Genomic DNA, 57,222 nt, shown 5'->3' on the forward strand with positions numbered 1-57,222 from the left:
ACAAAAAATTCACCGCCCCAAATATTACCGTCGGAGCCATAACCGGTGCCGTCGAACGCCACGCCGACGACATCACCTTTAATATCGTTATCGGCGATCGCGGAAGCGATATGGGCCTCGTGATGCTGTACGGGATATAGAGCCCCGGATTCAGAATAGTTCTCCGCAAACCGGTTCGAAAAATAACCGGGATGCAGGTCATGCGCGATAATCTGAGGCTTTATCCCAAGCTCTTTTTGGCATTTTTTAACAGCGTCTTCGTATCTTGTAAAATTATCCGGATTCGCCATGTCGCCAAAACCTTCGGCGAGAAAAGCCTCGCGGCCTCTTGCAAACGCAAACGCGCCCTTCATATCCGCCCCGCATGACAGGATCGGCCTTTTAATTTTGAATGGAAGAGATATCCGTCGGATCATATTGAGAATATTATAGTTTCGAAACGCCCGCCTTAAATCAAAAATCAGAATAGGAATACGGCCGCCGCGACCACGGTGGAATAGTTGCCTTCCGGGCCTACGACAGCGGATTGGGTGGTATTAGACGTGCGGATTATTTTGTCGCTTAATTGATATATCGCCTTATTCTCGTCCCACGATTTATCCTCATCGAATTCGAGCCCAAGCGTGGACGCCAACATTTCTACGGCGAGATCTTCGGCAAGATCGCCTGCGACTTTTTCATTTTGGCCGAAGGAGTGATGCTCGCTCAAGTAGCCGTACGCCTGTCGGTCCGCGGGAACCGCGCAACCGATCGATGCCGCGATAAGCCTGTGAGGCTCGTTGCCGCAACATCGCGACATGACAGCGTAAGTTATCATACCCGGGTAGAGTTCTTTTAACCCTTCGTTTTTCGATATAACCTTGCATTCGGGCGGCAATATGCTTGAAACATGGACAAGATTGCACTTTTCAATACCCGCATCGCGCAAAGCAAGCTCAAAGCTCCGCAATTCCGCCTTATGGACACCGACGCCTTTGGTGAAGAACATTTTTTTCGGCACTAACAGGTTTTTTCTCGGAACGAGCAGCATCTTTAGTCCTCTCTATTTCTTTCCCGCGAATACATAGCCCAGCAGTTTATAGATAAGTTTCGCCGCCAGGAAGTCGGACGCTATCTGGTCTTTTATCGGACAGAGCTCGACGACATCAAACCCCACTATCCGCCTGTCTCTGGATACATCCCTCAAAAGATCGAGTGTCTCATACCAGCCGATCCCGCCCGGTTCCGGCGTGCCGACGGCCGGGACTATCGCCGGATCGAATACATCGAGATCTATCGACACATATACATCCTCGCTTAAAGAATTCGTCGTCTTATCTTTCCACATTGGCGTATCGAGTATATCGTATACGCTTATAGACTTTATCCGGCCGCCAGCCTGAGACGAAGAGAGGAAATCCTTCTCTTCCTTCGACATACTGCGGATGCCGACCTGGACGATCGGGCACATTTCGCTTATACGGCGCGCAACGCATCCGTGGTTTAATTTTGAATTGAAGTATTCGTCCCTCATATCATAATGCGCGTCAAGGTGAAGGACGGATATATTCGGATATACCTCCTTGAAAGCCTTAACCGCGCCTATAGACACCGAGTGCTCTCCGCCCAACATTACAGGGAACTTGCCCGCTCTCAGAAGCTCCTGCATAGCGGCGCAAACTTTATCGACCATCTCCTGCGAAGCCAAATTTCCTACATTAAGCTCATCCATCGTATGGATGCCTATCTTAAACACCTCCTGATTCAGCTCGTCGTCATACAGCTCGAGATACTTGGAAGCGTCGATTATGGCGGAAGGCCCTTTCGCGGTGCCGTGTATATAGGTAGTCGTCTTGTCGTAAGGCGCCTGCACTATGACGGCTTTGGCTCTCTTATAACTTGCGTACTCATCGGGAAGGGCTGTAAAATTTTTAGTCTTTTCGCTCATCGTTTAAGTTTTTTCGAAACCTCTTTTGTCATTTTAAAAATATCCACCGCGGTCCTCTCATTAAGAGTGCCAACCCCGCAGGACGGAGTAATCATAGATGAAACGGACAGTATGGCTCCGGCGCTCTCCAGCCTTCCTGCAAGCTTTTCCGGCGACTCTTTCGCAACCGCATCCGAGGTCGGCACAACCCCCCAGGCGATCGTCCCGCCGCGGGACTGAAACTCTTCCAGCTCACGGCGATACAGCAGGAACTCTCTGGTAAAATTATAGGCGTCGAAGCTTATTATGTCAACGCCGCTTTTCAAAAGAAGCGGCCAATCCGTATTGCCACAGCAATGCAGGCCGCACAGGGCCCCTTCGTCTTTTATAGCCGTTATAAGTTCGGTAAGCCTCTCGATGGCATCGCCGGCATTTATATTAACGTAACTTGAGCCGAGCGATACCAGCGACGGCTCGTCTATAAAAATAATAACCCCGGACGAGAACGCTTTCAGCTTCCTTATCTGCCATCTGGCCTTCATCGCGAGGACTTTGGTCAATACCTCAAATAGGTCTTTATCATAAAGCACCGCGCGTTTATCTAAATCTGTGAGAGAAAGCGCGTAACTGACCGGCCCTACCGTCTGGCCTTTTAAAAATTTCACGCCTTCGGGCAAGCTCTGCGCCATACGGAGAAAAGCGTAAAAACCTTTCGCATAATCTTCCGATATCTTAAAATATTCTACGTCGCAGGCTAAGTATTTTTCGTATACGCTTTCGATCTCGGCAGAGGCTTTCGCGGCGTTCACATTTATCGTTCGCTTCTTCTCATCGAGAACTATCCCCGGCAGGCCCTCGGAGAACTGGACATACATGTTCTCTAAGAATGATGTCCGCACCATCTGCGGCCAGAATGGTATCGCAGGGAAGTTATCAAAGATTATCCCGCATGCCGCCTGAGGGTCGCTAAATGGTACGGAACCTACACCTGTCGCGTCAAAATTGAATTTCGTCAAAACTTTCCCTCGAAATTTTTACTTTAGATACGCCTTGATAATTTTCTGCTCGGCTACAGGCTTGTCGCCCGCGCCCGTCGGCATATTCTCGATCTTCTCTACGACATCGTAGCCTGATGTGACTTCGCCAAATATCGTATGGCGTTTTTCAAGCCATGGCGTCGGGGCAACTGTGATAAAGAACTGACTGCCGTTTGTATCGGGTCCTCTATTCGCCATTGCGAGGATACCCTTCTTATTAAATGTAACGCCATCTTTGAACTCGTCGGCAAACGTCCCGCCCGATGCGGAATCCCCGCCGCGGCCGGTACCCGTGGGATCACCACCCTGGATCATGAACCCTTTTATAACCCTGTGAAATATCGTTCCATTGTAATAACCCTTTTCTACAAGCGCTTTGAAATTTTCACATGCCTTAGGCGCTGTTTCAGGCATAAGTTTTATTTCTATATTACCCTGCGTCGTTTCCAACACTACCGTATTTTTCTCCATACAGAAAACCCCTTTCGCAAAAACGCTTACCAGTAATAACGCCAAAATAACCGTAAACAGATTTCTCATGACGCTCCTCCATCTTTCTTTAAAATTGTCTCGTAACGCGCCCGACTCCGATATCATCGATCCCCGCGGTCGTGTCCTTACTTATCTCAAGGCCGCCTTCTTTCAGCGGTAAATTGGCGCACCCGGCAAGAATAACACACACCGATATCGCAAAGATCGCCACAAATATCGCGGAACTCGGACGCGCCATCTAAACGGTTCTCACTTTCACCTTTGCTTCACGCAACATCTCTTTCGCCATCCTGTCCGGATAGTCGCCTTTTATCACCACTTCGGTAATGCCGGCGTTTATTATCATCTTGGCGCAGATAACGCACGGCTGTGTAGTTGAATAAAGCGATGCGCCTTTAAGACTCGTTCCGTGCAATGCCGCCTGCAGGAACGCATTCTGCTCGCCGTGAAGCCCGCGGCAGAGTTCATGGCGCTCGCCGGACGGGATATTGAGTTTCTGGCGGATGCATCCGACTTCCTCGCAATGGCGTATCCTCGACGGCGCGCCGTTATATCCGGTCGCCAGTATCCGCTTATCTTTCACGAGAACCGCGCCTACGTTACGCCGAAGGCATGTCGAACGCCGTGAAATAAGTTCCGCGATCCCGATAAAATACTCATCCCAACTCGGTCTTTTTTTGTCGGCCTGTGTTTTTTTCACTATTTTACGAGCCTCCGTATCAGATTTTTATATAACGGAAATTTTTTGGTCAACCTTCCGACTTCCGTCTTGACGCCTTTTAATTTCTTAGTATTCGAAGGATCGCTTAACACCTCATCGATAAGCACAGCGATGCGGCGCATCTCGCTCTCTTTCATGCCGCGTGTCGTAACCGCCGGGGTTCCTATGCGTATACCGCTTGCCACAAACGGCGGTTTCGGATCGAACGGTATCAGGTTTTTATTTACCGTTATCCCGACCGTATCCAGTACGGAAGCGGCTTCCTTGCCTGTTATATTCCTGGCTGTAAGATCGACTAAAAACAGATGCGTGTCGGTCCCGCCGGCCACTATCCTGTAACCGAGCCTGGAAAGCTCGTCGGAAAACGCTTTCGCGTTCTTAAGTATCTGCTTCTGATATACCTTGAATTGAGGGGCAAGCGCTTCTTTGAAACATACCGCCTTGGCGGCGACGATGTGCATGAGCGGCCCGCCCTGCAAACCGGGGAATATCCCCATATCTATGTTCTTGGCAAATTCTTTCCTGCACATTATGAACCCGCCGCGGGGCCCTCTCATCGTCTTGTGCGTCGTCGACGTAACGAATTGCGCATATGGTACCGGGCTCTGGTGAAGGCCGGAGGCGACGAGTCCCGCTATATGCGCAATATCGACGAAAAGATACGCGCCTACAGAATCGGCTATCTCCTTAAATCGTTTAAAATCGATCGATCTCGGATAAGCGGACGCTCCGGCGAGTATCATTTTAGGCTTCGATGCTTCTGCGATACGGGCGATCTCGTCATAATCCAGCATTTCGGTTTCATGGCTTAAGCCGTACGGCACCATATTGTAAAATTTACCCGAGAAATTATGCGGATTTCCATGCGAAAGATGCCCTCCGCAGGCAAGGTCCATCGCCATGACGGTATCGCCGAGTTTCACCGCCGCGAAATATACGGCCATATTCGCCTGAGTACCGGAATGCGGCTGAACGTTCACGTGTTCCGCTCCGAAAAGTTTTTTGGCGCGATCTATCGCTATCTCTTCGGCAATATCGACATTGTGACAACCGTTATACCAGCGCGCATTAGGATATCCTTCGGCGTATTTATTCGTAAGGCACGAGCCCTGCGCTTCGAGCACCTCTTCGGAGACGAAGTTTTCGCTCGCTATAAGCTCAATATTATCATTCTCCCTCTTCGTCTCGTCGAGAATTGCCCTGTATATTGCCGGATCTTTCTTCTTCAAATTACCCATACTACCCCCTATTTCAACTTCGCCTCTATCTCTTTTATCTGTTTTACGCGTCTTTCATGGCGATCACCCGCGGCCTCAGTTGTGAGCCATATCTTCAGTATCTCTTTTGCCTTGGCCGCATTCGTGTAACTTGCCGCAAGCACCAGGACATTGCAGTCATTATGCTCCCGCGACGACTTCGCCATGGCTTTATCGTAACACGCCGCCGCGCGCACACCGTGCACCTTATTAGCGATTATAGCCATGCCGACGCCTGTCTTGCAGATCAGTACCCCTCTTTCGGCCTTGCCTGCGGAAACGGCCTTAGCCACCTCGAATCCTATCATGGGATAGTCGCAGGAATCTTTCGAATGCGTTCCCATGTCTTTTACTTCGTATTTTTTATCCGTTAAAAATTTTATAATCTTCTCTTTGAGTTCGTATCCGCCGTGATCGCTTCCTATGGCAATTTTTTTCATAAAATCCCCGCTATCCTCTCTACTTCTTCTTTTATTACATTTAGGCACGCCCTATATCCGGCGGCATCCATCCCTATCGGATCGGGTATCTCCGGATCCGCGGGCTTTCCCGACACCATTCCATACTCTCGTAACAAAAAAGTCTTGCCGGCGGCCTCGGGCACCTGTCTTATTATTTCGCTCTTGTGTGCCCGGCTCATTACAAATATCAGGTCGGACTCTTTTATAATATCGTCGGTAATGCTCGTGGAGCGCATGCCCGACACATCGACACCTTCGGAATCCATCACGTTTATAGTCTCGACCATAGGCGGAAATCCGTCTATAGCCCGTGTCCCGGCTGAACGTACCGTTATACCGGGCTTGCCGAGTTCTTCCAGGCGTTTTTTAAGCAAACCTTCCGCCATTATCGAACGGCAGGAGTTGCCGGTGCAGATAAATAAAACCGATTTAACGTTGGGCATAAAATTACTGTTTATTTTTATGGCTTCCAATATTTCCGCGGTGCTTATCGCCCCTTCCCGCAATACCTTCGGCGGCGTAACGCTCATATCCACAACCGTCGATTCTATGCCGACTTTTGCGGGCCCGGCTGACAGTAAAATATCTATCAGGCCGTCCATCTGCGCTAAAACCTCCTGCGGGGTCACCGGGGGAGTGCGTCCGCTTATATTTGCGCTGGGCACAGCTACCGGAAATCCCGCATGCTTAAGAAGCATGATGGCCGTCTTGTTCGCCGGCATCCTGAATCCGGTCTTTCGGCCGTCGCCCGTTTTCAATATTATCGTAAGAGGGCCGGGCCAGTATTTATCAACGAGCGCTTTTGCCTGAGGCGCCAGATCACAGCCAAATTTCGTTATCATGGCAATGTCGCAGATCATGACGGTAAAAGGCTTATCCGCAGGCCTTGCCTTGACTTTGTTCAATCTCGCGATCGCGCGCTCGTCCAGAAGATTGGCGCCCAGGCCGTAAACCGTTTCGGTAGGAAACGCCACGAGCTGTCCGCTTTTTAGCGCGTCGGCGGCGACAGCTATTATTTTTTCATCCGGATTTTCCGGATCTATTTTAAGAACAAGTGTTTTTATTTTTTCCACTTACAAATTACACTTTACGCATTTTTTATTTTTCTGCCTGATGTTATCGCAAAGTTCTTTTTTAAATTTCACGAGCTGTTTCTCGATCCTTTTGTCGTTAAGACTAAGTATCTGGAGCGCCAATAATCCTGCATTCCTGGCTCCGGAGACACCTATGCTGACCGTAGCCACCGGTACCCCGGACGGCATCTGGACGGTTGAAAATAATGAGTCGATACCTTTCAATTCTTTAGTCTCCATCGGAACGCCTATTACCGGCAGTGTGGTATGGCTGGCGATGACTCCCGCAAGATGCGCGGCTCCGCCGGCGGCCGCTATTATGACTTTGAAGCCCCGGGCTCTGGCTGAGGCCGCAAACTTAGCCGTATCATGCGGCGAACGGTGCGCGGACAATATCTTCATCTCGTATCCCGTGCCGTTATCCCGCAGGATCTTCGCCGTTTCGTTCATGACCGGCATATCGGAATCGCTTCCCATCACGATCGCAATAAATGTTTTTTTAGGCATTGAGCCTCCTTAAAATTACACTCACTAAATGCGGATTATTTCCTTTTGATCGCCCGCGCTCCTATATCTCTTCTGTAGTGCATCTTATCAAAATGCACCGCCCTGACCGCATTATAACAATTGTCCATCGCTTCCTGCATATTGTCTCCGAGAGCGGTAATATTTAAAACCCTGCCACCGGATGTAATAAGTAATCCCTGCGCGTCCGTAGCGCGTCTGCCAAGTTTTGTGCCCGCATGGAATATTATGACATCTTTCATCGCCGCCGCTTCATCGAGGCCTTTTATCTCCATACCCTTATCGAACTTATTAGGATATCCGCCGGAGGCCGCCACGACCGATACACAAGGCCTGGGATCCCAGACGAGAGAAAGGTTCGCGAGATTTCCCGCGGCCGAACGCTCCATCGCCTCGACCAGATCGCTCTTAAGCCGCGGCATTATAGCCTGCGTTTCGGGATCGCCAAAACGGGCGTTGAATTCCAGGACAAACGGGCCATCCTTAGTTATCATTATGCCGGCGTAAAGTACACCTCTATAAGGTGTGCCCTCCTTCGCCAGCGTATCTATGATCGGCCGGAGCATCTTATCGATTATCTCTTTAAAAAGAGATTCGGTAACAACAGGTGCGGGAGAATACGCGCCCATACCGCCCGTATTGGCTCCCATGTCGCCATCGAATATTCTTTTATGATCCTGGCTTGAGGCAAGCGGCACTATATTTTTACCGTCGGAAAGGACTATTATTGAGGCCTCTTCACCAAAAAGGCAATCTTCTATTATAATTTTATCGCCCGAAGCGCCGAATACCCTATCGACCATCATCGTCTTTAAGGCCGTCTTCACGTCACCGATAGTCTTGCATATCACCACGCCTTTGCCGGCGCATAAACCATCCGCCTTTACGACGAGCGGCAGTTTCCTGCCCGAGGCATATTTAACAGCGGCGTCAAAATCGCTGAATACCTCGAAAGCGGCCGTAGGAACAAGCGCGCGCTGCATAAGGCGTTTCGCGAATATCTTACTGCCCTCTATCGCGGCGCAATCTTTCGTCGGGCCGAATATCCTTAAACCTTCCTTCTGAAATCTATCGACGATACCTTTTACCAGCGCCGCTTCCGGGCCGACCACGGTAAAGTCTATTCTGTTGGATTTGGCAAATTTCAGGAGGGAGTCAACATCATCCGCTTCTATATTGACGAGCTCCGCCACATTAGCAATACCACCGTTACCGGGAGCGCAATAGATCTTCGAGCATTTAGTACTCTGGGCTATCTTCCAGCATAGCGCATGTTCCCGCCCGCCGGAACCGACTACAAGTATCCGCATGAACATCCTTCCCGGATGATAACTTCCTTCTTACCTTTTATGACACTGCCTATAAGGTGCGCGCTGACGCCGGAGGCCTTTAACACCGCGATCGATTTATCGGCATCGGCCGGCGACACTACAACCACCATGCCTATGCCCATATTGAGCGCCCTGTACATTTCTTTATCGTCGACTCTCCCGGCCTTCTTTATCTTTAAAAATATCTCCGGCACCCGCCACGAATCTTTATATATCTTGATGGCCATGCCGGACGGTATTATCCGCGGTATCTTATCGTAGAAAGCGCCGCCGGTTATATTGGCAATACCTTTAATATCTATCTTCTTTTTAAGCTCAAGGACGCTCTTACTATAAAGCCGCGTCGGCGCCAGAAGCTCTTTCGAATATCTCTTCAACTCTTTAGCGCCAAACGCCTTCCTGATGAGCGAATAACCGTTCGAATGCGGTCCGGTCGATTCCAGGCCTATTACCACATCGCCTATCTTCGTAGCATGTCCGTCGATAACATCTTTTCTATCTACGATACCGACGCCAAACCCCGCAAGGTCGTACTCACCCGGCGCGTAGATCCCCGGCATCTCCGCCGTCTCTCCTCCTACCAGCGCGTATCCGGCTTCGCGGCAACCGTCGGCGATGCCTTTCACGACATCACGCAAAACGGACGAACGTATCTTCCCCGTCGAGACATAGTCGAGAAAGAAGAGTCCCTCCGCGCCCGAACAGAGTATGTCGTTGGCGCTCATCGCGACTAAGTCTATGCCGATCGTGTCGTGTTTATCGGCTAAGAATGCTATCTTGAGTTTTGTGCCGACCCCATCGGTAGAGGATACGAGTATCGGATCCGCGAACCTGCGGAAGTCGGGCCTGAAGAGCGCGCCGAAAGAACCGACCTCGCTCATGACACCCTTTATCTTAGTCGAAGCGGCAAAGCGCTTGTACGACTTCACAAGCTCGTTCGCCTTATCGATATCGACTCCGGAGGATTTATAAGTTAATCGCTTCATTTTCTTACTCCAGCACCCGGCGCAGGACCTCCTGGTATGCTTCTTCGACACCGCCCAGATCGCGGCGGAAACGGTCTTTATCGAGCTTCTCGTTGGTCTCTTTATCCCAGAGCCGGCAAGTATCCGGAGAAACTTCGTCGGCTAAAATTATCTTGTTCTTGTAACGGCCGAACTCAAGCTTGAAATCGACCAGCGTAAGAGCCTTGGAATTAAAGAATGTCTTGAGCGCCTCATTAACCATAAATGAGTATTTCTTTATCGTATCAAGCTCTTTATCGGTAGCGATATCGAGGGCCCTGATATGATATTCGTTGATAAGCGGATCGTGGAGCTTGTCTTCCTTGTAATGATATTCGAGAACCGCCTCTTTTAAAACTATCCCCTCCTCGAGGCCGAGGAGCTTCGCCATGCCGCCGGCTACGATATTACGCACCGTAACCTCGACGGGCACTATCTGCACTCTCTTGACAAGCATATCCCTGTCGTTTAAGCGTTTCACGAAATGCGTAGGTATCCCCTTCTTCGACAGGAGTGTAAATATTTTTTCGGATAACTTATTATTTATAATGCCTTTGTTAACTATCGTGCCCCGCTTCGTCGCGTCGAAAGCCGTAGCGTCGTCCTTAAACTCCTGTATTAGTAAATCCGGGTCTTCGGTCTCGAACAATATCTTGGCTTTGCCTTCATATATCTGTTTCAATTTATTCATCTCTTCTCCTATCCGGTATGCGCTAAATCCCTACTTTTCTGAATATCCTGTCGACATTCTTCATGTAATATTTGATGTCGAATATCTCCTCTATCTCCTCTTCATTCAAGACCGAGCGGATACCGTCGTCCGATAACACCGCGGCCTTGAATTCGATCCCCGCTTCTTTGGCGTTAAAAGCCGCCGCCTGTATTTTGTCATACGCCTCATTGCGAGTAAGCCCTTTATCTATCATGTTAACCAGAAGGCGTCCTGAAAACACGATCCCCTTGGACATATTCAGGTTCTCGAGCATCCTGTCCTGGTGGACTACTAAATGGGCTATAATATCCATGAATTTGTTCAGCATATAATCGAGCGCGATCGTCGAATCCGGGAGGATAACACGCTCCGCCGACGAGTGCGATATGTCGCGCTCGTGCCATAGTACCATATTCTCCATTGAGACGAGCGCGTTCGCGCGGAGTATCCTGGCAAGGCCTGCGATCCTCTCGCATGTGATAGGGTTCTTCTTGTGCGGCATGGCGCTCGACCCCTTTTGCGTCTTCGAGAAATACTCTTCGACCTCGCCTATCTCCGTATGCTGGAGGTTCCTGAATTCCGTCGCGAATTTCTCGAGGGACGTTCCCATGATAGCTATGGCACTCAAAAACTCCGCGTGGCGGTCACGCTGAAGTATCTGGTTCGATGAGCGCGCGGGTTTGAGGCCGAGTTTTTTGCAGGTATACTCCTCCACAAACGGGTCGATATTCGCGTATGTACCGACGGCGCCCGATATCTTCCCGACGGATATCGTCTGGCGGGCGCGTTCCAGGCGTTCAAGCGAACGCCGCGTCTCATCGTAATATAACGCCAACTTCAGCCCGAATGTCGTAGGTTCCGCGTGGACAGAATGCGTCCTGCCGGCCATAAGCGTCTTCTTGTGTTGACACGCCTTGCGAGCCATTATCTTTAGAAGTTTTTGCGCGTCTTCGATCAGAATATCACAGGCATCGCGCATCTGGACTGAAAGCGCGGTGTCGAGCACATCGCTCGAGGTAAGCCCCATGTGTACATATTTCGCGTCTTCACCGATGTGCTCGGAGATGTTCTTTAAGAAAGCGATGACGTCGTGGTTCGTCTCCAGTTCGATCTCGCGTATCCGCTCGACGCTAAAACGAGCCTTCTTCTGTATCTGGAATAAGGATTGCTTGGGTATCTTCCCGAGCCTTGCGAGAGCCTCGCAGGCAAATAGCTCGACATCGAGCATAGCTTTGAAGCGGTTCTCGTCGCTCCATATCGCCGACATCCTGGGCAGTGAGTATCTGGGTATCATGTATCCGCCTTATGGTAATTGACTATATTTAGAGATAATATTTTATATTATATTGCGGGTGAGTGTCAACCTATTGTTTGAGAAGGCAATTCGCTACTCTTTATGCTTACCGCATCTTGAACCAAGATGGCCTGCAGTACTATTATTAACCAATATCCTGGTAATATCGCACCGGTTCGGGCAATCATCGCATATAAAAAATTCCGTTCCAATATCGTCCTCCAGCACATCGAACCCTTTAAACTTTGTCTGCCCGATACCTTCTTTTATCGCAAGAAGCGCCGCCCCTATAGCTCCGGTGATCTTGTGCTCTTTCGGCACAGTCATCTTTAGCCCCAGTTCACGCTCGAAAGCGGCTACCACACCCTGGTTGGAGGCTACCCCACCGACAAATACGACTGGCGTGAGAATAGGCCTGTTCTTCGCGACGCTATTTATAAAATTCCTCACAAGGCCTTCGCACAGGCCGTTGACGATATCTTCCGCCTTACATCCCATAGCGGCTTTATGTATCATATCGCTTTCCGAAAATACCGCGCACTTGGCCGCGATGTTAACTTTGAGCGTCGATCTCGAAGCGTAATTGCCAAATTCCTCTATGGGTATTTTAAGCCGGTGGGCCTGAGACGTTAAAAAGGAGCCGGTGCCGGCGGCGCACAGTGTGTTCAGGTTATACCAGACAGGTACGCCGTTTTTGAGCGCTATCGCCTTGGAATCCTGTCCGCCGATCTCGATGATAGAGGCAACGCCTGAATCATAATGCAGGGCAGACACCGTCTGTGCCGTCACTTCATTTTTAATAATATCGGCGCCCATAAGAAGCGCTGCTATCTTCCTGCCGCTACCGGTAACGCCTACACCATCTATCCGAAAATCCTGTTTGTGCGCTTCCTCTCTTATCCGATGTAGCGCCTGCTTAAGCGCCTTGATCGGCATTCCCGCGGTATCCAGGTAAACACTGGAGCGCAAATTCTTTTCTTCGTCCAGCACCGCCATCTTGACAGAGACCGAACCTATGTCAACTCCGAGGAAAAATTTCACCGAGCGTCCTTTCTCATCTTCACCATATCCGCAAACGACTCTATCCTGGTCTGCCAGTGTGTTTCCAGTGTCGCCTCATCTATACTCAGAAACAATACCGGCATATTATAGTCACGGCTTATACACTCCACTATAGGCTCAATGGCCGTTTCCGGATTGCACGCAAAAGGCTTAAGCATCACAACGCCGTCGTAGCCTTCCTCCGCATACTTAACCATTTTTACCAGGTTCTCGTTGGCATGGCCGCCAATCCTCGCAGGAAAATATTTGCCGGCTATCCTGCCATATCTGCTTACACCGCTTATACCGAACATGTCCTGGAAAAGCATTTCTAGATTCGTAGAAAGACACAGCCACCTATCCACAAACAGGCCCATACTTTGCAGCTTTTTGACTATATCCATATTGAGCGTACTTTCATTGCAGACATATACTTCGCCTATTATGCCTACCCTGGTATCTGAAGAAATATTTATTTTTTCTTCGACAGCGTCGAGCGCCTTTACTTTTTTAAAGAACTCCGCCATTGTCTTTATCAGCTTCAGCAATGATATATCCGGGAATATCCGTTTTATGTCGCGGTAAAATTTGAGCGGCCGGCGCACGCTCAAAGAACACATCCTGAAATCATAACCGAGATCCTTCATTATCCGAGCCTGCACAACGGCATAACAGCGCAAAATACACCAACCATACGTATTAGCCATAACGATCGTGTCGGCCCCGCCCTCCACCGCCTCGATCATAGTACCGAGAGTTATCTTGAACGGATAGCATATGTCGCCGGGCGAGTATCTGGTACCAAGTTCGATGGTACGTTTAGTTATAGGCGGAGGGTCGACAACTTCAGCGCCGAGTTCCCGGAAAAGCCAGGATAAAACTACGGTATATTGGCCGTATCGAGGAAATGATAATTTTGGTTTCATGCATTATCTTTCGAAAGCGATGGTAGGCGTAGCATTGATACCCACGAGTATGTCGCCATAAATAAACACACAGCTTGTGCAAAAGTTATACCCATAAATATAGGCGGGCTATCCACTCTAAAAAATTCGATGAAAAACCTACCGATGCAATATAAAAAAAGAGTTAGCAGGAAAGTCTTCCCCGGAATGTTTTTCCACCTTCCATATACAACTCTGGCTGTTAGATATACGGTAATAAGCAGAATGGCCTCATATATTTGCGTAGGATGCCTTACTATATTATCAACTAATTCGAATGTAACCCCAAAATACGAGCCTGTGGGCCTTCCATAACAGCAACCCGCCATAAAACATCCGACCCGTACAAAAGCCTGGCTAAATATAAGGAACGGCGCAAGGTAATCTGCTAAGGTCGGAAAATCTTTACGGGCAATTATCGAATAAACGGCAATCGCTATTATGTTAAATAGCAGGGCTCCAAAATAAGCAAATCCGTTTTTCATTGAAAAAATATTTGGAATCGTGAGTCTGTGATATCCTTGATACAGAATGATATGCAATATTCTTGAACCGAGTAAACCCATTATAAGAAATGTAAAACCGATGCACGCCAACGCCGTACGGCTCATTATAAAATCACGCGGTCTCAAATATATTATTAGCGCAATACAGATAAAAGCGCCGGAAAGAAGTAATACATGCCAACTCGAAATAGTTGCATTACATATGTTAATGTTCGGACACATTAGTACCCAATCGAACCATTTTGATCCATAGTAATAATACCTATATTTTCAAAATATTTTGTTGTTGCCAGGCACCCTTTACCTGTAGTTTGCGCGGTAGAATTAAATGTACCGATAAATGTGGTGGTCGTAGCGGAAACACTATACTCGAGGGATTCGGTATATCGGCCATTCATATATATATCTTTCATATAAACACTTAAAGGCCCGGCGGCCCATTGATTTTTATTTACGCTTACATAACTACCATACTCGATGTAATACAACTGTTCCGCCGTCCTGATAGTACCAAGTGTAACTATTGCTTCTGACTGTTTCGCTTTCTTTATATTCCCCGACATCATAGGAAGCGCTATTGCCGATAATATACAAATAATAATAATTACTATTAATAGTTCTATCATTGTGAAACCTTTTTCATTTATCATTGTCGCCTTCCGATCCAGGTATTTGTCGCCGCGTAGTGCCATTCGACTCCGGGAATTGCCGGACGGGAAGCGTAACTACCGCGAACTATCAACCTGTCCTGCGAACGCATCCTGGCAACCCACGGCGCGAACGCTTTGCCTGATTCATAGTTCCAGTGTATCTTCCTTAGTATCGCGAGATCCTCCGGCGGCATCATCGCCGGCTCAAAACCCAGTATATATTTCCACGGCGCCTTCGGGTTTTTAAAGAATGTCTGGTAGAAGACATTCATGTCGTCGCTGTATATTATGCCGCCCGGCTCAGGAAGCCATTCGGCCTGTTTCGGATCTTCCCGAGACAGGTATTCCGCGGTGAGGTTATAAGTCCATCGGCTGTTTACGTCGGAGCCGGCGGCCAGGAATAATACTGCCGATACGGCTACCGCTACCGCGGCTCTGCGCCATGACATGGGATCGAGAACTTCGGTAAATACGCCGTTAATCTCGGCCATTATCCAGAATATTGCCGCTGTCATGCCCCAGTCGGTCCAGAAACGGGACGCGAGAAACCCAAAAGCCCATCCCGTCACGGCAAGTATAAATATCGGGTTATCGATAACTTTTACGTCCCACTTGCCACGCGCCTTACGCCAGATAAGCATACTGAGGACAAGGAGCACGGTTATTGCATCGCCGCCAAACGGCTGGAACTCTCCGACGAGAAGGCGCCTGGCCTGCACATCTCCGAAAGCGAGCATCATATGGGTCAGTGTCTGTTTGAGAAAAAGATACGGATGGCCCGTGAGCGAAGCGCCGGCCAAAATACCTATGCTTACGCATATCGCGAAACGGAGCCCTGCGCGCCACTGCCGCGCGAGGAAGAAGCAGGCAACCGGCAACGCAAAAAGATACCAGCTGGCGTGTATCCACGTCGAGAGAGCGACAAGCGCGGTGATAATGCCCATAACGGCAAACGGCGCGCTCTTCTCTTTAAGACGCGGCCACAAGAAACAGAGCGTCAATATAACGGCCATCGTAAAGATATAGGGCCGTCCGAGGAAAAGCCGTATCATAAGATGCGGCGCGCAAACTACGACGGCCAGAAGCGCAACAAGCCATGCTTCGGGGAAATCAAGGAAAAATATAGGAATAATGCAGAACAATATAAATAAAGCCGTGACGGAAAAAAATACGAGAGTATCCGGGCCGCATCCTATTGCGCGCTGGACGGCGCCCAGGATAGCGTGCCAGCCCGGATGACTGTCCATTTTGAATTCCGGGCGCAGAACGAGTATTTGGTCCCACGCCTTGCCGGAAATGACTTTGGCTGAATGGCGCAGGGCGTCGTCGGGCGGCAAAAAACCGTAAGACATGACCTTAAGCGGTATGCATACGATAACCGCGACAGCGAGGCAAAAAACCACTACAGGGATGAACTCTCTTACGGCATCGAGCGCTTTATAGTTTTTTTGCGGCATAATCCCCTTTTAATTATAAGAGATAATATTACATTTATTTCGCCCCGTTGTCAATGTAGTTGACATGGGCGGCATTATCAATTAAAATGAAACGCACTACGAAAAAAATAGGAGAAAAAAACGACATGATAGAGTTCAAAAATAAAGTTCTTATTATAGGTTACGGTTCGGTATGTAAATGCGTGCTACCCATATTATTTAAACACGTCCGCATCCCTTATAAAAATGTAACGATAATCGATTTTGAAGATAAGCGCGAAGAACTGCGTGAATGGATCAGGAAAGGCATTACGTACCGCCGCGAAAAGATAACGCCCTCGAACATAACTCACGTCCTGGCTAAATATGTTTCGTCGGGCGGGCTTATAATAGACCTGGCGTGGAACATCTCCTGTATCGACATACTTACCTGGTGCCACAATAACCATGTACTTTATATCAACACCTCCGTCGAAGAATGGGACCCGTATACAAACATAGAAGCAAAGCCACCCCTCGAAAAATCGCTTTATTACAGGCATATGGAACTGCGCCAGGTAACGAGCAGTTGGGAAAACTCGGCGATTACCGCTATAGTCGATCATGGGGCGAACCCCGGACTCATCTCGCATTTTACGAAGAAAGGCCTTATAGATATAGCGGGTAAACTAATACGCGATAAAGCGGTTACCAAAAAAGACGCTAAAGAACTCGAAGGCCTTATGCGCGAAAAAGATTTCGCCAATCTTTCAATGAAACTCGAAGTTAAAACTATCCATTGCTCCGAACGCGACACTCAGGTCACAAACAGGCCGAAGGAAGTCGGCGAGTTCGTCGGAACCTGGTCGATCGAAGGCTTGAGGGAGGAAGGCATATCACCGGCTGAGATGGGATGGGGCACTCACGAAAAGATGCTTCCACCATTCGCCAACGCGGCAAGTTACGGCCCCGGCAACCAGATATTTATTTCACAGATGGGTATGAACACATGGGTCCGCTCCTGGGTTCCTGGTTATGAAATTATTGGCATGGTCATAAGGCATGGTGAAGCGTTCTCGATATCGGAGAAGCTTACCGTCTGGAAAAACGGAAAGCCCATATACAGGCCGACAGTCCATTACGCCTACATGCCATGCAATGAAACACTAACTTCACTCTACGAACTTCGCTGTAGAAACTACGACCTCCAGCCAAAGCTCCGCATAATGTCGGACGAGATAACCGGCGGTGAAGACATCCTCGGCGCGCTCATAATGGGACACAAGTATAATTCGTGGTGGACCGGGAGCGTTCTCAGCGTAGATGAATCAAGAAAACTCGTCCCCCACCAGAACGCGACAACGATGCAGGTCGCTATTGGCGTCGTCTCCGCTACAACGTGGATGATAGAAAATCCGCACAAGGGCGTCTGCGTGCCCGACGACCTGCCTCATGATTACATACTGGATATAGCAAAACCGTATCTTGGGAAGCTGGTGTCGCAACCTTACAACTGGACGCCGCTCACCAATTACAGGGCATTCTTTAAGGAGAATCCAAACTCCTCGCTCGATACGAAAAACCTCTGGTGCTTCAAGAACTTCATGTTCAGGGATTAATCATGGAAGAGATAAACTTACCGGAATTAAAAAAGATCGCGGAAAAGAACGGTACGCCCGTATTGGTAATAGATCACGAGAAGATACGGCAGAACTATAAGGAGTTTCGCGAAGCTCTGCCGCGCATACAGGCCTATTACGCGGTCAAGGCTAACTCCACCCCGGAGATCGTGGAAACACTCTATAAGCTGGGCGCGAGTTTCGATGTCGCCTCGTTCCCGGAGTTCCGCATCGTTTACGAGAATATAAAGAATATGCCCTCCAAAGAGCGGCAGGATTTCATCTGGGACAAGATAATTTACGCCAACACGATAAAACAGGTCGAGACATTGCGTGAGCTCGACGTATATAAGCCGCTCGTTACCTTCGATAATCCCGAGGAATTGAAGAAGATAGTAAAAGACGCGCCGCACGCAGGGCTCGTCTTACGCATACGCGTCCCGAACACCGGATCGATGGTCGAGCTTTCATCAAAGTTCGGAGCGGATCCCAGTGAAGCGGTAGACCTGATAATAGAAGCGTTCAAATCCGGGCTTGTGGTCGAGGGTATAAGTTTTCACGTCGGAAGCCAGTGTAATAATTTCGAAAATTATATGCAGGCTCTGCAAATGTCGTCGGACATAATGAGAGAGGCCGCATCGCGCGGGCACAAGATAAACATATTGGACATAGGCGGCGGCTTCCCGGTCAGATATAACAGCAAAGTGAAAGCTTTCAAGACCCTGGCTCGCAAATTAAATACCGAGATAAACAGGTTATTCCCAAAAGATATCGAAATACTCGCGGAGCCCGGACGGTTCATGGTGGCCAATGCCGGTACACTTGTAGCCAAGGTCATAGGAAAGGCTATCCGCGACGAGAAGACGTGCTACTACATAGACGATGGCATCTATCACACCTTCTCGGGGATCCTTTTCGACCACTGCACCTATCCTCTGAAGGCGTTCAAAGATGGCGAGACAAAAGTATCGGCCGTATTCGGGCCGACCTGCGACGCACTCGATACCATATCTATCGCCGAGGAGCTTCCGGAGCTTGAGATAGGCGATCTGGTCTACGCGGAAAATATCGGGGCATATTCAATAGCGTCTTCGACATACTTTAATGGCTTCCCGCCGGCAAAAGTAGTGCATATCAATAAATAACATCCGTCATTGCGAGCGAAGTAATACATTAAAAAAGCTATGGCTTTAAGCCATAGCTTTTTTAATTTGGTAGCGGGGGTCCGATTCGAACGGACGACCTTTGGGTTATGCTTACCACTACAGCTTTCGCTGCCTCCGAGCTATCGGAGTTTGTAGTCCGGACTATACCTTCATCCTATATGCTATCAGGATGCCTGCCGTCTAGTCTCTACACCTTCCCGCCGGTATTCTGACGGGCTTGGCTCGGTATTACCATTTCAGGCTTCACCGAGTTTGACAGGTTTTCATTTAGCCGTTACCGGCTAAACAGCCCTTGGACAATAATTCCCATCGCTCTTTATACATCGCCGATCTAGGTTTACGTTGCCGCTTCTTCGTCTCTACCAAGCTGATACCGCTCTTATAGGTAGAAAATTCAAAAAACGGGATAACGTAAAATTTTTCCAACCGCTCGATGTACACTATTGCAAAGTCAAAGTCGTTTTCGCCATAACGCGATCTTAACATACGCCGGCGATTCGTCTTTGTCCTGCGGGTATCGACAGTATAACTACCATTGTAATACCACGCGCTCTTCACCTGTATTTTTAGAAGCTTCCCACCTACATCGAGTGCAAGATCATAGGGCAATCTATCCCCTACCGGCCTTAGCACTCTGAAGCCTCTTTTGAGTAGCGCGGTTACAACGGCAGACTCTGCAATATCAGCTTTGAGCTTTGTGTCCATAACTTGAGCCCAACGAGCTACCAGGCTGCTCCACCCCGCAATGTAATTTTATTATAACAAAATACGTCGGAGTATTGCAACTCTTATTATTTATTATTTCCTGACCGAAACCTCTTTCATGACGATCTCGCCTTTGCGGACTAAGCCCATTTTCTCCCGGGCCTTCTTCTCCACGTAATGGATATCCGTCTCGAGCAGTCTCTTCTCTTCAGCCAGCTGGGCATTCTCGATCTTCAGGCTTTCTATCCGCTCCTCGAGCTTACTATTCTTGTAGCGCAGTTCCTGATACTTCGCAAATGGCGGCAGAAATATAACAACCAACACGCCGAGGATGATATAGAATTTAAACGATCCTACCTTTTTCTTCCCCATATCTCCTTGCCGTACACCGCTTTCTTGCCCAACTCTTCCTCTATGCGAAGAAGTTCGTTATATTTGCAGATCCTGTCCGTTCTGCACACGGAGCCGGTCTTTATCTGCCCGGTATTCATCGCGACCACAAGATGCGCTATCGTCGTATCTTCCGTCTCACCGGAGCGGTGTGAAACGACGGAGGTGTAGCCGTGCTTTTTCGCCAGATCCATCGTATCGAGCGTTTCGGTAAGGGTGCCTATCTGGTTTACTTTTATAAGGATGGAATTTGCGACTTTCTTCTCGATGCCCATGCGCAGACGCTTCACATTCGTGACGAAAAGGTCATCGCCGACCAACTGTGTCGTCTTACCGAGCCTATCGGTGAGCGCCTTCCAGCCGGCCCAATCGTCTTCCGCCAGGCCGTCCTCTATCGATACGATCGGATATTTCGCAACCCAGTTCGCGTAGAACTCGACCATGTCTTCAGCCGAATTTTCCTTTTTCTGTTCGGCTTCGAGGGTATATTTACCGTTCTCGTAAAAGGAACTCGACGCGGGATCGAGCGCTATGCATATATCTTTGCCGGGCTTATAGCCGGCCTTCTCTATCGCCGCTAAGATAACCTCTATCGCTTCATCATTCGATTTCAAGTTCGGCGCGAATCCGCCCTCGTCCCCGACAGAGGTCGAGAGTTTCTTGTCGTGCAGTATCTTCTTTAAATTATGAAATACCTCGGCCCCCCATCTGAGCGCCTCGGCAAAAGAATTCGCGTTGACAGGCATTATCATGAACTCCTGCAGGTCGACATTGTTGTCGGCATGCAGTCCGCCGTTCAATATATTCATCATAGGTATCGGTAATATCTTCGCCTTGTCTCCGCCGATATACCTGTATAAAGACATCCCCTTCGATACCGCGCAAGCCTTTGCCGCGGCAAGCGACACGCCCAATGTAGCGTTCGCGCCAAGACGCGCTTTATTCGGAGTACCGTCCAGGTCTATCAAAAGTTGGTCGAGCTCGCCCTGTTTCAGGGCGTCTTTTCCTTTGATCGCCTTCTTTATCTCACCGTTGATATTAGCTACGGCCTTCAACGTGCCCTTCCCCATATAACGCGTCTTATCGCCGTCGCGCAACTCCACCGCCTCGTGCTCGCCCGTCGATGCGCCGCTCGGCACCGCCGCGCGGCCGAACGAACCGTCGTCCAAAAGTATGTCGACCTCAACCGTAGGATTGCCCCTGGAATCCAGTATCTCGCGCCCTATTACATCTTTAATAGCAGTTTTCATTTTCTTACTACACGCCTCCCTTTTATCTTTAACTTTCCCTCGACGAACAATTTTATCGCTTTCGGATAAATTTTATGCTCCTCGGCATGCACACGCCGAAGAAGCGTCTTCTCGGTATCGCCGTCTTTTATCTCTACGGTTTTCTGCAATATTATCGGCCCGTTGTCAAGTTTCTCGTCGACGAAATGGACCGTCGGGCCGGTAACCTTTGCGCCGTATTCCAGCGCGTCTTTTATTCCGTGTGTCCCTTTAAAGGACGGCAAAAGTGACGGATGAATATTTACGATACGGTTTTCGTACTCTTTGATGAAATACCCGCTCAAAAGGCGCATATAACCGGCAAGCACTACAAGACCCACCTTCTTCGCCCGTAATGCCTCTATGATCTTCCTGTCAAAAGCCTCGCGCGTATCGAAATCTTCAGGATCCAGAACGAGTGTATCTATCCGGGCTTTACCGGCGCGCTGAAGCGCGAACGCGTTCTTATTATCACTCACAACAAGCGCTATCTTCGCGGGTATATACCCCGAGCGGACCTTATTGATGATAGCCTGGAGATTGGAACCGTTGCCCGAACATAAGACAGCGATATTCACCCGCGCACCTTCTTCTATTATATTAACGACTTTATCTTGCTCTCGATCGCTTCTTTCGAATTTACGCCGGTGATCCTGGCGGCCTCTTTGCCGTCCTTGAAAAGGACGAGCGTCGGTATATTCATTATGGATAATTCCGTCGCTATCTCGGGGAATTCATCGACGTTCGACTTCATCACTTTGAGCTCACTTCCCATCTCATGAGCTATCCGCTCCACCGACGGGGCAATGATCTTGCAGGGCATACACCACGGCGCCCAGAAATCGACAAGCACCGGTTTTAACGACCTCAAAACCTCTTCCTCAAAACTCTCCTGAGTTAACTCCAACATCTTTACCCTACCCCCTATTTTCTGCAACATTATAAAGGCTGGTTTTTTGCAGGATCCGGCCTATTTGCAAATGATGCTTGAAGCCATATTATAAAGCTTATCACGCCATCTTTCAAGCCTGATATTCATTGACAATCGCAAGCAGGTATTGTATCTTATATTCAAACGAGGTAACTATGGCACAAAATCAAATAAATTGCTGCGAATCATGCCAGGTATATTGGACCTGCGAGACCAAATGGTACCGCGGCGAAAAGGGCGAAGAGAATCTCTGTTGCCCCATCTGCAATTACTTCATCACCTGCACCGAAAAGGCTAAAGCCTCGAAGTGTCATGGCGCGAAGAAGTAATCAGCCGCACCACCCCGCATATAAAGTATACGAAACCTACTGATATTATTATCCAGAATCTGTCTATGAATTTCGCCGCGTACGCGGCTACGAACATAAACACGAGAAATGCCAGGTGTATCACAGCCTCGAGCGAACTAAATATCCTCCCCCTGACCTCTTCGGGCATAGTTTCGTGAGCCAGCGTATTGGTCGTAAGCATTATCGGACTCACTGCCGCGCCGAGTAACCCTATGAGGATGCCACCCAGGAAAATACTGGGATGATGATTCACCACTATCGTAAATACTATTATAGCCAGCCCGGTCGCGATGAAACTTAAATGTATCGCCTTCTGTCTTGAAAACTTCTGGCAGAATTTACCATAAAGCATCGACCCGATAAGAAGCCCGCCCACAAGGAACATCCCTAAAAACCCGAGATCTCTGGTCGAAGTACCGAACGCGCTCTGTATAAATACGATTATGACGCACGATATCGTGCCGATGCCGGCCATGAGGAGAAAAAATACGTAAACCACGAACCGCATCTCTTTATATTTCGTAAGATACCCCAAGCCTTCTTTTATTTCACTGAATATCGTCCGCCTGAGCGAATTATCGATAGCCTGCCCGGTCACGGCCAGGTCTTCCCTGACATCCGCGGCAAAAGAACGATTCGCTATCATCGCTATGAGCGCGGCGGATAAGAAGAAGGTGAGGCTATCGATGTAGAAACCGCCTATCGCCCCGATAAACGCTATATTCACTATCACACCGGCCACGACGAGTCCGACGACGTTACCTATCATATGAGTCGCGTCATTGAGCGTATTGGCTACGAGCAGTTTATCTTTAGGAACGAGTTCCGGTATGAGCGCCATCTTCGATGGTATAAAGAAACGCGCTATCGAGAATATCAGGAATATGGCAAGATATACGAGGAGTATCTGGTTGGCGCGGATGAATAGCGGTATTAAGAGCACCAGGGTGCCCCTCAATATGTCCGATATCACCATTATCTTGCGACGGTCGAGCCTGTCGACCCACGCTCCGGCTATGGGGCCTACGACAAATACCGGGATTATTGTAAAAGATATGAGTTTGGCCAGCGCCATCTCGGAACCGGGATTACGCTGGTAAACGAGCGCTACGAGCGCCATCTGGTTTAAGCGATCCCCGAAATTGGATATCACCTGTCCGAGCCAGAGAAAAAAGAAGTTTTTGTTTGTAAGTACGTCCCGAAAGTGCGTCATCTATATTATTTTTCCGTCTGAAGCCGTGGCATCGATGCCCGGAGGGGACTTGTGCCACTTATACCCGCCTGCGGCATCCTGATATCCCCTGTCGAAAAGTCGTCTCATCGCCTTTGGATCGAACATCTCCTTGTTATTCTGTACAAAATCGGAAGGAATGAACGCGAGATTGTAATCGGTACCGCGCTGTCTGGCAAACGTGTATATCCTGTACGCGTCGCCGATGCCCTGCGAATCGATGATCGCATCAAATGATCTCTGGGCGAGCGATATCAGGTTATCGTCCACTCTCTTATACACCGGTGTCATGTAGCCGTTGCGTATCACATAGATTTTGCCTTTGATCTTGGCAGGATTTATACCCAGACCTTTCGCGGCATGCGCCATACCCTCTAAAAGGTTATAGGTAGTAAATACCTGAGTAAGCGTTCCGCCATCAACGTGAATCTCATCGTATATTTTCCCGTCCACTTCAACATGAAATACAGACGGCGGGAATATCATCGGTATTGCGGCCGAAGCAACAATAACCTTGCGGAATAATTCCACATCACCCCTGCATGCTATGACCCCCATATCCCATATAACAAAACGTTGTGTGTCAAGATTGGCTGTGCCTACAAAAAGACGCCGCCCCCGCCTGTGCTGAACGGCTATTTTATCCAATATGTCCTTATTAACCATTTTCGCTATCGTCCTGGCGAGCGGCGCGTTACTTACCAGGGAATCTCCAAATAACGCCATGAGCGGAGGCTTGAGCCCGATAACGTCCTTCGTCGACATGTTCGTATAACACATTTCCAATTCATCGTCATAATCTTTGCCCAGGAAAACGAATGGAGCTATGATGGCCCCGGTGCTTACCCCTGTTATGACTTTAAATAACGGACGCGTTCCAGCCTCCGACCAACCCTTCAATAACCCGGCGCCATAAGCGCCGTTAGCGCCGCCGCCTGATATGGCAAGAAGCACGTATTCTTTTGTGCCGTCGCGGCCGGTCGGAAAATCTTTAGGGTCCTCCTCTTTGACCGACATCAGCAAGTTCTCCTGCAATGCCGTCTTAGTCTCGCCCTGCATTATGCGTATCCCGTCCACATTGCTGATCCTGGCCTTCATAATAAGATCGGGAGGCACAGGATGACGTATCGTTGCGCATCCGGAAGCGGCAAAAAATAGAGAGGTGGAAATGAGGAGTGAGGGTATTACCTTCTTCATAGTAATGACCTTTTCGGTATGCTTATTTGTAGAATAGGACTCGCAATCAACCCGCAAACTACCATGTGCTTCGTAGCACCAATTAACTTTGTTGTAATCTCTACGAAGCCTCATCCCGTCTCACTATAATAGCGGAGTAGGATGGAGCTGGCGAATGGATTCGAACCATCGACCTGCGGTTTACGAAACCGCTGCTCTACCAACTGAGCTACGCCAGCACGCGTATTCTTACTCAAACAATTCAATGCGCATAGCAGTCTCTCCGAAGCTCGACTCTTACCTAACTGCCTTAAGAGCGAAGGAGGACCAACTGCCCCGCCATCTGTCTTACTCATGGCGGGGTCCCGCCCCCTGTTTTACTCCGGGCGGGAAGCTACGCCAGCACGCGTATTCTTACTCAAACAATTCAATGCGCATAGCAGTCTCTCCGAAGCTCGACTCTTACCTAACTGCCTTAAGAGCGAAGGAGGACCAACTGCCCCGCCATCTGTCTTACTCATGGCGGGGTCCCGCCCCCTGTTTTACTCCGGGCGGGAAGCTACGCCAGCCTGAAAATTTACGAAGTAAATTTTCGCTCCGAAGCCTGCTGGAAAATTATCGAAGAGAATTTTCCAGCGCTTAGGCGAGGAGCAAAAACATTACTACCTTTGATTTGCGCCTGCAATGCTTATGCGAGGGGCAACTTCCCCAAAAGCGCCAAGAATTTTCCAGCGCTTAGACTAGATGCGAATTATAACCATGAGAATTATATCAAATTTTGCAACGTGTGTAAATGGAAGGTTTAGTGGGTTCATTCATGATGTCCGCCTTCATCTCCGAATGAAGGCTCATCGGTATGGCTGTAGGAAGGCTCGAAACTTTCATTGTCATCGGACGGGCGCTCACCTTCCGCGCTCGCCCAGCTCGGCATGGCTTCAGGAATGTTTCCAGTGGCGACCTGCTGAACATTATCCTCACCGGTATTCTTGGCTTCATCGGCATAGATATTGATAGCTAACAGCAAACAGATAATCGTCAATAATAGCTTCATCTTATTTCTTCTCCGGCGGCGTTACTTTATAAGCCGCTTCATTACGAGATGGCTTCGATTATGCCTTTTTCTTAAAAGCACTGCTTATAAGGATGCCCAGCGAGGCGAAGATGATATCTATTATGGACAATATAATACCTATCCCCGATTAATTTGATTAACTGATTACAAGTTATCGCAAACACTTTTCCAGTCATCTTCTTTCCATAGGAGATTGCCTGTATTAAATAGATACCCTTTATCGTGTGAAAATTCACCGATCCCTTCAAACTGAACTTTCCCTTTATCCGGCAATTCTTCTTTGGTTTTTACTGTATCGAGATCACCGGGATTTATCGGGCCGTTCCATTGGTGAATTTTGAAATGCATCCTGCCCTTGCTTCCTGAATATGACAGGTTTGAATATTTATCTGTCTTACGCACAAACCCGCATATATAAGCAGGGATAGGCTTGAAAACAGGTAATTTATCATATATGATGCCCGATTCTTCTTTGGTAAGGCTTCCCATATCTTCACCACGCTTGAGAACTTTATCTTTAAACACGCTTATTTTTTTGAAGAAAGCAAGTAAGTGATCTCTCCCGGCGCCTACTTTGACAAGAACGTGAATATCAGAGTGATTAAATTGATCGCCGGGTATATCCATCCAAATACCGTTCCATTTTGTAGTCTTCACAGCTATATTAAGCCGGGGAGTATGGGCCTGTCCGCCTGCTCTTTTTACCTTGTGAATATCCATAGGCAGATATTCTTCTAACTTACCGACTTCGTGTCCAAGTTCAGCATCAATATTGCATTTCTTTTTTAGAAAAAGAACGAAGGCGTATTCTCCGAGATATCCCCTTGTCATATCCGCCCATAACTGGCCCAAATCTCTTTGCCTGCTACTTCCATAATCAGTCGGAGCAGTCGTGCCTAAAATTTTAAGCGCATCTATGCACATTCTTGCATAACCATCTTCGTCGATCATAACGCAATTAGGCAGAAATCTTTCATTGAGCCATTGCTCTGCGGTAAAAGTCTCGGTAATCTCACTGCCAAATTCAGCTTTTTGCAAAATCTTCAATGCATCATCACTGTCAACGCCGAGCCGAGCTTCGATGGTCTTTAATATATCGGCTAATGCCATACTCATACCGCTACTTTCTGCAAAAGTTCCTCTTCGAATAAGTCGGTCTCAATATTTATATTCGCTTTTACCGATGGATAATCAATCCCTGCGAATGTTTTTAATACAGCTTTGAATATTTCGACTGACATTTTTGGAGGCACCGCCATACCGATCTGGCGCCTGACGCTTTCCTTCGATCCTTCAAATATGAAATCATCCGGGAAGGATTGTATTCTTGCCCGCTCTCTGTTTGTTAATGCGCGGGGCTCGCTCCAATGATAGCCGTGCGTTCCGCCTCCTCCGCTACCTGTCAGGGTATATGAAGGTCTGTCGGGATGCAACCGACGGTAAATCTGACTCAATTTTGCGCCTTTTACATTCAATTTGAGATGATCCGGCAGGTTTGCAGTCCAGGCGTTTTGACCCGGCTTGGTATGTTTGAGGCGTTCGACTACGATGGCAGACTGCGTCGTCTTGTCACTATTTGGCGCATCCGGACTTATGGGAGGATTTTCGATCGCTTCACGCGCAGTGATATATTTTTGCACCGTTGTGGGCGCAGGCACTTTATAGACGAGACCGAGCCCTTTATCGATACCAACAATAATTATACGATGCCTGAATTGCGGTACACCATACTCTTCGCATTTATATAGATGCGCTGTCAGATTATAGCCACGACCGGCCTCTTGCAGATCGTTAAGAATTTTTTTGAACGCGAGGCCATTATTGGCGCTTGCTATACCTCCAACATTTTCCGCAATAAAAAATTCGGGCTTGGAATGATCCAGGATGGTAAGACCGTATGTGTATAGCGGACCAAACTCGCCCTGAAAACCCTTTTGTTTTCCTACAAGGCTGAAATCATTACATGGAAATCCATACGCAAAGGCATTAACTTTTGGAAGGGATAAAAGATCGAGCTCTCTCACATCATCACATATTACTATTTCTGGCTTGTCAGGGTAGATATTCCGTCGGTACGTAGCGCAGGTATCTTCATCGTAGTCATTTGCCCACTTATGGGATATGCTGTAAACGGCATCTTTAGTCTCAATCTTCGCTTGCGATGCCCCAAAAGCTAACCCGCCGGGCCCGCAAAACAATTCTCCGAGTTCAAATACCATATGTTTTTTATGCACCATATACCTCTTATATATTTATATTATATCATCGGTAATGGACCGGAGCAAGACGAATGGCAGATATGAAAATAAAAACAGGTAATAATAATTTGTTAGTAACTGAAAAGATCTTTGAGTGAGTAATTTTTTGCCGCGGCTCTATTTATCGCCCTTAGGATCTTGAGCTTGACATTAGGCGTCAACCGCCTGCCCTTGACAGCCCGCGAAACCATCTTATGCGTTATCTGCTCCGTCGAGGCGGCCACTATATCATGAGCTTTCAACTTATACTGCGCCATGATACCGGCCATAGGCTGTTCCCCCAACGCTCTTTCCATATTATTCGCCATCTCTACTATCTACTTACAGTCCCTAATATCGGCTGTTGTCTTTAAGCTGTTTTTCCAATTCTTCGACTTTTTTCTTCAATTCTATTATCCGTATTTCCCTGTCGGTCACGGCGGTAGTAAATATTTCCAACTGGTTTACCTTATCGCGTAATTCGTCCAATATCTTCTTGCGCTGGGCGATGTCCCTGCCGCTACCACACAGGCCTACTATTCTTCCGGAAGGATCTTTGAGCAGTGAACTGGCGAATTCATACATGACGTAGGAGCCGTCCTTGGCGACAACCCGCGCTTCAACTTTCGCAAACCCCGCTGTCCATACTTTTGCAATGGCCGCGGCCAGGATATCTTTATCTTCCGGGGCAATAAAATCTACGGGGCTTTTTAAGGCTATTTCTTCATTACTGCAACCGGTTACCTTCACAAAAGCATCGTTCCATAATAAAAACCTGCCGGTTGAATCAATCACATAAACAGCGTCCTGCAAAGTATCCAATATACTCCTGTACAGCGCATTGGATTCTTTCAATAAATACACGGCCTCCTCGCGCACCAACACATTTTTCCCATTATTCGCGTGTTTATTTTGATTTGGCACGGTTTCACCTCACTTGCGGTTATGTTCGCGTTTTCTCAGTAAGCTAACTTTCACACTTCATCGGTAAATATGCCTGCCACTCGTCCGGATTGCCCGTTTTATACCATTTCTTATACGCGGCTATATAATAACATAACCCTTTTATGTTGCCGCCATTCCATCGTGAACCATAAATCCAACCATCAGTAGCTGATGATAGGCAGTATGTAAACTCCCTTGAATTAGCGCTACTATAGATATCGACCCCCAAAATATCTCTAATCTCCGAGGTAGAAACATCTCCGGCATTTGTGGGGACAGTCCACCATGTTGTCACAAAATATTTTCCATTGTTTATATAATACTTCTCCTGAGCAATCCTAAGAAGTATTATCGTTTCATACACATCTGTCAGCTTAGCTTTTATTATCATGCCCCGCATCATCGGGACTGCTACTGCGGCAAGGACGCCGATAATTACCATGACCATTGTAAGTTCTACCAATGAAAAACCTTTTGAGATATGCCTCATTCAAAAATCCTTTTATTATATTTAATCCTACAAATCATAATGTAGTCGCATTCGACTAAACAAGCTAACTTTCACACTTCATCGGTAAATATGCCTGCCACTCATCTGGAGACCATGTTTTATACCATTTTTTATACATGGCTATATAATGACATAATCCCCTTATATTACCCGCATTCCATTTAGCGCCGTAAATCCAGCCCTCAGTAGCTGAAGTGAGATAGTATGTAAACTCTAAATTGGCGTTAGCATAAACATCTACTCCGAGATTATTCTTAATCTCCGCAGTCACGATATCTCCTGTCGCGGGATTTGTCCACCCTGTTGCCACAAAATATTTTCCACTATCTATATAATACTTCTCTTGTGCGGTTTTGAGAGCTATCATTGTTGTATACATATCAGTCAGCTTAGCTTTTATCACTACTCCGCGCAACATCGGAACTGCTATCGAGGAGAGTATCCCGATTATTACCACGACTACTAAAAGCTCTATCAGCGTAAAACCTTTTAGATCGCATCTCATCCTAAAATCTCCACTAAGATAAACTAATTTTCTTACCTGCCGCCAAGTTATTAATTTTATCTTATAATGCCTGTTTCAAAAAATATCCTTTGAGATATTCCGTTTCCGGGATGGCCCGCACGATCGGGTGATCCTCGGCCTGATGACATCGCTTGAGTATGGTAAACTTCTTCCCCGCGGCGGACTCGGCGTCTTTAAGGACTTTCGCGAATTGCGCATTGGGCATATTGTGTGAACAGGAGAACGTCGCCAGTATCCCACCGTCGGAGAGCGCCTTCATCGCGAGGACGTTGAGCTCGCGGTAGCCCCGCGACGCGCTCGCAAGCGACTGGCGGCTCTTTAAAAAAGAGGGTGGGTCGAGTATTATTATGTCGAATTTCTCTCCCGAGGCGTTAGCTTCTTTTAGGAAATTGAACGCGTCGGATTTTTTAAACTCCGTCCTGTCGGAGACACCGTTTATCCCGGCATTTTCCCGGGCGAACGAAAGCCAGTCCTCTTTTATATCCACGCCGAGGACACTCTGCGCGCCGAACACCGCGGCGGTGACGCTGAAACCGCCCGTATAGCAGAACAGGTCCAGTACCCGTTTACCCTTTGCCACATTTTCAAAGGCAAGCCGCGAGCGCCGTTGGTCGAGGTAAAAACCGGTTTTATGCCCTCCGAGGATATCGACTAAAAATTTCGTCTTCCCCTCAAATATCTCGACTATCGCCTTCCCCTCATCCCCCCACCATCCCGTAATGTCCTTTAAATCCTCTATCTTTCTAAAAGAAGATACGCTCTTTTCGTATATATACTTCGGTTTCAATACATCGTCGATAACATCCACTACCTGAGGTTTCAGTTTCTCCATCCCGAGCGTAAGCACCTGGAAGACGGCAGTGTCATTATAAACGTCGACGATAAGCCCGGGCAGAGAATCGGCCTCGCTAAAAACGGCGCGGTACGCGTTGGTGACTGAAAGCGTTGCGCGGCGTTTCTCGAGTGCGGAAGCTAAGCGCTTGCGAAGGAATTCGGTATCGATGGGCTCATCGATAAAAGTGAGAAGGCGGATTATGAGTGCAGTTTTGGGATTATAGTAGCCGCGGCCGATAAATTTACCCGTACTATCTGTTACGGAGGTGATGTCGCCGGGTTTAATGGACGGGTCGGGTTTCAATATCTGGGATTTGAATATCCAGGGATGTCCCGGCTTTACCACGCCTTTTTTCCCCGTCCTGAGCTGGACATTCTTCCGTGTACTCATAGCCACCCGCACATGGCAAAAGCCGCTATAGTCTTGGCATCGACAATACGGCCTGCCCTGAAAAGCTTGCGAATCTCGGAACGTGTAAAGATACGGCTTTCGATGATCTCATCTTTCTCGGCCGTATGCGCTACTTTACGCAACCCCTCAGCCTTGTACATTGATATGCATTCGGTTGAATATCCTGGGACGGGGAATATTCTGCCCAGGTATGTAAGTTTTTTGGCGGAAAATCCCGTCTCTTCCACTATTTCGCGGCGCGCGCACGCCATCGGCTTCTCACCGCGGTCGAGAGTACCAGCCGGAAGCTCATATATGTAAGCATCAATCACAGGCCGGAGCTGTTTTAACATTATTACCCTGTTTTTATCGAGGAAAGGCACTATGAGGGCCGCGCCGGGATGTTTTATAGTCTCGAGGGTGGCGACATAACCATTCGGCAGGCGCACTTTTTTAACCGCTACATTGATAAGTTTACCCTTAAACACGATTTTATTATTCATCTTTGCCATTTCTAAAAAATATGTTATACTATTTTTCCATTGCCGAGGTAGCTCAGCGGTAGAGCGCTGCCCTGAAAAGGCAGGCGTGGCGTGTTCGACTCACGCCCTCGGCACCATTTTTCTACTTATACTCCGCCCCGCACATCGATTCCACATAATGCTCCGCACTGAAAGCGGCCGTAGCGCCATCGCCGGAAGCGGTAATAACCTGTCGAAGTAGTTTTTTGCGCACATCCCCGCATGCGAATATCCCGTCGATCGATGTCCGCATATCGGGATCTGTTAAAATGTAACCTTTTTCGTCCATCGCAATAACCCCTGAGACCATGGCAGAATTAGGCGTCGTCCCGATGAGGACAAATACGCCGTCAGCCTTAACCTCGCTGTGCTTCTCCGTCTTAACGTCTTTTATGCCGATGGATTCGACTTTGTCTCGCCCGATTATATCCACAGCTACGGAATTCCACTTCACTTCTATCTTCTTATTGGCGAATGCCCTTTCCTGCAATATCTTCGTGGCCCGGAGTTTATCCCTGCGATGAATAATGGTTACTTTAGCGGCGAACTTCGTAAGAAATAACGCGTCTTCCAGCGCCGTATCGCCACCGCCTACAACAATAACCTCTTTACCTCTGAATAACGGGCCGTCACATGTCGCGCAGTAAGAGACACCTCTGCCGCCCAGCTCCTTCTCCCCAGGGATGTTCAGCGTATTCCACCTGGCGCCCATCGCAAGTATTACAGCGCGCGCCGAGACTCCGGCGCATTCCGCAAGTTCGACACCAAAAGCGCCGCCCCTCGCCGGTGCCGGCGAAATGGCCCGCGCCTCGGACATCCGCACCTCGAGGCCGAAACGCTCGGCTTGCTTCAGCATCCATTCAGCAAGGTCCGGCCCCTTTATCCCGTCGGGAAATCCCGGATAGTTCTCGATCGTGTCCGTAACTAATATCTGCCCGCCGCAGAGCGACTTCTCGACCAAAAGAGTCTTCATCCTCGCTCTACACGCGTATAGCGCGGCCGTCAGCCCCGCCGGACCTCCGCCTATTATCACTATATCGTAATAATTATCGCCTACCATTAAACTCCCGATTTAAGATAGAACCTGCCGTAATAATAATCTGTCAGGTTTAAACCTTTCGCGGTGAGGCGTTTTCTCCTGGCCCTGCGCTTTGACGCCTGTTTCTGTTTCATTTGACGCTGGCTTCTCAACCCCATTTTATTCCTTCCTCCTTTTTTATGCTACCTTCTTGCCGTGTGAATGAACAACAAAAGCCCGAACACAAAGAATACCACGTTCGGCAACGATACGCCCAAGACCGGGTTGATGGCCCCTCTCAAAGCCATCGCGATACCGCCCAGGAAAGCGCCCCAATATATGGCGAAGAGCAGAAGGCTTATTCCGAATCCTATCGACTTTTCACTCCTCTGCGCCTTTATGCCGAGCGGTATCCCCATAAGTATCAGAACGAACGACGCTATGGACATATTGACCTTTTTGTATATCTCGACATAGAGAGGCGTCGTCTCAACGCCCTGCTTTTTAAGCTTTTCTATCTCGGCGGTAAGCTCGGTTACGGTCATCTCTCTGACCTTCTTATCAAGCTTCTCCTTCTTCATCATCTTCGAAACGTCGATCGTCATATTATACGTTTTAAAGTTCAGCTTGTAAAAACTATCCGGCTCCGTCGGGGACGGCTCTTCGCTCGTACCGTTGAAGAGCTTCAGCTCGACGATACTCGTGCCCGGCCGGGTATTTATCTCGCCCGACTCCGCCACGATCGTGCGCGTAGTCTTACCTTCCTGCGGCTGGTATATCCTGATATTCCTGAACTTGTTGCCATGTATCTCGTATATAAATATGACATAGTTGCCGAAGCCGCGGATAAAGGTCCCTTCCTCCAGGGCGGCGGCAGGATTTTTCATACCTATCTCTTTTATCACTCTGCGCGAGGCGAACGAGGCATTCGGCGAAACCTGGTCATTCATGAAGAACGCAAGGAAACTGAATATTATACCCAGTATCAACAGCGGTGAAGACACCCGCGCTAAACCTATGCCGCTTGCCTTTATCGCGGTCAACTCCCCGTCGCCGGATAGACGCCCGAAGGTAAGAATGACCGCTGTAAGCGCCGCTATCGGGAGCGTGAAAGATAGAAGCCACGGGATGAGGAACAGGAAGAGCTTCAGCACCGAAAATATATCGACGCCCTTATTTATAACAAGATCGGCCAACTGTATAATATTGCCAACCAGGAGGACAAAGGTAAATACGATAAGCGATAGAAGGAAAGAGTGAAAAAATTCCTTCAGTATGTAGTCTCTTAACATTTTCATATTTATCTTTTTACGAAAGCGTATCTTTCAAAAAGTAGAAGATATCTTTCCACATATAAAATGCGAAATACTCCCATACGGGTGGAAATATCTTCCTCACCTCGTAGTCCACATAATCACCGTATACTTTCACAACCGTATAATGCAAAAACGCGCCTGCCGACGAAGGGATCTGAGTGGGCATCCCGCCGCCGCCGCAGGTAACATACCTTACGCCGCCGAAAGTCTTCTCCTTAGAGATGTGTTCATGGCCGGAAAACACCATATCGACTTTGCTCTTTTCGCACAGCTTCATGAAGCGGTACGACCACGGGCTTAGCTCCGGACGGTACCACGACTGAAAATACGGCGCGAAAGGCGGCTTGTGCATTATTATGAATCTATGGGCGTATGCGGCGGATTTCGCAAGCTCTCCTTCAAGCCATGAAAACTGTCCATCATTTACATTATTCAATGAGCTGTCGAGTACGATAAAATAAGAGTTCCTGTCTGTGAAAGAAAAATCTTTAGCGCCAATGTATTTTTTGAAAAACGTACCATCGTCCTGATCTTCGTCATGATTACCCATAGCGCTTATTACGGGAAAATTGATAAGCGCGCGTATCTTATTATAGGTATCATGATCCCGCTTATGCCCCCTGAACGTCACATCCCCGGAAACCGCCACAAAGTCGATGGGTATCTTTTTGAAACGCCCCTCGCGATTGATACTGCGGACGAGTTTCAACGTCGCGCTATCGTTAATGATAAGTCCGGCATGATTGTCGCTGAAAACGATGAATTCAAAATATCCGCCTGTGTTACCTTTCAGCTTTTCGACGGCCTGGACGTTGGTATAAAACGATGGCGCTTTTTGAAGATACAGTCCCACGACCGGTATGAATGAATATATCGCCGCGGCCAACACTACCAATACTATTATTTTAATCGCTTTTTTCATATTATTTCCCGCGCGCCTCGAGTGCCGCTATACGTTTTTCGAGCAAATCGTTCTTAGCCTTTAGTTCCTTTATGCCTTCGAGCAAAACAACAGTGAGCTTATCGTAGGAGATCGCCTTATAACCGTTATCGGCCGTACTAACAAGCTCTGGAAACTCTTTTTCGAGTTCCTGGGCTATCAAGCCTATCTGCCTGCCTTCGGGTAATTCTATGTCTTCAATTTCGCCGCGGCGCCATTCAAATGTTACACCTCGTAATTTTGTTAATTTTTCCAAAGCACCTTCCGATAATGTATCTATATTTTTTTTCAACCGAATATCAGAACCATAGGTAAGACCAGCGTAATAAGTTATATTCCCCTGAACTTGAAGGGCACCTGTCACGTACGTTGTAGTGGCTTGCAGGTAAGTGTAACTGGCTGTATATGCAGAGTTAGTCGTTATCGATATAATAACGCTGGAAGATGCGCTGTCACCGATCTCTAAATTCATGCGTTTAGCGGATTTTAGACGGAAGTTTCCATACATAAATGGGCCGGACTGGGTGATGCCTTGTGGACTAATATCAAGTGCTTGTCCCTGAAGAGAGCTATAAAGGCCTATGCTTGTATTGGCCATATTATATGTTTTAATATAGAGTGGGTAATCTTGAGATGGTAGCTCGCTATCAAAGGCATTTATACCGATACCACTGTCTTCGCCTGCGATAGACAATCTTCCTGCATTAAGAGAAGCATCGGATTGCGTAGCATAAAGATCCCCTATAAAACCTTTGCTTGCCCGCAATACCGTAGTTTGTGGAACAAGGGTGGTAAGCTTAATCTCTTCGGCTAAAACGAAGTCACCCGCCAAAAACACCGCCGTCAGAATAATACCGCAAGCCATAATCGTGCGTTTCCCCATACCCACTCCTTCTGTTATCCTGTTAATAATTATAAGAAGCCGCTATCAGGTAATCCGTACCCGACTTCGTTATCGTTATAATAACGTCGTGCTCAAGACCGAGATCATTATAAACTGCTCTATAATTAGTATAAAGGCTCTTTACCACAGTATACGGACTAGTCCATAGGGCGGTAATAACAACCGGGTCGTTCAATAAAAGCACCCCATAACGCAAACCGTTTACCGCGGCATAATACGCTTTGATGCGCTCAGCCTCTCTCGCGGCTACTATTTTATGAGAAGATGTTATGGAAGTGAAAAGCATCGCCACCATAGTTAGCGAAATAATACTGAAAAGTATTACTGTTATCAGTATATAGCCTTTTTTACGGTGCCGCATATAACCTCTGGTCTTTATAGTCTATGCCCCTAACATATGAATGGTCGTTTTCACAGCAGTGCCCTGATCGCCTTTTTTAACTCCAAAGCTTATAGTCAAATTGCTTCCTGATTTTGTCACAACAAAAGAACTCAGGCCTGTAGCAATTACAGTATATTGGCCTGTAGTGTCGCTACAATTATACCAGTACCTAAGCTCCCCGGAAATATTGGCGTATTCTACAAACGTGGTGGTCGCGGCCGCAAAACCCGGCACGTTATGACCGCCTTCTACATAGCCCCACAGGCCCCATTCGCATGTGCTTATAGTAGATGCCGACGCAAATCGCATCACTCTAGTCATGTGCTCAACGATTACTACCGCTTCCTGGTTCGCGGTATTTTGATCATTTATGCTCTTACGAATTCTAGCATCTGCCGCAAATTGAACGGCCATGGCAAGCAATAGGACACCTCCAAGAACCATAGTCACTATCAATTCCACTAAGGTCATCCCGCGTTTATTCATAAATCATCATTTCTCATTGTACGATTATTTTCATCTTTACATAGTCCGTTCCGTTCGACTTAGTCCATGAACGATTATATACCTTATTTAACAAAGTAATGGTGTCACTACCAGTCGTCCAGTCCTCGGGATCGCTCATATATAGCTCTTCCATTTTCGCGCGGGCAAGGTTCGCTATCATCAGCTTTTTGGTAGTATTAAGAGATAAGCGATAGTACTGGTTTAAAAATTCTACACTTGTAAGCGCGATTATCATTATCAGCACTATCGCGACGATAAGCTCGACCAGAGTAACGCCCGTAGTATTGCTTTTATGACGCAGACTTTGCATGACCTATAATACCTCTTTTTTCTTGTCGAAAAAAGATGGCGGAGAGGGAGAGACACTATTCCACTTGAGCTTAAAATGTGCCTCTCACCACCAATTTCACCACCAAAATCTCTATTAACCAACTTAGATAGTATCACTAAAACCCCGTCTTTTCAAGAACATTTGCCCGTCCTTCGACGGTACCGTGACTATAATACTTATTCATAATCTTTACGTCTTTAAGACCTGATATTTCCATAACATCAATTAAAGGCAGGTTATTCTTACCGCACTCCGTAAAGAACCGGTGCCGAAAATAATGCGGAGTAATCTCTACCCCTATGATGTTGAGGCTCGATTCTTTCAGATAATTGCGCACCCGAGTCTGACTGCACTTCTTGCCATGCTTATTAAGGAAAAGCCAAGGAGCCTTGTGCCGCATACTGCTTTTGTATGCCTGTCTAACCACGTCCTCTAACTCGGCATCCAGCGACTTCAGAGGCGCATTCTCTCTCATTTTGGTCGTCTCGGCCCTTATATTAATTTGCATCGGTCTGATCCCATTCCAGACAACGTCTCTTCTTTCAATAAGAGTGGATTCTTCAATGCGCCGCCCAGTGCGAACGATAAAATACATTAACGGGTAGTAATCGGGCCTATCGCTTTTGATAAAGGATAGCAATTCCTTGATCTTGCTTACAGGAATATCGGGAAACGATTTCTTTATAGCTTTTGGTGCTTGGAGAAGCTTTCGTAGATTGACTGCGGCTTCCTCACAATAACCTAACCTATACATTCTGCCTATAATCGCCTTTACGACTATTAATTCCGCGCGCCAACCACCCTGCATCCCCAGATCTACACAATAATAGCTCTTATACTCCTCCAAGAATGTCAGGGAAATACGGCTTGCCTCTTGCATGTTCGGAAATTTCTTGTCCTTAAATTCAGAAAACAACCTGAAGAACGTCTTCCTATATCTAAGGATAGTCCGTCTGGGACGATTTTCAGACTGCAAGCTCTTATCAATGCTATCCCATATTTCAGATAATCCGGCGTGAAGACGAGATTTACCATCGGAGCTTATTTGAAACTGCCTACTGGCTGCAGCCTTCGCTTCAGCCCTTACTTGATCGGCTTCTTGCAAAGAATCAGCCTTCACCCTTTTGAAAACCCTCGAGGCTTTCTTGTAAGGGCGATAGTTTATCTCGTAAACTCCTCGCTCAATCAGTCTTACGCCGGAATACCTTTTCATCTTACTCCTCTTTGAACTCGTATAACTCTTTCGGCTCGCAGTTAAGCACCGTACCGAGCACTACCAAAAAATGACCGGACGGCGTTGCTTTACCGCTCTCCCACATAGAAACCAGCGGCCTGTCACAACCAACCTTTTCCGCCAGCGCCGCCATGGTGAGACCTAATTGTTTACGTCTAATCATTAAACGATCGCCTTGCCATATTGCTTTCATACTAAACTCTCCTTAATTTGGTTCGGCTTAGCTTAGTTTTAAATATTTCTAAAAACTTATCTAAGCCGTGCATGTTAAGTTCTTCTGGTTCCACTATAGAAAGAAGTAGCGTCCCTTTTTCTTTATAAAGTGGAAATTTCCCTACGTAACCGTTCCATATACCTAACTCGTTCTTGACCATCCTAATGCGCTGGCTGTAAAACTCTATTGTTACAGCGAAGTCTATTTCGAGTTCGGAGGGACGTTTTAATATTGGTAACATTTCATTAGGTTTCAACAAAATGTTACCGTCTTCGATGTACACCTTAACCATTGTTAAAAGCATTTTCTTCATTATCTACCTCCGCTTCTAAACCACTTCCAAAACTCCGGGGCTAAAGCGTACTGACGCTTACCCCTTTTGAACAACGGACAGCCGGATCTCTCTTGCCAGCGACGGCTGTGTATGGTATTCTTGGCGATGTTGAGGATTCTGGCTATATCCTCGACCATTAAAACCTCATAGCCATCCATTTCTCTCCCTCCTTTCTGGGGAGGGATTTAATTGTTTCCTACCCCTCCTTACTTTTAGGTGCCTACTTTTCGGAGGGAACTTTAATCAAAATCAATAAATTCTTTATTCGTAACTGCTTTATTTACAACCTGTTATACACGGGGCTGAAAAATCTTTGTTTCAATCTAACTTAATATCACAATTGACTGTTGGCGGTTGTGTGCTATAATTCTCTTTATGGACAAATATTTAAGATGCCCAAAATGCCGTAAGCTACGCTCCTGTATTTGTTATGGGAAGCTTATACTTAAAGACGGGCGACGTGCACGGAGGATTCGTTGCAAAAAGTGTGGAGCAACCTCTGTAGCATACCGCCATTCGTTCTTCTATGATCTTAGAGCAAATCCTGAGACATTTCATAACGCCATGCTTCTTTATTGTAAAGGCCATTCTATCAAAGATATTGCGACACAAGCAAAGGTGCAGCCCAATACAGTAATTAATTGGATACGCAAAGTAAAAAATAAAAAAGCCCTCTATAAGAACTATCTCAGAGAGCATCGGTTTTACAGCTATAAGAGCGTCTTGGACTTTTTTTATCACTTTAGTTATTCCGCAAAAAGGAAAAGAATAAAACAGCTCAAACAATATAGGGAGCCGTTAACTTTGAAGCCGGCTTCTGCCGTTGAACACACATAAATAGTCTTTTGCTTATAATCGCCTCGTGATTGCCCTTGCTTGCAATGTCTCCGAAATTTGTCTCCCCGTAATACATTTTGTTGCTGAGGATATACTTAAGCGTTCCTATTGAGAATGTTTTGCTTCTCTTAGTCATTACATTTTTATTATCCAGCTCAGATATTATCTTTGTATAAGACCATCCCTTTGCTCTCCATCTAAAGATTTTGCTTACCCATTGCACTTCGTTTGGCTCTACCTCTAACTTATCCCCGATCTTCCTATAGCCAAAGGGGACAGCGCCGGAGCCTCGTTCGCCGTTTTTAGCGTTATTAATACGACCTTCCTCAAGGCGAACAGTTATAATTTCTTTTTCAAGTTCGGCAAAGACATCGGCTATGCGCTTGAAGGCTTTCTGGAGAGGGTCCTCGAGGTCATAGGCAGGGTCTGCGACTGAGACAACTTCAACATTATGTTTCTTAAACTGAGTCTCGAGCCATAGGGCTATTGTCAGCTCCCGGCTTAATCGGTCGTTCTTATATACTATTACTTTATTAACCTTGCCCGCTTCGCAGTCCTTTAAAAGAACTAACAGAGCCGGGCGTTCTCTAATGGCACCCGATATACCTTTATCCTCATAAAACCGATCGACATTAAAGTTCTTCTCTTTGCAGTAATCAAGAATCTTTCGTCTTTGGATTTCAAGACCTTCGCCGTGATCGACCTGATTCTGTGTGCTAACTCTTACATAACCAACGACGACTCCACCGGATGATATGGTAATCATTCTTTACCTCCGAGAATAATATTTATTTTCTGAGTCTTACCTTCCGCTATCCATTTAGCACCTACTATAACGGAAGACACGAGCAACTGGACCTCTATGGCAGGAAAACAAGCCGACAGCGCTATTGCTGATACCCATAGACATAGGTATAGATTCTGCATAGACGGGTGTTGCAGACTGCTACGCCGTACCTTAAAATCGGTGGTTCTATTCATCGTGTCCCTCTTCCCGGTGCTACATAACAGGCCGGAGAGCCTATTACTACATATATAATAACCATCGATTTTTAAGCGTGTCAAATATTGGGTGAAAAGAGTTTCTCGACGGAGATGTGAGGAAGATGCAGGGATGCTTCTAACTTCAAGGGGGAGGGCAATTTGCGGATAAAAAGGTTAAAGATTTTTAAAGAAAACTACAATAATAGTGAGAGGGAAAATAAAAGTTTTGTAGAAAAAACTTGAGAAGTATGCTACCCAAAAATTGGTTGTTCGCCTTTGCAACGAGTGCTATAATACAACACATAATAGGAGCAGCTATGCCCAACCGAGAGGAAACAAAATTAAAAGCGATTGAAACGATATGTAATAAGCTCTGTGACCGAAACGCCGTTCTGTTCCTAGGGGCAGGAATAAATGATGGTATCAAAGATAAGAAGGGCAACGCCGCGCCATTGGGTCAACAACTTAGCGACTTGATCGCTAGAGATTTATTAGAAAGCAAGACTTTAAGTGTTACGCTAGACGAGGCCGCAGAAATGGCCCGCTATAGAGTAGGAGATGAGGCATTAAACAAGTATCTGTATAATCTATTTTTGTCCTTCGATCCAGGCACATCACATTTAACTCTAGTTCAGTTGCCCTGGGATGTTATATACACAACAAATTTTGACCTATTAGTTGAGAAAGCCACGCAAGTTAAGGCAATCCAGCCCGCAGGGGTTATCAAACCCGTCTATTCTAATCAAGCTGATCTTACCTCGTTTAAAGAAGAAGACATACTATATTATAAATTGCATGGCAGCGTTGACTATGCCAATACAAAGGAAGGGAGGCTAATTCTTACAAAAGAAGATTATAAGCATTATGAATTATATCGCAAACCTCTCTTTAAGCGTCTAGAAAGAGATCTCTTAAATAGGACATTTGTTTTTGTGGGTTACGCATTAAAAGACCCTAACTTTAGGGAAATATTAGAGGATTGCAGAAATGAGTTGGGGACCAAAACCCTGCCCTTTAGTTTCGCAATAAGAAAAAGTTTTGATGATACAGAAGAAACATTTTGGCGTGCAAAATACAATATACAGTTAATTGAGACTGATGCCAGTGACTTCCTTCAGCTATTAAAGAAAACTTGGATAGCCCAAAAATACTCGGTTGTACCCTTTGAGTCCAGGAAGGCTAATGAGTATTTATTTGTCGATAGAACGGCTCATTTCCCAAAAATTGCAGAATCATTTTATCTTATTGATCCGAAGACTACTCTAGGGCCTAGTAATCCGAAATTATTTTTCCATGGGGCCGAAGCCACGTGGGGAGATATCTGTGAAAAAATTGCCCCCGAAAGGGATGCATATTGGACCATACTCGAAGCCTTATTCCCCGAATTTGCAGAACCAACTAACTCTCCTAGCTCATATCTTATTACAGGAGCCGCCGGAACAGGAAAGACAACTCTCGTTTATTCTTTGGCATATAGCATAGCAAAAGAATTCGATTTGCAAGTTTTAATGCATATACCCGGCACTCCGCTTGACATAAACGTCATAGGATCTCTCGTTAGTGAGAATAATCCTAAAAGAATCGTTGTCTTGGTAAGACACGCCGCTGAGTACCTATCGCATCTTGATAGCTTTATGGATGAAGCAAAAAGAAAGAACCTGCCAATTACCCTGCTTCTAGAAGAAAGAAAAAATCAATGGGTTACAGCAATTACAAATACAAAACGGCACTTTTCTCCTCCAGAGTTTGAGCTTGGTGCATTATCAATAAATGAAATTAATAGAATTCTAGACGCATTAAATAAACATAAAGTACTGGGCAAACTTACTGGTTCTTCCAGAGACTCTCAAGTCGAACACTTCACTTCTCTTGCTCATAAAGAATTGCTTGTCGCTTTAAGAGAGCTTATTAGTGAAAGCGAAGGCCAGTTTGACGATATTATAAGGGACGAATTTAAAAAAATACCATCAGATACGGCTAAACAGGCCTATATATATGTCTCAGCATTGGGCCAAATAGACCTATCCATTCGCTATGAAACATTAATGCATATTCTTAATCTGGATATTAAACAGCTCAGAGAAGAAATCTTCACTCCCACTGAGGGAGTTTTAATATCTGGCGAAGCACTGGGTAGCTCGAGGCATAATATAGGATTTAGACTTACAACACGACATCCCGTTATTGCTTCTATCATATTTTCAACAGAAGCACCCAGTGACGATTCTAAATTTGAAATTTTTAATAATATCATTACTGCCTTAGACCCGGGCTACAATGAAGATAAAAGATTGTTGCAAGAAATTACTAGAAGCAGACAACTGGTTGGTGTATTCCAATCAAAAGAAAAAAAACGCGCAGTATATGAGCGATTAGAGAGCGCTTTGCCTGGTAATCCATTCGTATTCCAGCATAGGTCGATCTTAGAAAAGGATTTGAGTGATCCACAAGCCGCTGTTTTATACGCTCGCAAGGCTTTAGAGTTAGACCCTAGAAATCCGTTTTTGTTAAATACCCTTGGCCTAGTATTGGAATTTGAGGCTCGCTCTACTGCAAATCTTCTAAAACGCCGTGCATTAATTACCGAGGCCTCTAAAATATTCGATGACGAAATACGCCGGGATCCCACTAATCCTTATGCATATATTGGAAAGGTGTTCATAATACGGCAACAAATTAACGAAGAGCTCGATATCGATAATAAAGCCCTATTAAAAGCGAGTGCTCTTTCGTTTCTTGAAGAAGCTTATGAAATAACCCAAAAAGCTCCTATGATTGCCGGAGAGTTAGCAATTCAACGCGATCAACTCGGAGCTCCCAAAGATGCCATAACAATCCTACGCACTGCTTTAAAGAAAAAACCGAATGATGAAAGATTGCGCGATATGCTTGTTCGACTTGAAATTGACCATGATCCAGAACAAGCTATAAAAACTGCTGAGGAAGGTATAAAATTTAATCCGAATTCATGGAGGATGCAGCGTCATGTAGCACGTTTAAAACGTGCCCGAGGAGAACCTCTTGATGCTGTAAAGGGGTATTATGATGGAGCTATTCGTCATCGTAAAGGCGACATAGACCTCATGATTGAGCTCGCCGCATATCTATTTATTAATAAAAGACTGTCAGAAGCGAGTGTTATATTTAATCAGACACGCAATTTTGCTATACCAGGTTATGAGAAAAGGCGGATAAGAGAGTGCTGGAAAGATGGCGCTAACCAAAACATCATATTTTCAGGAAAAGTCAAGAAAATCGTCGGTGCTGCTGCGTATGCTATTGCAGTACCAGATAATTTTGAAGCCTTTTTTTATAGAACAATTGCTAGCCTTTCTAAATTAAAAGAAGGAGATCAAATTAAGTTCTGGGTAGGCTTTAATGCTTATGGACCTACAGCAAAAATAATATCTGAATGAATCCTGCCTGCGCTCATTCGTACCTCAAAAAGTAAAACCCTTAACCCGATTAAAAAGTCCTCTACTAAGTCAAACTTCAACTATACACAAGCCCCTTATGACCGGCCTATAACACTATTCTTAATTACTATGGACTTTTTAGTGAGTTACTGGTAGATTTATTATAAATAATTAAGAGGAGATGACCTTGCTGAGATTTCCTAACCCCGGTTCTCACATTGAAAGCTTTATTAAAATTTATAAAGAATTGTTTGACGCCCTGCAAAACAAATCTTATTTTACATTGGATGACATTTCCAAGACGTTAATTGAGCGCAATCTTGTAACATCAAGTGGCTTTATGGGGGAAGAAGCGCTCTCAAGATCGACACGAGAGGACCGTAGTAGAGACCCGCTATATAATCAATCGAAAATGTATGCTGAGCTGTTCCGCATGTTAGGTTGGTTCCAATCTCTTTCTAATTCAAGTCTCAGTTATAGAATGACCTACCTTGGCGCACATATTGTCTCGGCCTATCACGATATTAAACCGCTATTCCGAGAGTCAATTCTGGGGATTGCGTTCCCAAACAATGTTCTTGATAATAAGGGTAGCTATATATTGCGCCCTTTTGCCACAATTCTATTAACAATGAAAGATCTGGATAATATTCTTTGTCGAGATGAAATGATTATAGGCCCATTAAGCCTAGTAAATGATAGGAATAAAACTGACTACCTATCAATGATAAAACATTTAAAGTCTATTAGGGGTGATTTTAGCAAGCTTCAATCGGCTATAAAGGTAGCCTCTAAGAAGCGGGGTATCTCTGTAAACACGATGTGGAATTATACTCGATTCCCTCTTGCAGTATTGGAATGGAGTGGGTGGACACAAAAAGAGAGAAATAGTGATATTTATAACACTCCTGCCATATTCCATAGATTAACTCCTTTAGGTGAGAATCAGGCTGAAGGAATAGAGGCTTGCACAGATTTGCGAGCAAGCGACTTTAAGAAGCTCGAGAAAGAAGATAGGATTAAACTGGCTAGGTTTTGTTTTTTTGACATGCTCATGCGATCGGGGTTTGATTTATCTCCACTAAACGCCGAGCTATCCGAGACGATAAGAACCATTTTACCAATATTATTCAAACAACAAAAAACCTATCAGTTTATTTTTTCGCCATTTCAGGAATTTAATTTAGAAGAGAATGAGGAAATTTTCCCGGAAACTAAACTCACCCCCTCTAAGCAGCTAAACAATAACTTGGTTCAACCACAAGCCAAAGCATCTTCTAAAGCAAGCACTAGTCTTTTCGTTGACATTCTCCTTGAAAATAAAACAAAACCTATTTCCTTGCAAAAGAAAGATCGAGAGATTGCGGATGATCTGATAGATTGTTATCTCAAAAATCATAAGGATATTGATAAATGTATAGATGCTCTTGAAAACATATATAAACATGCTAACAAAGATAAGTTTTACCCGTTAGTTACCGCCTTATTCTGTTTGCTTGGCTATAATTGCGAGCATTCACGTGCTGGCGTTAATTACCAGCGCTGGGATGCAATGATAATCGATAAAGATGAGTCAATACCAATTGAAATTAAATCCCCGGGAGAAGAACAAAACATCTCGGTAAAGGCAGTTAGGCAAGCTGTAGAAAACAAGGTTATATTATTGAGTCGAAAAGCGTATGCAACTAAAGTAGGCACCACCTCTTTTGTTGTTGGCTTTTATATGCCAAATGATCGTTCAGAAGTTTCCCTTCTTTTGGAGGACATAAAGAAAACATTTGGTATAAATATAGGGATTATAGATTTTGCATCATTACTTAGGTTGTGTTATGAGGCATTAATTAATAATAAATATCCAAAAACAAAGGATATGACAAATCTCTATGGCTTCATCAAAGCTTAAAGCTTTCGAACAAATTGGACGGAATACTACTCAAAAGCATCTCCTTCTAGGTAAGACCCCTATTACTGTTAACTGGAGCGTGGGTTGCCCGAACAAAATAGGCTTCGACGATAGACAAGTGCATGATGGTACTTGTTTACGATGCAAGGACAGTCCGTGCATAAAATATTCTACTGAGGAAATAGCACTAAAAAAACTTTCTCGATTCCCTATAAATACAACTTGTGATCTCTGCCCAACAGACGCTATAAAATGGCCCTATGAGAGTGAGTCTCCAATCATTGATGAAAAATTATGCATAGGTTGTGGTCTGTGCGCCTCCCGATGCCCTGCGTTTGCAATATATTTCAATAGCGACGAAGTGGCTATAATTAACGATAAAGCTAATGATGCGTTTGTTCTTAATAAAACTGGAATTGACGAGGAAGCAACCAATAGGACCATAAAACTCCTACATAACGTACGTTGGACAAATCCTATGATTAAGGAAACTGATAAAGTGTTTGCGAGTATATATGAAAAGATACAAAGGCTCATGGGTAATGAGCCTAATTTATTAGTTAGAAATATCTTGATCAAATTGGGTTTGCAGGCAGGTATCCGCCGGGCAGGAGACGTAAATATCCGAATGGATATAGTTTTCGAAGAGCAGAATCAGAAAGTAAAAGGTGTGGGAGAAGTAGAGTTCGGCATGGATGTTCTCAGTACTTCACGAAACACCTTAGATAACATAGCGGTATTTATATCAAGATACGAAATGGGTTCTGTATTGCCAGCTGTATTTCTTTTAACCCTCCCTAATCAGCGATCGGAATATTGGCAAGTTATTAAAGATATTAGAGTGATTCTCAAAACGTCTATAAGAACAGTTACCTTGGGGGCACTGCTCTTATTTCTTTGGAATAAGGTTAAATTACCAATCTCCATTATTGGAGATCTTTATAGCGATGCGGATAATTTTTCAACTAGGGGGGTTATTGAGTCTGCGATTGGAAGAAAGGTAAGCATTTCGGGCGGCTTGTTAGGTATAATTGAACCAGAAAAGTGAGTTACTCCTTAGAAACCATTCTTGATTGCAATCTAGAGTTTGCGATTTCGATATAATTTGGATTGATTTCAAAACCTATAAAATCTCGCTTATTATTCAGTGCACTCACGCATTCACTACCAGAGCCTGCAAAAGGTACTAAAATTAAATCTCCTTCATTCGAGAACTGCTTAATTATTCTATCGCATAGAACAAGTGGTTTTTGAGTGGGGTGTTTTACCTTTTCATTAGAAAACCGCCGACCTGCCAAGGTTGGTATTTTCCAAATATCTCCTGAACGCTTTCCGAGCGGATTAGGTTGCCATACTTTGCCGTTTTTAGTTACCTTGTATTTTAACCTCTCCTGGCTCTTGTATGGTTCTCTAATTTCGTTGTATATATAGTTTTTGGTCTTAGCAAACCAAAGAATTGGTTCATACGTTGCAGCAGGAGCTTTGGTATACATTGACCAACCATTTTCATAATGCCAAATGAACTGGCGGCCGTATGTTAATCCTATTTCATAAAGATAACATTGAATATAGCAAAGATATTTGTGTATTCCATAAACAAAAATAGAACCCTGATTACTAAGCGTTCTATTAGATTCTCGCAACCATTTTTTACACCATTCAAGCCAATCTTCAACCTTATCCCATTTATCACTTTTATTGCCGAAGTCTTTGCCTAAATTATATGGTGGGTCAGCTATAATTAAATCAACGGACTCATCTTCTAGTTGCTTAAGTAACTCTAGACAGTCACCCGAGTATATTTTATTTTTCTTTAGCATTGTTTTGTAATATTAAAATGTATTGATGATGAATATTGGGCACATAGGAAGCGGGATATCCATACGGAAATATTTTTTTGTGCCTTTGATATAGTATGGTTATCCCTTTCAGTGTGTAGTATTGCTTTTCTAACATTTTTGCTATGTCACTGTGAAAGGTATAATATCTGCTTTTGTGCCTAAAATCACTAACTACAATGCATAAATATTTGTTAGGTTTTAATACTCGGGAACATTTCTCGAATAATGTAGCCAGTTTAGAAAGAAATTCATCGTAATCCAAGATGTTTCCTAGGTCTTTCGGATTTTCACTATACTTTGTATCTAGACCTTTCTTTACTCGCTCCTGATTAGCTTTATGGTCTATCTTACTTAGGATGTTCCAATAGGGTGGACTAGTAACTATAAAATCAAAGCTATTGTCCTCAAATTCCTCTATCTTCTCAAAAGCATCTCCATGTATCAGTTGTTGCTTCGATAAAGTAAGGCAATCTTTTGGAACCTCTAGATCTAGCCTCTCTTTGCTCAATAGGTAATATTTCTTTACCAGCTCTATACCAACACCATTTCTGCTATTTAATGCACAGGCCTTTAATGTTGATGCTACGCCACAAAATGGGTCTAGTACGGTTTCATTCGCTTTTGAGAAAAATCTAATTAGTCTAGCAACATCTTGGAAGGAAAAAGGCGCTGGATGTTGCTTTTCAATCTTAGCCTCACCGTGTCCTGCCCCTAATCCTTTTTGAGTAAAAACCGATATCGTCTCTTGAATCCATTCTTTAGCTGAAAGATCGTTTAATTTATTTATTGGCTTTCTTCTTTTTTTATCACTACTCATATTTGATTTATCCTTTGATGTGCATTATACCATAAAAACAAACTTGTGGAGTTGCTTTAAAATATCCATTGAGCAACAAACATATGCTTATGCGTTATATGCACAAAATATATAACCATCAAATTTTATGCGTGTCAAATATTCTATGAAAATATATAACCGCAATGAATCTTCAGAGCTCGATATACCAATATGAACAAACTCTATAACAAGCCATAGGTGATGATATTTTGGCGGAAAGGTAAAATTGTTTCACCACTACGAGAACTCTCATTAAGGGGCATATAGGCTTCAAGGACAGGCATTCTGTTGGAGTATTACAATCCAAATTAATAAGACGCTACTAGATACTTATCCGCCGAGAAGCTTTGACGGATCAACCTTGAGGGCTTTGGCAATTCGTTGGATGGTGTCGATCTTTACAGCAGGTGGATTTTTTCCTTCTAATCGCTGGATATACTTGTAATCTATTGCTGTCAGGTCGGCAAGCTCCTCTTGTGTTAACCCTCGGCTTTTCCTGAGCTTCTTTATCTTCTGGGCAAATTTGAGTCTTATACTATCTTTCATACACCGTATTATGCTACGGTTTTTCTATTATTGACACCTAACCGCACTACGGTGTATATTAGCGACATCTACAAGGAGGACTGCACATGAAACAATGTTTTGTAATTTTACTAGTAACGCTTTTCCTATGTCTGCCGGTCTTTGCCTTTCAGAACGAATCTGGGGCTGGGGTCAGTAATCCGTCTAACGGTAAGCGTTATGCGTTCGTAGGATATCGCTTTAATACTGGCGAGAGCATCTTTTATGATAAGCAGGAGCACCGCCTAATTTTTATGACCTTGCCGATGAAAGAGGTACCTATCCATAAGGTTATAAGCAAAGAAGCTTGCGAGATCCTAGACGATGCTTTCGGAAAGAATTAGCCACCTATTGCTGAGAGTAAACAGAACGGCGTGTGAGGATTATGGAAACAAACAACCTATTGCTAACCGACATAAACAGATGCATAAGGGTTCTGAGTGAGAAGTTCCGCAAGTGGCCTTATAACTTCTTCACAGAATCCGACGCTCATGCGTATCTCTATTATTCATTCTTCAGATATGGGAGCCCGGCCCTTAAGAAGCTCTACCATTCCAACGACCAAAAGAAGACAGTCCTAATACATCGGGAATATCCGACATCGTACCGCTACTCACAAAAGGAGTTAATACGCTACTCCTTGGAGAAACGAAAAGGCACTACGGTAGGCCACTATGACATGGTGGTCTTAAATCCTGCGTTCATTGAGAATCACAAAATACAGCAGGTGATATCTAAAGACAATACGATTAGGCAAACCGTGCAATTCGGCGATAAGCATGTCTTAGCAGCAATAGAGTTTAAGCTATTACACAAGCCTCTATCAAAGGGCTTAAAGGAAGAAATCCATAAGGACTTCGTAAAGCTTGGCTGGGCCTTGGAGACTGGGCAGGCTAAGGAGGCGTATATGTTGATATTTAACCGCTACGGCAAAGAAGAGAGCTACTGGGGAGTTCTCGACGAGTATCAGAAGAAACAGCCGGACATAAAGCTAATCTATCAGGAATCATATTACGACAACAGGAAACATATAACATTCATCAAATCGTCACTCCGTCTTAACAGGTAAATAACTCACCGTCATCTACTCTCACTACATTAGCAAAATGCTCCTTAAAGATATCTCCGCCTAAGGTATGAATCGGTATTAACGTCTTTGGCTTCAGGGCTTCTGCTAATCGCTTCAGGTCGTCCAAATATGCGTGTCCGCTTGTGTGAATTTCGTTTATTGGGATACCGAACCTATCGGAGAACTCTTTAAATCTAATATCCCGTTCAAGATAACCGTCCCACATCGCATAGATATAATGCGCTTTATCGAGAGGCTTCTCTTGATGCATTTTATCCGCTATCCTTTTCATAATGCTAAGCGGTAAGCGCAGCACCATGCTCTGCCTATTAGCCAATATTTCATCCTGATTTATCTTGCGGGGCTTGTATTCATAGAGCAACGATTTATCCAACTTCTCAACGACAGAGTCAGCGTGATGCTTAATGTATAACACTTTAATATGATCAGATGCATGAGGAGGCAACGTATCGTCGAATTTCTTCTTAAGTTGCTCCAAGAGATAAAACTGGTATATATCGAGAACGAGGGTCTTACCTGCTTTCTTAGAAGCAAGATAGATCGACGTTAGCCTATCAATATTGCTCCCTGATGATATAACGAAAGAGATATCTTTTTGCGCAGAGAAAACATTCTCCATGCCTTTCTCTACATCTGTTTCACCGTAATACCCTGTATCGTGACTTTCACCTACGGTAGTCCCCTCTAAAAGTAAACAATCAATATCTTTTATAGGATTAGAAGTTACGTAGTCAAATAATAGTGCCTTACGTCCGTGACCACTAACGTCGCCCGAATAGAATATCTTTTTGCCATCGGCTTCAATGAGTAGCGACGAGGCTCCGAAAGCACTATGATCTATCAGGAATGACGTGATCTTAAAAGGACCTATTCCAAATGGCTTGTAATGTTCGAAGATCTTTGAGTGTTGCAGCATCTTCTTTTGCATTAGCTGAGGTGGGTAGAAAACGTTTCCTGCTTTTATAACGGTCTGTGATTCTTCGCTTAGATAAATCGGGATATCAGGGTGCACCCAGTCCATTAAACCATAGTGGTCGAGGTGAGGGTGGGAAAGAATCACAGCATCGATGCCGGGAACTTGCCATGGATATAGGCCCTCGACCTTTGGGAGTATTCCGTTTTCAACTGAAGGATTCTTAGTTGCTATCTCGTCAAGATCCACACCGTCTCTCGCCATAAGCGGCATGCCCAGATCGATTATGATGCGCTTACTATCAGCACATATTTCGACACAGCTTCCGCCGATTTCGTGAGTTCCTCTGTGAATAATTATCTTTGGCATATCTTACTCATGTTTACCCAATGCTGTCTTTACCTCACGGATAGTAGCTGGTTCAAAGGTCATGTCCATTATGACTGCAGAGCTAAATTCACGGAGGCTGAAATATCCAAGCTCTACTTCACCGCCTGTCATAAACCCGAAGAATGTATCTTTGCTGTCATACTCGGTTACATGCCAAGCTCTGTTAGTCTGGGGGATAATATATTTTATAAATATGACCGCATCCTCACCGAGCCATGCCTGTTCGAATAACTTGGGAAGCTTGTCAGATATAGCCTTTGGCAATAATTCCATCTTTTCCCTCTATTGATAGTTTAACACTTGGTTGGTTCTTCATAAAGCAAAATGATGTATGTTATCACCGTAATGCGCTACGGTTAAATTTTGAGTTGAGATTTAACTTCGCCGACGGTTGTCGGATGGAACTGAAGGTCCCGTTCAATACCAAGGCCAAGACGATTCCGGCATTCACTTAATTCTTTCAGGCTAAAGTAGCCCCATTCAACCTCGCGTCCTATTACAAGCCCGAAGAAAGTGTCAATGCCGTCGAATTCTGTTACATACCAAGTCCATTGAGAGCACGGGTCGAAGAATTTGACATAGACGATAGCCTTGATGCCTTTGCCGTCTTGCTCATATAACTTAGGTAGAATCTTTCTTATATCCTCTGGTAATAGGTTCATCCACAAATCCTCTATAAGACTCGAAAGGTAAGGACTTCAAAATTGGAAAGGTAAAAATCCTTTAACCACAAACGAAAGTGCACTATAAGTCAAACAGTGCTGTTTACTGTGGTTTATGCATATATTCAATGCTCCAAGTCTGCTAATGACAGTCGCCCCATGTTTTGCCGACTTTGCAAGAGACGGGCAGCTTCGTGTTCTCAAGTTCTATCTCCATAATTTCTTTAACACGATTAACGCTCTGCTCTAAGATTTCCTCTGGGACGGTAATTAGGATTGAATCGTGGACCATGGTATCAATGGCAAAGCCCTCTCGATATAGCGTGACGAGTGAGAATTTCACAACATCAGCTGCCGTTCCCTGAATCCGAGTATTGACAGCCTGACGCTCCGACTTCTTTCTGTCGTATGTTCTTGGCGATTTGATATTGGATAGGAATCGATGGCGACCGTAGTATGTTTCAGCAAAGCCTGTTTCACGGGCTCGATTTATTGTCGCTGTCTTAAAGGCCTCTATCATTGGGATTTTGCTTTTGTAGTTATCCATTAGCTCTTGCGCCTTCTCGACAGAGATGTGAAGGTTACGGGCAAGCCCCATGGGTTCCTGACCATAACTAAGACCAAAATTGAGAGCCTTGCCGAGCTTGCGCTCTTTGTCGGTCACAGTTTCGTATGGCTTGGCTTTCATATCGCTGACGACCTTACGGTGTAAATCCAACCCCTGTGTCCAGCAGCTTTTGAAATATTCGTCATGCGAAAGAGCGGAGAGGATTCGCAATTCGAAGCTGTCATAGTCCGCTAAGATAAAAGCACAGCCCTCGTCTGGGTCTATAACGGTCCTTGCTTCCTGTGGAATATTCTGAAAAGAATAATTCTGTGTGTATAATCGACCACTGGGACAATCGTCTGTGTAGGTGCAGAATATCTTGCCTTTGGCTTTATCGGTGGCATCGTATATTGCAGTCAAGACTGATAGGAGCTTCGTCAAATCACGGTAGTGACTTATCTTATCCGTTAAGGGATTGTTAACGGCCTTTAAGATTCTCCTGCAAGTAGAATATCGGCCGGTTCTCGTTACTTTAGGCTCGACCCCTAATGTAGACGAGAGGATGTGGGCGATATCTTTACTGCTATTGAAGTTTATCGGCCCTCTAACGCCTAAGACTTCCCTTAGCTCTGCCTCGATAACCGACTTCTCTTTTGAGGTGTCGTCTATCATGGCCTTTAGCTTAGGGATGTCGACGTTCAAGCCTCTCGCTTCCATCGCTCGCTTAACAGCGAGCATATCTTGCTCGAGGGCTACGATGGTTGGACTATGAATTATATGCCTCCAGAACCGTAGTATCGAGCATTTCCTTAATCTCTCGAGATAATGGAACAACCGTGTTATACCATTTTCCGTCTCGGCCCTCTTCGCGAGGCAAGGAGACGAAAAGGCCATCTTTGCCCTCTATGATACGAACACCTTTGATAATGATACTTTCGTCTAATGCAATATCTGCAAAAGCCTTTGTCGGACCAGTCCCATCCAATTTATGAATACGAACGACTTCTATTTTCATCGTGCTCCCCTTTATTTTGCGATTCCCTGTCGCCTATATATACGTAGACCCACTCTTTCGCACTCATATACAAATATGCTTTTATATACCCCTCCCTGAGAAAAACTTTAATGCTCTTTAAAAATATTTCTCATTTTACAAAACTGCATTATATTGCTTAATACTGCCCCGGGAGGACTGTATAAAGATATAAATGCCATCTGGAAAAATGCGTGTCAACTATGCATTTTAAACATTTTCATTTTCTATTCGGGGTGCTGGCGGATGGCTTATTTTGTTATTTAACGAGCAGGGTCTTTGCCATCGCCATATCAATGACACCGTTATTGTGCGATAGGATTTGTAAATTACCAAGACATGCCCGTGGGGAATATCCGGAAATATCTACCACGTAATCGAGCGCATCCTGTTCAATTCTGATGTTTTCGATGGCAGATATTCTACGCAATTCTTTAACCAGCGTTTCTTTGGGTGGTGGCATTAGCCTGTATTTATCGCTCCTTTGACGTAATCCCTCATCGATCTTATCAAATTCTGTAGTCGCAAAAATGATGGTTAGCGATGCTTCTTTTTCTATTGCCGTCAGAAATCCATCTTGGGCTTTTTCTGGCATCCTCTGTGCCTCATCAAAGAAGATAACTCGGGGATTCATTAAGCACGTATTTCTTTTTCCAATATGTTTGTGCACACAGGTAAAATCACAGGTAGGAGAGTTGTATTCTACAAAGTCCTTGCAGTATAGACTGCTATCAAATTTGATAATATCTTCTGCGAAGATGTGCGCAAGCGTCGTTTTGCCCATACCAAAATTGGAAGATAAAATAATTGAACGAGGAAAATACCCTTTACGCAAATATCCGCTCCAGATCATCTTTACATGATCCTGCCCCCATATCTCACCAAGCGTTTTCGGACGGTACTTAATTCTAAAATCTTCCATTTTGACACTCCTTTGTTTGGTAAACTGGGAAAACTTGGAAAACTGGCATTAGCTACGCTATGCTCAGCGTTGAATAACAATTACGCACAAGACTATCGGATGATCCGGCGGGAAAATCCTCTGCAAAAGCATAATCTACCCTATTTTTAAGCCCCCTAACTGGTAACTCATTCACAAACCCTAAACTGGCAAGGGTTCTAAGGTACTTAGCCACGACTTTATATTTCCTAAATAAGCTATTTTCACTCAGGGCGGTTTCGACCTGTTTGCGACTGAATGTTTTACTCTGGGACAGCTCCCGCCTAATGCCTCGTAAGGATTCGATAAACTCTAATACATCCCTCGGTACTAAGAGATCATCTTCTTCGACGTGCGCACTTATTAAAATGTTCTTCGCCTCGAGAAAATCTTCTTTACTTGCCTCTATATACTTATTGCCATTACGTGTCTTGACGTCCCGATCTTGTTGCTGAAAATATGCAACAATCGAAATAAGGTTTAAAACTCGTGCCAGTATGCGCGGCGCATGATAAACATTTGCGTTAAATTGTATTTCCTCGGCATAGGGGATATCTACGGTTATACTTCTATCCAACCCCTTCTGGAATTCCCTGTGTTTATCTTTCAGAGAGTTGGCAAGACATTGAAACTGATAACCCTTCATCGTTCTATGCGCCTTCTGCATTAGTTGAATATTATCCCTCGCCCTCTGGGACATGTTTATCCAGCCGACAAAGCATCTCGACCTGTTCTCAATGCCAAATATTTCGGAGTTAGCCGTTGTCTCGATAAGCGTTGTAGGGCCCAACAGCTTATAGTCACCGTTTGCGGTGGAATAATTCACTTCGCCTTCGGTAATAAGCTCTCTGATATACTGGGCAAACTGTTGGTCTTCGAACTTTTCATAGATGAAAAGCACTTTGTCTCGTAGATCTCCTTGTCTAACAAGACTGGCTGGAGTCATTCGAGAAGTTGTTATGATATCTTCGGTAGGAAAAAGATCTAATACTGTCTTAGCCAGATGAGACTTGCCCAAGCCTGCAGGTCCAGATACTAAAACAGATATCTTGTAAGGTGTGTTTCTTGCGATTACTGCGAGATCCAACAACTCCGCTAAGCCGATATTGTCCTCTAACCCTAAACTGATTAAGTCGTCCTTTAATTCAGAAATCTTCATTGTATCCTCCATGTGCGAATTTCGCACCACCATTTCACCACCAAAACCACCAAGAATATGCTTTTAGTGGAGTTGCGTTAACTTGACTATTCTTGAAATGGCTTGTGATACAACTGGTTGATTTATATAGAGGTTGGGACAAAAAAAGAGCATCTCCGAGGGAATATGGAAATGCTCCTTAAAAAATTGGCGGAGAGGGAGAGATTTGAACTCTCGATACACCTTTTCAAGCGTATGGCGGTTTAGCAAACCGCTGCCCTAGACCACTAGGCGACCTCTCCGCTTACCTAATCTCTGTCTTGCAATCGGCCCCGCCTCTAATCTCACTCCGGGCGGGACTAAATTTCATTTTCTCTTATTCTTAAAGAACTCCTGCATTATAGAAGCGCACTCTTCGTCGAGCACGCCTTTTGAAACGGATATCGTGTGATTCAATTTCTTTTTAGTGATATCGAAGACCGAGCCGAACGCGCCCGTCTTTAAATCGGCGGCGCCAAAGCACACCCTATCGAGCCTCGCCAGAACCATTGCGCCGGCGCACATCATACACGGCTCAATTGTAACATATAAAGTGGTACCGGGCAACCTTTCACTGCCCAGATATGACGCGGCCTGAGTTATGGCGATCATCTCGGCGTGGGCGGTGGGATCTTTAAGAAGTTTTATCTGATTATGCGCTTTGGC

The 57,222-nt window shown here is 45.5% G+C and carries 64 protein-coding genes and 3 tRNA genes (2 of these 67 running past the window's edge); 7 read left to right on the top strand and 60 right to left on the bottom strand.

Annotated features, from left to right (window positions below; all coding sequences use genetic code 11):
• The 19 genes from PHS46_06555 to PHS46_06645 form a co-directional block, all read right to left on the bottom strand.
• A protein-coding gene (locus PHS46_06555) for a hypothetical protein (GenBank protein ID MDD3906170.1) crosses the window boundary here: on the bottom strand, positions 1-416 show its beginning. 709 nt of this gene lie to the left of the window's left edge; only the first 416 of its 1,125 coding nucleotides appear in the window; it begins with the start codon at positions 414-416; the stop codon falls past the left edge of the window.
• A gap of 44 nt (positions 417-460) precedes the next feature.
• The gene (locus tag PHS46_06560) at positions 461-1,006 is read right to left on the bottom strand and encodes an arginine decarboxylase, pyruvoyl-dependent (protein MDD3906171.1); all 546 of its coding nucleotides are present in this window, start codon (positions 1,004-1,006) and stop codon (positions 461-463) included.
• Between the two features lie 36 nt (positions 1,007-1,042).
• Positions 1,043-1,927: an agmatinase gene (speB, locus tag PHS46_06565; protein ID MDD3906172.1), complete on the bottom strand. Its 885-nt coding sequence runs from the start codon at positions 1,925-1,927 to the stop codon at positions 1,043-1,045.
• A complete protein-coding gene (locus tag PHS46_06570; GenBank protein ID MDD3906173.1) occupies positions 1,924-2,922 on the bottom strand; it encodes a hypothetical protein in 999 nt (332 codons plus the stop codon). The genes speB and PHS46_06570 overlap by 4 nt, the downstream gene beginning before the upstream one ends.
• 18 nt (positions 2,923-2,940) lie before the next feature.
• A complete protein-coding gene (locus tag PHS46_06575) occupies positions 2,941-3,483 on the bottom strand; it encodes a peptidylprolyl isomerase (protein ID MDD3906174.1) in 543 nt (180 codons plus the stop codon).
• 19 nt (positions 3,484-3,502) lie between these two features.
• On the bottom strand, positions 3,503-3,673 hold the full coding sequence (locus PHS46_06580) for a hypothetical protein (GenBank protein ID MDD3906175.1): 171 nt from the start codon (positions 3,671-3,673) through the stop codon (positions 3,503-3,505).
• Complete coding sequence (locus tag PHS46_06585; GenBank protein MDD3906176.1) at positions 3,674-4,135, bottom strand: cytidine/deoxycytidylate deaminase family protein; 462 nt, start codon at positions 4,133-4,135, stop codon at positions 3,674-3,676.
• Entirely contained in the window at positions 4,135-5,394 is a 1,260-nt protein-coding gene (locus PHS46_06590) for a serine hydroxymethyltransferase (protein MDD3906177.1), read from the bottom strand. The genes PHS46_06585 and PHS46_06590 overlap by 1 nt, the downstream gene beginning before the upstream one ends.
• A gap of 8 nt (positions 5,395-5,402) precedes the next feature.
• Positions 5,403-5,852 (bottom strand): ribose 5-phosphate isomerase B, encoded by a 450-nt coding sequence (gene rpiB / locus PHS46_06595; protein ID MDD3906178.1) that lies wholly within the window; start codon positions 5,850-5,852, stop codon positions 5,403-5,405.
• Entirely contained in the window at positions 5,849-6,946 is a 1,098-nt protein-coding gene (locus tag PHS46_06600; GenBank protein MDD3906179.1) for an L-threonylcarbamoyladenylate synthase, read from the bottom strand. The genes rpiB and PHS46_06600 overlap by 4 nt, the downstream gene beginning before the upstream one ends.
• A complete protein-coding gene (gene purE / locus PHS46_06605; protein ID MDD3906180.1) occupies positions 6,947-7,453 on the bottom strand; it encodes a 5-(carboxyamino)imidazole ribonucleotide mutase in 507 nt (168 codons plus the stop codon). It lies immediately after the preceding gene.
• A gap of 35 nt (positions 7,454-7,488) precedes the next feature.
• The gene (gene purD / locus PHS46_06610; protein MDD3906181.1) at positions 7,489-8,781 is read right to left on the bottom strand and encodes a phosphoribosylamine--glycine ligase; all 1,293 of its coding nucleotides are present in this window, start codon (positions 8,779-8,781) and stop codon (positions 7,489-7,491) included.
• Positions 8,766-9,788, bottom strand: coding sequence for a phosphoribosylformylglycinamidine cyclo-ligase (purM, locus tag PHS46_06615; GenBank protein MDD3906182.1), 1,023 nt, complete (start codon positions 9,786-9,788; stop codon positions 8,766-8,768). Before purM ends, purD begins: the two co-directional genes overlap by 16 nt.
• A 4-nt stretch (positions 9,789-9,792) precedes the next feature.
• On the bottom strand, positions 9,793-10,497 hold the full coding sequence (locus PHS46_06620; protein MDD3906183.1) for a phosphoribosylaminoimidazolesuccinocarboxamide synthase: 705 nt from the start codon (positions 10,495-10,497) through the stop codon (positions 9,793-9,795).
• 22 nt (positions 10,498-10,519) lie between these two features.
• Entirely contained in the window at positions 10,520-11,812 is a 1,293-nt protein-coding gene (gene purB / locus PHS46_06625; GenBank protein MDD3906184.1) for an adenylosuccinate lyase, read from the bottom strand.
• Positions 11,813-11,905: 93 nt separating this feature from the next.
• Entirely contained in the window at positions 11,906-12,853 is a 948-nt protein-coding gene (locus PHS46_06630; protein MDD3906185.1) for an acyl-CoA dehydratase activase, read from the bottom strand.
• The gene (locus tag PHS46_06635; protein ID MDD3906186.1) at positions 12,850-13,779 is read right to left on the bottom strand and encodes an acyl-CoA dehydratase activase-related protein; all 930 of its coding nucleotides are present in this window, start codon (positions 13,777-13,779) and stop codon (positions 12,850-12,852) included. Before PHS46_06635 ends, PHS46_06630 begins: the two co-directional genes overlap by 4 nt.
• 745 nt (positions 13,780-14,524) lie before the next feature.
• On the bottom strand, positions 14,525-14,953 hold the full coding sequence (locus PHS46_06640; GenBank protein ID MDD3906187.1) for a prepilin-type N-terminal cleavage/methylation domain-containing protein: 429 nt from the start codon (positions 14,951-14,953) through the stop codon (positions 14,525-14,527).
• A complete protein-coding gene (locus PHS46_06645) occupies positions 14,950-16,410 on the bottom strand; it encodes a hypothetical protein (protein ID MDD3906188.1) in 1,461 nt (486 codons plus the stop codon). The genes PHS46_06640 and PHS46_06645 overlap by 4 nt, the downstream gene beginning before the upstream one ends.
• Positions 16,411-16,496: 86 nt before the next feature.
• Here PHS46_06645 and PHS46_06650 point away from each other — a divergent pair, with 86 nt between their 5' ends.
• Both PHS46_06650 and PHS46_06655 read left to right on the top strand, forming a co-directional pair.
• Entirely contained in the window at positions 16,497-17,987 is a 1,491-nt protein-coding gene (locus PHS46_06650) for a saccharopine dehydrogenase C-terminal domain-containing protein (protein MDD3906189.1), read from the top strand.
• A 2-nt stretch (positions 17,988-17,989) separates the two neighbouring features.
• On the top strand, positions 17,990-19,132 hold the full coding sequence (locus tag PHS46_06655) for a type III PLP-dependent enzyme (GenBank protein ID MDD3906190.1): 1,143 nt from the start codon (positions 17,990-17,992) through the stop codon (positions 19,130-19,132).
• 288 nt (positions 19,133-19,420) lie between these two features.
• Here the strand turns inward: PHS46_06655 and PHS46_06660 are convergent, their stop codons facing one another.
• The 17 genes from PHS46_06660 to PHS46_06740 form a co-directional block, all read right to left on the bottom strand.
• Positions 19,421-19,858: a group I intron-associated PD-(D/E)XK endonuclease gene (locus PHS46_06660; protein MDD3906191.1), complete on the bottom strand. Its 438-nt coding sequence runs from the start codon at positions 19,856-19,858 to the stop codon at positions 19,421-19,423.
• Between the two features lie 93 nt (positions 19,859-19,951).
• Positions 19,952-20,230: a septum formation initiator family protein gene (locus PHS46_06665; protein MDD3906192.1), complete on the bottom strand. Its 279-nt coding sequence runs from the start codon at positions 20,228-20,230 to the stop codon at positions 19,952-19,954.
• Positions 20,212-21,498: a phosphopyruvate hydratase gene (gene eno / locus PHS46_06670; protein MDD3906193.1), complete on the bottom strand. Its 1,287-nt coding sequence runs from the start codon at positions 21,496-21,498 to the stop codon at positions 20,212-20,214. The genes PHS46_06665 and eno overlap by 19 nt, the downstream gene beginning before the upstream one ends.
• Complete coding sequence (gene purN / locus PHS46_06675) at positions 21,495-22,094, bottom strand: phosphoribosylglycinamide formyltransferase (GenBank protein ID MDD3906194.1); 600 nt, start codon at positions 22,092-22,094, stop codon at positions 21,495-21,497. The genes eno and purN overlap by 4 nt, the downstream gene beginning before the upstream one ends.
• Positions 22,095-22,111: 17 nt before the next feature.
• Complete coding sequence (gene trxA, locus PHS46_06680; GenBank protein MDD3906195.1) at positions 22,112-22,426, bottom strand: thioredoxin; 315 nt, start codon at positions 22,424-22,426, stop codon at positions 22,112-22,114.
• A gap of 315 nt (positions 22,427-22,741) precedes the next feature.
• Positions 22,742-24,010 carry an MFS transporter gene (locus PHS46_06685; GenBank protein MDD3906196.1) on the bottom strand — a complete coding sequence of 423 codons (1,269 nt, stop codon included), beginning with the start codon at positions 24,008-24,010 and terminating at the stop codon, positions 22,742-22,744.
• Positions 24,011-25,225: a patatin-like phospholipase family protein gene (locus PHS46_06690; protein ID MDD3906197.1), complete on the bottom strand. Its 1,215-nt coding sequence runs from the start codon at positions 25,223-25,225 to the stop codon at positions 24,011-24,013.
• A 142-nt stretch (positions 25,226-25,367) separates the two neighbouring features.
• A tRNA-Thr gene (locus PHS46_06695) sits at positions 25,368-25,443 on the bottom strand.
• Between the two features lie 572 nt (positions 25,444-26,015).
• A complete protein-coding gene (locus PHS46_06700) occupies positions 26,016-26,255 on the bottom strand; it encodes a hypothetical protein (protein ID MDD3906198.1) in 240 nt (79 codons plus the stop codon).
• Positions 26,256-26,420: 165 nt separating this feature from the next.
• Positions 26,421-27,392 carry a hypothetical protein gene (locus PHS46_06705; protein ID MDD3906199.1) on the bottom strand — a complete coding sequence of 324 codons (972 nt, stop codon included), beginning with the start codon at positions 27,390-27,392 and terminating at the stop codon, positions 26,421-26,423.
• Positions 27,389-28,495, bottom strand: a complete 1,107-nt coding sequence (locus tag PHS46_06710; GenBank protein ID MDD3906200.1) for a DNA cytosine methyltransferase — start codon at positions 28,493-28,495, stop codon at positions 27,389-27,391. Before PHS46_06710 ends, PHS46_06705 begins: the two co-directional genes overlap by 4 nt.
• A 110-nt stretch (positions 28,496-28,605) precedes the next feature.
• The gene (locus tag PHS46_06715; protein MDD3906201.1) at positions 28,606-28,830 is read right to left on the bottom strand and encodes a hypothetical protein; all 225 of its coding nucleotides are present in this window, start codon (positions 28,828-28,830) and stop codon (positions 28,606-28,608) included.
• A 34-nt stretch (positions 28,831-28,864) separates the two neighbouring features.
• Positions 28,865-29,437, bottom strand: a complete 573-nt coding sequence (locus PHS46_06720; GenBank protein MDD3906202.1) for a PAS domain-containing protein — start codon at positions 29,435-29,437, stop codon at positions 28,865-28,867.
• Between the two features lie 43 nt (positions 29,438-29,480).
• Complete coding sequence (locus PHS46_06725; protein MDD3906203.1) at positions 29,481-29,948, bottom strand: prepilin-type N-terminal cleavage/methylation domain-containing protein; 468 nt, start codon at positions 29,946-29,948, stop codon at positions 29,481-29,483.
• A 64-nt stretch (positions 29,949-30,012) separates the two neighbouring features.
• Positions 30,013-30,474, bottom strand: a complete 462-nt coding sequence (locus PHS46_06730; protein MDD3906204.1) for a prepilin-type N-terminal cleavage/methylation domain-containing protein — start codon at positions 30,472-30,474, stop codon at positions 30,013-30,015.
• Positions 30,475-30,535: 61 nt separating this feature from the next.
• Positions 30,536-31,720: a class I SAM-dependent rRNA methyltransferase gene (locus tag PHS46_06735; GenBank protein MDD3906205.1), complete on the bottom strand. Its 1,185-nt coding sequence runs from the start codon at positions 31,718-31,720 to the stop codon at positions 30,536-30,538.
• A complete protein-coding gene (locus PHS46_06740; GenBank protein ID MDD3906206.1) occupies positions 31,717-32,223 on the bottom strand; it encodes an NUDIX hydrolase in 507 nt (168 codons plus the stop codon). The genes PHS46_06735 and PHS46_06740 overlap by 4 nt, the downstream gene beginning before the upstream one ends.
• A gap of 41 nt (positions 32,224-32,264) precedes the next feature.
• On the opposite strand from PHS46_06740, the gene PHS46_06745 reads away from it, so the two are divergent.
• Positions 32,265-32,339, top strand: a tRNA-Phe gene (locus tag PHS46_06745).
• 5 nt (positions 32,340-32,344) lie between these two features.
• Here the strand turns inward: PHS46_06745 and trxB are convergent.
• The 12 genes from trxB to PHS46_06805 form a co-directional block, all read right to left on the bottom strand.
• Complete coding sequence (gene trxB, locus PHS46_06750; GenBank protein MDD3906207.1) at positions 32,345-33,301, bottom strand: thioredoxin-disulfide reductase; 957 nt, start codon at positions 33,299-33,301, stop codon at positions 32,345-32,347.
• 161 nt (positions 33,302-33,462) lie between these two features.
• A complete protein-coding gene (locus tag PHS46_06755) occupies positions 33,463-34,557 on the bottom strand; it encodes an LptF/LptG family permease (protein ID MDD3906208.1) in 1,095 nt (364 codons plus the stop codon).
• 10 nt (positions 34,558-34,567) lie between these two features.
• On the bottom strand, positions 34,568-35,497 hold the full coding sequence (locus PHS46_06760) for a metallophosphoesterase (GenBank protein MDD3906209.1): 930 nt from the start codon (positions 35,495-35,497) through the stop codon (positions 34,568-34,570).
• 1 nt (position 35,498) lies between these two features.
• On the bottom strand, positions 35,499-36,398 hold the full coding sequence (locus PHS46_06765) for a tail fiber domain-containing protein (GenBank protein ID MDD3906210.1): 900 nt from the start codon (positions 36,396-36,398) through the stop codon (positions 35,499-35,501).
• A 22-nt stretch (positions 36,399-36,420) separates the two neighbouring features.
• The gene (locus tag PHS46_06770; GenBank protein ID MDD3906211.1) at positions 36,421-36,780 is read right to left on the bottom strand and encodes a hypothetical protein; all 360 of its coding nucleotides are present in this window, start codon (positions 36,778-36,780) and stop codon (positions 36,421-36,423) included.
• Between the two features lie 21 nt (positions 36,781-36,801).
• The gene (locus PHS46_06775) at positions 36,802-37,287 is read right to left on the bottom strand and encodes a prepilin-type N-terminal cleavage/methylation domain-containing protein (GenBank protein ID MDD3906212.1); all 486 of its coding nucleotides are present in this window, start codon (positions 37,285-37,287) and stop codon (positions 36,802-36,804) included.
• A gap of 13 nt (positions 37,288-37,300) precedes the next feature.
• Complete coding sequence (locus PHS46_06780; GenBank protein ID MDD3906213.1) at positions 37,301-37,618, bottom strand: prepilin-type N-terminal cleavage/methylation domain-containing protein; 318 nt, start codon at positions 37,616-37,618, stop codon at positions 37,301-37,303.
• 136 nt (positions 37,619-37,754) lie between these two features.
• Positions 37,755-38,852: a site-specific integrase gene (locus tag PHS46_06785; GenBank protein MDD3906214.1), complete on the bottom strand. Its 1,098-nt coding sequence runs from the start codon at positions 38,850-38,852 to the stop codon at positions 37,755-37,757.
• 1 nt (position 38,853) lies between these two features.
• Positions 38,854-39,036, bottom strand: coding sequence for a helix-turn-helix transcriptional regulator (locus PHS46_06790; GenBank protein MDD3906215.1), 183 nt, complete (start codon positions 39,034-39,036; stop codon positions 38,854-38,856).
• Positions 39,037-39,067: 31 nt separating this feature from the next.
• The gene (locus PHS46_06795; protein ID MDD3906216.1) at positions 39,068-39,400 is read right to left on the bottom strand and encodes a hypothetical protein; all 333 of its coding nucleotides are present in this window, start codon (positions 39,398-39,400) and stop codon (positions 39,068-39,070) included.
• Positions 39,401-40,199: 799 nt separating this feature from the next.
• Positions 40,200-41,024, bottom strand: a complete 825-nt coding sequence (locus tag PHS46_06800) for a recombinase family protein (protein MDD3906217.1) — start codon at positions 41,022-41,024, stop codon at positions 40,200-40,202.
• Complete coding sequence (locus PHS46_06805) at positions 41,021-41,239, bottom strand: hypothetical protein (GenBank protein MDD3906218.1); 219 nt, start codon at positions 41,237-41,239, stop codon at positions 41,021-41,023. The genes PHS46_06800 and PHS46_06805 overlap by 4 nt, the downstream gene beginning before the upstream one ends.
• Before the next feature lie 251 nt (positions 41,240-41,490).
• Here PHS46_06805 and PHS46_06810 point away from each other — a divergent pair, with 251 nt between their 5' ends.
• The 3 genes from PHS46_06810 (at position 41,491) to PHS46_06820 (ending at position 47,609) form a co-directional block, all read left to right on the top strand.
• Positions 41,491-44,658: an SIR2 family protein gene (locus PHS46_06810; protein MDD3906219.1), complete on the top strand. Its 3,168-nt coding sequence runs from the start codon at positions 41,491-41,493 to the stop codon at positions 44,656-44,658.
• Positions 44,659-44,845: 187 nt separating this feature from the next.
• Positions 44,846-46,561, top strand: a complete 1,716-nt coding sequence (locus PHS46_06815) for a hypothetical protein (GenBank protein ID MDD3906220.1) — start codon at positions 44,846-44,848, stop codon at positions 46,559-46,561.
• Complete coding sequence (locus PHS46_06820; protein MDD3906221.1) at positions 46,542-47,609, top strand: 4Fe-4S binding protein; 1,068 nt, start codon at positions 46,542-46,544, stop codon at positions 47,607-47,609. The genes PHS46_06815 and PHS46_06820 overlap by 20 nt, the downstream gene beginning before the upstream one ends.
• 1 nt (position 47,610) lies before the next feature.
• Here PHS46_06820 and PHS46_06825 read toward each other — a convergent pair whose 3' ends face one another.
• The 3 genes from PHS46_06825 to PHS46_06835 form a co-directional block, all read right to left on the bottom strand.
• The gene (locus PHS46_06825) at positions 47,611-48,381 is read right to left on the bottom strand and encodes a DNA methyltransferase (GenBank protein ID MDD3906222.1); all 771 of its coding nucleotides are present in this window, start codon (positions 48,379-48,381) and stop codon (positions 47,611-47,613) included.
• Positions 48,365-49,219, bottom strand: coding sequence for a DNA methyltransferase (locus PHS46_06830; protein ID MDD3906223.1), 855 nt, complete (start codon positions 49,217-49,219; stop codon positions 48,365-48,367). Before PHS46_06830 ends, PHS46_06825 begins: the two co-directional genes overlap by 17 nt.
• 351 nt (positions 49,220-49,570) lie before the next feature.
• On the bottom strand, positions 49,571-49,786 hold the full coding sequence (locus PHS46_06835) for a helix-turn-helix transcriptional regulator (GenBank protein MDD3906224.1): 216 nt from the start codon (positions 49,784-49,786) through the stop codon (positions 49,571-49,573).
• A gap of 403 nt (positions 49,787-50,189) precedes the next feature.
• On the opposite strand from PHS46_06835, the gene PHS46_06840 reads away from it, so the two are divergent.
• Positions 50,190-50,873 carry a hypothetical protein gene (locus tag PHS46_06840; protein ID MDD3906225.1) on the top strand — a complete coding sequence of 228 codons (684 nt, stop codon included), beginning with the start codon at positions 50,190-50,192 and terminating at the stop codon, positions 50,871-50,873.
• Here the strand turns inward: PHS46_06840 and PHS46_06845 are convergent.
• The 9 genes from PHS46_06845 to tadA all read right to left on the bottom strand — a co-directional run.
• Positions 50,863-52,176 carry an MBL fold metallo-hydrolase gene (locus PHS46_06845; protein MDD3906226.1) on the bottom strand — a complete coding sequence of 438 codons (1,314 nt, stop codon included), beginning with the start codon at positions 52,174-52,176 and terminating at the stop codon, positions 50,863-50,865. The two genes, PHS46_06840 and PHS46_06845, sit on opposite strands and share 11 nt — an antisense overlap.
• A 3-nt stretch (positions 52,177-52,179) precedes the next feature.
• Positions 52,180-52,470 carry a hypothetical protein gene (locus tag PHS46_06850; GenBank protein ID MDD3906227.1) on the bottom strand — a complete coding sequence of 97 codons (291 nt, stop codon included), beginning with the start codon at positions 52,468-52,470 and terminating at the stop codon, positions 52,180-52,182.
• 83 nt (positions 52,471-52,553) lie between these two features.
• Entirely contained in the window at positions 52,554-52,859 is a 306-nt protein-coding gene (locus PHS46_06855) for a DUF2958 domain-containing protein (protein ID MDD3906228.1), read from the bottom strand.
• 142 nt (positions 52,860-53,001) lie between these two features.
• Positions 53,002-54,123 (bottom strand): DNA polymerase, encoded by a 1,122-nt coding sequence (locus PHS46_06860; protein MDD3906229.1) that lies wholly within the window; start codon positions 54,121-54,123, stop codon positions 53,002-53,004.
• 49 nt (positions 54,124-54,172) lie between these two features.
• On the bottom strand, positions 54,173-54,421 hold the full coding sequence (locus tag PHS46_06865; protein MDD3906230.1) for a SpoVG family protein: 249 nt from the start codon (positions 54,419-54,421) through the stop codon (positions 54,173-54,175).
• Positions 54,422-54,698: 277 nt separating this feature from the next.
• Complete coding sequence (locus tag PHS46_06870; GenBank protein ID MDD3906231.1) at positions 54,699-55,361, bottom strand: AAA family ATPase; 663 nt, start codon at positions 55,359-55,361, stop codon at positions 54,699-54,701.
• Between the two features lie 52 nt (positions 55,362-55,413).
• A complete protein-coding gene (locus tag PHS46_06875; protein MDD3906232.1) occupies positions 55,414-56,538 on the bottom strand; it encodes a hypothetical protein in 1,125 nt (374 codons plus the stop codon).
• 187 nt (positions 56,539-56,725) lie between these two features.
• Positions 56,726-56,819 (bottom strand) — tRNA-Ser (locus PHS46_06880).
• A gap of 64 nt (positions 56,820-56,883) precedes the next feature.
• On the bottom strand, positions 56,884-57,222 hold the 3' portion of the coding sequence (tadA, locus tag PHS46_06885; GenBank protein ID MDD3906233.1) for a tRNA adenosine(34) deaminase TadA. It continues 117 nt past the right edge of the window; only the last 339 of its 456 coding nucleotides appear in the window; its start codon lies beyond the right edge, outside the window; the stop codon is at positions 56,884-56,886.

The sequence above is a fragment of the Candidatus Omnitrophota bacterium genome (assembly GCA_028699255.1).
GTDB lineage: Bacteria > Omnitrophota > Gorgyraeia > 2-01-FULL-45-10 > 2-01-FULL-45-10 > FEN-1322.

Bases quoted from the DNA above. Each gene is read 5' to 3' on its own strand.
- speB (MDD3906172.1), bottom strand. From the start codon at position 1,927: ATGAGCGAAAAGACTAAAAATTTTACAGCCCTTCCCGATGAGTACGCA.
- PHS46_06575 (MDD3906174.1), bottom strand. From the start codon at position 3,483: ATGAGAAATCTGTTTACGGTTATTTTGGCGTTATTACTGGTAAGCGTT.
- PHS46_06580 (MDD3906175.1), bottom strand. From the start codon at position 3,673: ATGGCGCGTCCGAGTTCCGCGATATTTGTGGCGATCTTTGCGATATCG.
- PHS46_06590 (MDD3906177.1), bottom strand. From the start codon at position 5,394: ATGGGTAATTTGAAGAAGAAAGATCCGGCAATATACAGGGCAATTCTC.
- rpiB (MDD3906178.1), bottom strand. From the start codon at position 5,852: ATGAAAAAAATTGCCATAGGAAGCGATCACGGCGGATACGAACTCAAA.
- purE (MDD3906180.1), bottom strand. From the start codon at position 7,453: ATGCCTAAAAAAACATTTATTGCGATCGTGATGGGAAGCGATTCCGAT.
- purD (MDD3906181.1), bottom strand. From the start codon at position 8,781: ATGCGGATACTTGTAGTCGGTTCCGGCGGGCGGGAACATGCGCTATGC.
- purM (MDD3906182.1), bottom strand. From the start codon at position 9,788: ATGAAGCGATTAACTTATAAATCCTCCGGAGTCGATATCGATAAGGCG.
- PHS46_06620 (MDD3906183.1), bottom strand. From the start codon at position 10,497: ATGAATAAATTGAAACAGATATATGAAGGCAAAGCCAAGATATTGTTC.
- purB (MDD3906184.1), bottom strand. From the start codon at position 11,812: ATGATACCCAGATACTCACTGCCCAGGATGTCGGCGATATGGAGCGAC.
- PHS46_06635 (MDD3906186.1), bottom strand. From the start codon at position 13,779: ATGAAACCAAAATTATCATTTCCTCGATACGGCCAATATACCGTAGTT.
- PHS46_06640 (MDD3906187.1), bottom strand. From the start codon at position 14,953: ATGATAAATGAAAAAGGTTTCACAATGATAGAACTATTAATAGTAATT.
- PHS46_06645 (MDD3906188.1), bottom strand. From the start codon at position 16,410: ATGCCGCAAAAAAACTATAAAGCGCTCGATGCCGTAAGAGAGTTCATC.
- PHS46_06650 (MDD3906189.1), top strand. From the start codon at position 16,497: ATGAAACGCACTACGAAAAAAATAGGAGAAAAAAACGACATGATAGAG.
- PHS46_06655 (MDD3906190.1), top strand. From the start codon at position 17,990: ATGGAAGAGATAAACTTACCGGAATTAAAAAAGATCGCGGAAAAGAAC.
- PHS46_06660 (MDD3906191.1), bottom strand. From the start codon at position 19,858: ATGGACACAAAGCTCAAAGCTGATATTGCAGAGTCTGCCGTTGTAACC.
- PHS46_06665 (MDD3906192.1), bottom strand. From the start codon at position 20,230: ATGGGGAAGAAAAAGGTAGGATCGTTTAAATTCTATATCATCCTCGGC.
- eno (MDD3906193.1), bottom strand. From the start codon at position 21,498: ATGAAAACTGCTATTAAAGATGTAATAGGGCGCGAGATACTGGATTCC.
- trxA (MDD3906195.1), bottom strand. From the start codon at position 22,426: ATGTTGGAGTTAACTCAGGAGAGTTTTGAGGAAGAGGTTTTGAGGTCG.
- PHS46_06685 (MDD3906196.1), bottom strand. From the start codon at position 24,010: ATGACGCACTTTCGGGACGTACTTACAAACAAAAACTTCTTTTTTCTC.
- PHS46_06690 (MDD3906197.1), bottom strand. From the start codon at position 25,225: ATGAAGAAGGTAATACCCTCACTCCTCATTTCCACCTCTCTATTTTTT.
- PHS46_06700 (MDD3906198.1), bottom strand. From the start codon at position 26,255: ATGAAGCTATTATTGACGATTATCTGTTTGCTGTTAGCTATCAATATC.
- PHS46_06705 (MDD3906199.1), bottom strand. From the start codon at position 27,392: ATGAGTATGGCATTAGCCGATATATTAAAGACCATCGAAGCTCGGCTC.
- PHS46_06710 (MDD3906200.1), bottom strand. From the start codon at position 28,495: ATGGTATTTGAACTCGGAGAATTGTTTTGCGGGCCCGGCGGGTTAGCT.
- PHS46_06715 (MDD3906201.1), bottom strand. From the start codon at position 28,830: ATGGAAAGAGCGTTGGGGGAACAGCCTATGGCCGGTATCATGGCGCAG.
- PHS46_06725 (MDD3906203.1), bottom strand. From the start codon at position 29,948: ATGAGGCATATCTCAAAAGGTTTTTCATTGGTAGAACTTACAATGGTC.
- PHS46_06730 (MDD3906204.1), bottom strand. From the start codon at position 30,474: ATGAGATGCGATCTAAAAGGTTTTACGCTGATAGAGCTTTTAGTAGTC.
- PHS46_06735 (MDD3906205.1), bottom strand. From the start codon at position 31,720: ATGAGTACACGGAAGAATGTCCAGCTCAGGACGGGGAAAAAAGGCGTG.
- PHS46_06740 (MDD3906206.1), bottom strand. From the start codon at position 32,223: ATGAATAATAAAATCGTGTTTAAGGGTAAACTTATCAATGTAGCGGTT.
- trxB (MDD3906207.1), bottom strand. From the start codon at position 33,301: ATGGTAGGCGATAATTATTACGATATAGTGATAATAGGCGGAGGTCCG.
- PHS46_06755 (MDD3906208.1), bottom strand. From the start codon at position 34,557: ATGAAAATGTTAAGAGACTACATACTGAAGGAATTTTTTCACTCTTTC.
- PHS46_06760 (MDD3906209.1), bottom strand. From the start codon at position 35,497: ATGAAAAAAGCGATTAAAATAATAGTATTGGTAGTGTTGGCCGCGGCG.
- PHS46_06765 (MDD3906210.1), bottom strand. From the start codon at position 36,398: ATGGGGAAACGCACGATTATGGCTTGCGGTATTATTCTGACGGCGGTG.
- PHS46_06770 (MDD3906211.1), bottom strand. From the start codon at position 36,780: ATGCGGCACCGTAAAAAAGGCTATATACTGATAACAGTAATACTTTTC.
- PHS46_06775 (MDD3906212.1), bottom strand. From the start codon at position 37,287: ATGAATAAACGCGGGATGACCTTAGTGGAATTGATAGTGACTATGGTT.
- PHS46_06780 (MDD3906213.1), bottom strand. From the start codon at position 37,618: ATGCAAAGTCTGCGTCATAAAAGCAATACTACGGGCGTTACTCTGGTC.
- PHS46_06785 (MDD3906214.1), bottom strand. From the start codon at position 38,852: ATGAAAAGGTATTCCGGCGTAAGACTGATTGAGCGAGGAGTTTACGAG.
- PHS46_06790 (MDD3906215.1), bottom strand. From the start codon at position 39,036: ATGATTAGACGTAAACAATTAGGTCTCACCATGGCGGCGCTGGCGGAA.
- PHS46_06795 (MDD3906216.1), bottom strand. From the start codon at position 39,400: ATGAAGAAAATGCTTTTAACAATGGTTAAGGTGTACATCGAAGACGGT.
- PHS46_06800 (MDD3906217.1), bottom strand. From the start codon at position 41,024: ATGATTACCATATCATCCGGTGGAGTCGTCGTTGGTTATGTAAGAGTT.
- PHS46_06805 (MDD3906218.1), bottom strand. From the start codon at position 41,239: ATGAATAGAACCACCGATTTTAAGGTACGGCGTAGCAGTCTGCAACAC.
- PHS46_06810 (MDD3906219.1), top strand. From the start codon at position 41,491: ATGCTACCCAAAAATTGGTTGTTCGCCTTTGCAACGAGTGCTATAATA.
- PHS46_06820 (MDD3906221.1), top strand. From the start codon at position 46,542: ATGGCTTCATCAAAGCTTAAAGCTTTCGAACAAATTGGACGGAATACT.
- PHS46_06825 (MDD3906222.1), bottom strand. From the start codon at position 48,381: ATGCTAAAGAAAAATAAAATATACTCGGGTGACTGTCTAGAGTTACTT.
- PHS46_06830 (MDD3906223.1), bottom strand. From the start codon at position 49,219: ATGAGTAGTGATAAAAAAAGAAGAAAGCCAATAAATAAATTAAACGAT.
- PHS46_06835 (MDD3906224.1), bottom strand. From the start codon at position 49,786: ATGAAAGATAGTATAAGACTCAAATTTGCCCAGAAGATAAAGAAGCTC.
- PHS46_06840 (MDD3906225.1), top strand. From the start codon at position 50,190: ATGGAAACAAACAACCTATTGCTAACCGACATAAACAGATGCATAAGG.
- PHS46_06845 (MDD3906226.1), bottom strand. From the start codon at position 52,176: ATGCCAAAGATAATTATTCACAGAGGAACTCACGAAATCGGCGGAAGC.
- PHS46_06850 (MDD3906227.1), bottom strand. From the start codon at position 52,470: ATGGAATTATTGCCAAAGGCTATATCTGACAAGCTTCCCAAGTTATTC.
- PHS46_06855 (MDD3906228.1), bottom strand. From the start codon at position 52,859: ATGAACCTATTACCAGAGGATATAAGAAAGATTCTACCTAAGTTATAT.
- PHS46_06860 (MDD3906229.1), bottom strand. From the start codon at position 54,123: ATGGAAGCGAGAGGCTTGAACGTCGACATCCCTAAGCTAAAGGCCATG.
- PHS46_06865 (MDD3906230.1), bottom strand. From the start codon at position 54,421: ATGAAAATAGAAGTCGTTCGTATTCATAAATTGGATGGGACTGGTCCG.
- PHS46_06870 (MDD3906231.1), bottom strand. From the start codon at position 55,361: ATGGAAGATTTTAGAATTAAGTACCGTCCGAAAACGCTTGGTGAGATA.
- PHS46_06875 (MDD3906232.1), bottom strand. From the start codon at position 56,538: ATGAAGATTTCTGAATTAAAGGACGACTTAATCAGTTTAGGGTTAGAG.